Origin of the sequence: Marinobacter zhanjiangensis (genome assembly GCF_014651935.1) — a bacterium.
In the GTDB taxonomy this organism is placed as follows: domain Bacteria; phylum Pseudomonadota; class Gammaproteobacteria; order Pseudomonadales; family Oleiphilaceae; genus Marinobacter; species Marinobacter zhanjiangensis.
Window position 1 is genome coordinate 110079 of record NZ_BMXV01000006.1, and the last position, 57671, is coordinate 167749.

Sequence of the window (57671 nt, forward strand, 5' to 3'; positions counted from 1 at the left end):
TACGGTGGATGAGGGCCGTTGGGCCAATCTGTTCGATGCCACTGTCTGCGCCGATGACGTAACCGAGTACAAGCCTGATCCCCAGGTGATCCTCAAGGCTCTGGAAAAGCTGGACCTGCCCCTCGATGACCGGGCCTGGTATGTGGGTGACAGCTACGTGGACATGCTTACCGCTAACAAGGCCGGCGTGTCCGGTGTGTTCTACAACGGTGCCTGCTGGGAATCGGGCCGGATTGACAGCTGGTTCAGCCATCGGGATGCGCCGGCAGCCATACTGGACAGCTTCGAGGACCTGATGGACCTGCTGGCGCTGCTGGAGCGAGGGCACCCGGAGAACTTTGCCATGACTCCGGCGGAGGCGCGCCCGCGTCCGTTCCCGCCGCCGGAACGCCCGGCACCGAGGATTGAGCCGGACTGGCACCCGGCGGTGGTGAAGCTGATCCGCCCGGCGGTGGTGCTGTTCGACTGGCACGCCACCCTGGTGGACACCCTGGACGCCATGTACCACGCGGTGGACGATATGCTGCCGGAGTTCGCCGAGCTGGGGCTGAGCGATCGCATGCTGGCACCGGAAGACAGCAAGACACCCGAGGATGCCCGCCTGGTGGCCTACGTGCGGGAGTTCGCATGCCTGCACCCCAAGGTCCGGGCCGACCGCAAGATCTCCCGCACGGATATCTTTGAAGTGCTGTTTGGTGAGGACCAGGAAGCCAAGCAGATCGCCCACAAGGTGTTCAACCGCCACTACCGGGAGCATTTCGGTACCGTCAAGGCCTTCGAGCCCAAGGTGCGGGAAGTGCTGGAGGGGCTCCGCAAAATGGGCATCCAGGTGGGGGTGATTACCAACCGGGACCGGGAATTCTTCGAGCACGAACTGGCCGCCGTGGAGGACACCGGCTGGGTCGAGCTGTTCGATGTGGATGTCTGCGGCGATGATACGCCCCTGCGCAAGCCCCACCCGGACCAGCTGCTGCTGGCTGTGCAGAAACTGGACTACCCGCCGGACCCGAGTGTGTGGTACGTGGGGGACAGCACCACCGATGTGATTTCCGCCAAGCGCGCCGGGCTGACCTCGGTGTTCTTCAATGGCGCCCAGTGGGACCAGCCCTGGCTGAACACTATCTTTCCCGGTACCCACAAGCATCCCCACAAGCCGGACGTGGTGGTCAATGACTTCTCGGAGTTCTGGGCGCTGGTGCTGGCCTGCGAGGAGGGCCCTCCGTGACAACCGGTTAGCGCCGCCGCGGCCTTCAGCCGCGTTCACGGTGAGGGTTGCTGGCGTCTTATCTGCCTATCGCCCTTGAAACATTGTGGCAAGAGGCCAGAGTTTCTGAACTTGTCGATCATTGAGGAGTTTCCATGCGTGCTGACGCCCAGCGTTCCAATCAGCAAGACCATCCGGCAAACCAGGGGCACCGGAATCAACCCGGGCCCTCGGATCCCGCAGCGGGCCAGGGCGGGAAAAATGAGCCGCCGCAATGGGTTCGGGTTCTGAATTTCCTGCTGCTTACCTTTGCCCTTTTTTACGCTGTGGAGATGATCACCCAGTCCGGCACTGAGGAGCTGACGTTCAGCGAGTTCAAGGAACAGGTGCAGGCCGGGCAGGTGGCCGAAGTCACTATCGAAGGTCACCGGGTGCGGGGGACCCTGAAAGCGGCCGGAGGTTCTGAAGATGCCTCCGGGAGCCAACCATTCCAGAGCTATATTCCGGAGGTCGGTGAGACACGGGTCATCGAACTGCTGGAGCAGAACAGCGTGCCGGTTACCGCTAAAGAGTCCGGCCCGAATCTGTTCTCGCGAATGCTGGTCAGTTTTCTGCCGTGGCTGATCATTCTGGGCCTGTTTATCTGGTTCTGGCAGCGGATGCAGCGCCAGATGGGAGGTCAGCAGGGCAGTGGGTTGTTCAACATGGGCAAGTCCAAAGCGAAGCGCTTTACCAGGGATGATCCCGGCAAAACCTTCGATGACATCGCGGGCTCGGATAATGCCAAAAAGGACCTGACGGAGATCGTTGATTACCTGAAGAATCCTGATTTTTATCAGCGTCTTGGTGCAAAATTGCCCCGGGGCTTGCTGATGGTGGGGCCGCCCGGTACCGGCAAAACCCTGATGGCACGGGCGGTGGCCGGTGAAGCCGATGTTCCCTTTTACTCCATATCCGGCTCCGAGTTCATCGAAATGTTTGTGGGTGTGGGCGCATCCCGTGTGCGTAACATGTTCGAGGAAGCCCGCAAGGAATCGCCTTCCATTATCTTTATTGATGAGTTGGATGCCATTGGCCGGTCACGGGGAACCGGTGTTGGCGGTGGTCATGATGAGCGTGAGCAGACCCTGAACCAGATTCTCTCTGAAATGGACGGTTTCTCTCCCCATGAAACCGTGGTGGTGATTGCCGCAACCAACAGGCCCGATGTTCTGGACCCGGCCCTGTTGCGCCCCGGTCGCTTTGACCGCAAGGTGACCCTGGATCGTCCCCATAAGCAGGCACGTGAAAAGATACTGGGAATCCATACCCGAGACATGCCCCTGGGGGATGATGTGGACCTGGCTGCCGTGGCACGCAGGACGGTGGGATTTGCCGGCGCCGATCTGGAAAACCTCGCCAACGAAGCTGCCCTGTTCGCCGGTCGTGAAAACAGCAAGACGGTTCGTATGAAGCACTTCGACATGGCGCGAGACAAGGTGTTGATGGGCGCCAAACGTGAGCAGAACCTGAGCGATGATGAAAAGCGGGTAATTGCCTTCCATGAATCCGGTCACGCGCTGACAGCGTTATTGTTCCCCAAGGCAGACCCGCTCGAGAAGGTCACCATCATTCCTCGTGGGCGCGCTCTGGGGTTGACCGAACAGGCTCCGGATGAAGACCGCCTGAACATGACCGCCAGCTATGCCCGTGACCGGATCGCGGTCATGCTGGGCGGCCGGGCGTCTGAGCAGCTGATCTTCAATGAGGTCAGCAGCGGTGCGGAAAACGACATTGAGCAGGCCACCAAACTGGCGCGCCGGATGGTCTCTCGCTGGGGCATGAGCGAAGTTATCGGCCCCATGTCTGTCAGCTCGAGCCAGGAGGAGGTGTTCCTCGGTCATGAGATATCCCGGGAACGCGAATTCAGCGAAGCCACGGCCGAGAAAGTTGACGAAGAAGTAAGGAAGCTGATCACCGACATCGAAAAGGAAGTGAACAAACGGCTGGACAATAACCGTGATCAGCTGGAGCGGTTAGCCAACGCCCTGCTGGAGGAAGAAACCCTTGAAGCTGCCGACATCGACTCGTTACTGGATATCAAGGTCCGGGGCGAAGGTGAGGGCGGGAAACCGGACAGAGAGCGGAGTGAGAGCTAGTGTCCATTAGCGCAGGCTTGCTGACAGCCGCCCTGCTTGTAGCAAAGAACACCGACACCGGGCCGGGCCGATGACTGACAGGTTGGGAAATGGGGGTTCCCCGGCGCTCTTCCTGCGGCGCCTGGGTCTGTTCTCGCGCCGTGTATTGCGCAATTTTCTGCACAACCGTGGGATTCTGCTGGCCGGGGGGGTCGGTTACAACGTGCTGTTGTCAGGGGTACCGCTGCTGGCTTTACTCGGGGTGCTGCTGACCCGCGTGGTGGAGGAGGAGCAACTGCTGGACGTCATGGCGATCCAGGCCCAGCATTTTGCGCCCGCCCACGCTGACCTGTGGCTGGATGCCGTGCGCGCTTTCATGGAATCCCGGGATATGATCGGAATTGCGGGTATTCCGGTGCTGCTGTTCTTCAGCTCGTTCGCTTTCCGGATGCTGGAAGACTCGATTGCCATTATTTTCCACCGTCCGGAAAATCCCCACCGGAGCTTCTGGTATTCGGCCGTGCTGCCGTTTGCATTCATGCTCGTGCTGGGCATTGGTCTGCTGACGCTGACCCTGGTGTTTGCCTTCGTGAATACCCTCTACGAGGAGCCGGGGCTTATCCTTTATCTGCTCAGTTTTATCAGTGTCTTCCTCATGTTCAGCGCCACCTACAAGGTGATGCCCATTGTACGTATATCACCACGCCGGGCCGTGGTCGGGGGGCTGGTAGCCGCGATCTTGTGGGAAGCGACACGGCTGGTCATGATGTACTACTTTCTCAATATCTCGTTCGTCAATGTGATTTACGGGTCACTGGCAACCATCATCGTTCTGCTGATCAGCCTGGAGGTGGGCTCTGTCATCCTGTTGCTGGGGGCCCAGGTGATTGCCGAACTGGAGCGCAGTGAGCGGGCCGGCATACCGTGGCATTCCAGTCCGGACTGATACCGGCTTTGGTCCTGGTGTCATTGGTTCTGGTCCCGGGTTGGCAAATGACCGCGGCAGTCGGCCAACGTTTATCCCCCTTTCAGGAGCAAGGAAAATGACATCACCGGGTCATAAGAAATCCGTTCCCCTGGACAAGGTACGGCGCTACCTTGAGCCGGGCCCCATCGTGCTGGTGTCGTCGGCACTGGAGGATCGCCGCAATATCATGACCATGGGCTGGCACAGCATCATGGCCTTCTCGCCATCGCTGCTGGGCTGTGTTATCTCTGCCGGCAACCACAGTTTCGAGATGGTCCGTCAAAGCGGTGAGTGTGTCATTAATCTGCCCACCACGGACCTCACGGATCAGACAATTGGTATCGGTAATACCAGTGGCGGTAACATCGACAAGTTTGAGCATTTCGGCCTCACCGCCGACGCCTCGGAAGCGGTGGCGGCACCGCAGATCCGGGAATGTTATGCCAACTTCGAGTGTCGGCTCGTGGATGATCGGCTGGTGGATGAGTACAACTTCTTTATCTGGGAGGTTGTCCGTGCCCGGGCCGCGACATCACCGGAATATCCGCAAACCCTGCACTACACAGGCGATGGCGTGTTCATGGTGGCCGGCGAGGTGATCAGCCGCCGGGATCAGTTCCTGCCCCAGATGCTATAAAAGGGGTTTGATCTCCGACCTCAACTTCATGGTGTACTTGCTGACCCTATAGCTTTTCCAGGTTGTCCAGGAGCCACTCTGCTCTTGCCAGGGTGGCCTGCCTGCGGTCTTCATCCTGCCGTTGCCAGTTGCGGAACATCATCTTCATCCGCGGGTTGCGATGGAAGTCCGCCTGGTGGCGGTCCATGAAATGCCAGTACAGGGCGTTGAACGGGCAGGCATTCTCTTCAGTGGTATTGTTGACGTTGTACACACACTGGCTGCAGTGATCCGACATCCTGTGGATATACTTGCCGCTGGCCGCATAGGGTTTGGACCCCAGGTAGCCGCCGTCCGCATGCATCACCATGCCCAGGGTGTTGGGAAGCTCTACCCAGTCGTAGGCGTCTACGTAGACGGCCAGGTACCAGTCACAGATCTCTTCGGGGTGAATGCCCGCCAGCAGGGCGAAGTTGCCCGTGACCATCAGGCGCTGGATGTGGTGGGCATAGCCATTGCGGTAGGTGCTGTCGATGGCTCGCTGCATGCAGCGCATGTGGGTGTCGCCGGTCCAGTAGAACCAGGGCAGGCTGCGCTGGTTGCCAAGGCGGTTTTCCCGGGCGTAGTCGGGCATGGTCAGCCAGTAGATGCCCCGCACGAACTCCCGCCAGCCAAGAATCTGCCGCACGAACCCCTCGACAGCATTGATCGGTGCCTGGCCGGCGTACCAGGCCTGTACAGCGGCCTCGCAGACTTCCATGGGCTCCAGCAGACCGCTGTTCAGGTATGGCGACAGGATAGAGTGGAACAGCCAGTCCTCGGTATCCGACATGGCATCCTGGTAGTCACCGAAGCAGGGCAGGGCGAAATCGATAAAATGGTCCAGGGCTGCCCGGGCGTCGTCGGCGGTGACGGCAAAATGGAAGTCTTCGGTGGTGCCGAAGTGATCGCTGAAGTGCTGCTCCACCAGGCTGATCATTTCCCGGGTCGTGGCGTCCGGCTCCACCCGGAAAGGCGCCGGGGCGGGTGGTTTGCCGGTCCACTTGCGGCGGTTGTCAGCATCGTAGTTCCAGTGGCCGCCTTCGGGCTCGCCATCCGGGGTCATCAACAGGCCGGTCTTGCGGCGCATTTCCCGATAGAAGAACTCCATACGCAACTGCTTGCGGCCTTCGGCCCAGCGGGCAAACTCCTCCTTGCCCGCCAGAAAGCGGGTGTCAGGGCGGATTTCCACCGGCATGCCGAGGCGATCATGCCACTGGCGGATCTCTGCATCCAGCCGGTACTCACCGCATTCCGTAGTCACCACCTTGTCGGCATTGTGCTGGCCGGCCAGGTCCTGGACGACCTGCTCCAGGCTCTGGTGTGGGCTGTCGGGGGCGTAGTGGTGATAGTGAACCCGGAAGCCGCGATCCTCCAGTTCCCGGGCGAAGTGCCTCATGGCGCTGAAGATGAGCACCAGTTTCTTTTTATGGTGGCTGGTGTAGCTGGCTTCGTCGTGCACTTCCGCCATCACCACAAGGTCCTTGCCGGGATCGGCACCCTCGAGGGCGCTGAGCGTGTGGCTGAGCTGGTCGCCGAGGATCAGTATCAGGTTCGCCATGGTCCGTGATTGCCTATTACCAAAGGGATAGTGGAGATACGCCATCAGTCCGAGGGTGGTTCAGGGCGGGCCAGCGTACAATCTAACTGACACCGATCAAGAACCGGTGAAGGCGTTTTGCCTAGACTGGGCAAGCCTGACCTGACCATCCCGAATCGAGTACCTGTTATGTCCGCTTCCGTGGCTACCGCCGAGTCCGTCCTTCCCGCATTCATCTGGGACGATGCCCTGATCCGCCGTTACGACCTGAGCGGGCCCCGCTACACGTCCTATCCCACGGCCGTGGAGTTCACGCCGGAGTTCCGGGCGCAGGACATGATCCGGGCCGCGGAACGCAGCCGCGCCGCAGGCGGGCCGATTTCGCTGTACACCCACCTGCCGTTCTGTGCGCACCTTTGCTACTACTGCGCCTGCAACAAGGTCATCACCAAAAAGCGCGACAAGGCCATGCCCTATGTGGAGCGCTTGCTGAAGGAGGCGGCCATGCAGTCGCAGCTGTTCGGCGCGGACCGCCCGGTCCAGCAGCTGCACTGGGGCGGTGGCACCCCGACGTTCCTGCCGAAGGAGGTGATGGAACACCTGATGGCCGGCTATGGCGAGCTGTTCAACCTGCAGTCCGGCGACGAGCGGGATTACAGCGTGGAGATCGACCCCCGGGAGGTGGACGACGATACCCTGCCGACCCTGTGGAAGCTGGGCTTCAACCGTATCAGCCTGGGTGTGCAGGACGTGAACCCTCAGGTCCAGAAAGCGGTGAATCGCATTCAGCCCCGGGAGATGACCGAGGCGGTGCTGAACGACGCCCGCCGTATCGGCTTCCGCTCGATCAACCTGGACCTGATCTACGGCCTGCCGTACCAGACACCGGAGAGTTTTGCCGAAACCCTGGAATCGGTGCTCGACATGTCGCCTGACCGGCTGTCGGTGTTCAGCTATGCCCATCTGCCGGACCGGTTCTATCCCCAGACCCGGATTCAGGGCGACACCCTGCCCAGCCCGCAGCAGAAGCTGACCATCCTGCACAATACCATCAATCGCCTGCTTGAAGCCGGCTACGAGTACATCGGCATGGACCACTTTGCCAAGCCGGATGACTCCCTGGCGGTGGCCCAGAGAGAAGGGCGCCTGCACCGGAACTTCCAGGGCTACACCACCCATTCCGACTGTGACCTGGTGTCGTTGGGCGTTTCAGCGATCGGCCAGACCGACGATGCCTACTTCCAGAATAACCACGACCTGCCGGCCTGGGAGCAGGCCATTGATGCCGGTGAACTGGCCACCATCCGGGGTGTGGGTCTGACCCGTGATGATCAGGTCCGCCGCTGGGTTATTGGCCAGCTGATCTGCCAGTTCCGGCTGGACCGGGAGCAGCTTCAGGCGGCGTGGGGCGTGGACTTTGATGCCTACTTTGCCGATGAACTGCGCCGCCTGCGGCCGATGATTCAGGATGAGCTGGTTGCCGATGACGGGCGTGTTCTGCAGGTTCAGCCTGCCGGGCGCCTGCTTATCCGGGCGATTTGCCAGATTTTTGATCTGTATCGGAAGGAGGGGGCTTCTCAGCGGTTTTCGCGGATTATCTGATGCTTTCTTCTTCGTAGCCTGAGGGTGTGATGGCGGCGCAGGGCCACGGGCAGGTCTTTCGCCGCCGCAAACAGGGGTCATCCCTGACTACCCGGTTTGCTGCCGCGACATCCATGTCGCTGCTCTGGAAGACCTGCCCGCGTCCCTGCGCTTCTGGCCCCTCGGTATCGTTCACCCCGCCACCAGACTCCATACCTTATCTTGCTAAACAGGCCGCTTCAGACTGACACGTCGAAGATTTACTGTCGTAGTGTTCGTCAATTAAGTTTGAACGCTAATATTGTGCTCTCTAATAACTGGACTTCGGTCAGGTTAGCGCGTAAGGTCTGCCGCCTCCTCATCCGCGCCCCCGGATGATTAGCCCGAAATCCCGGTATGGTGCGCCAAAGGCCAGTCGTCAGTTATCGAGCTGACGCAAGCCCCGGCCCTCCTGCCTGCTTTGCTTCTGGTTAAGAGGACCAAAAAATATCATGACATCTAAAGATCTTTGTGAGCTTTTGCCTCACCTTAGCTTTCCCTAGCTAGCGCGAATCCAGGGCGAAAACGCCCACCCTCCCGTTGCCCTCGAGGCAGCCCCCGCTGTGGCGGGAATTTCCAGACTTCTGTGCCTGGTGGTCGGACTTTCAGTGTCCCGCGCCGCTGATGGACGCCTGTTGTTTTGAAAAAGAGGTAGTGGTTTGAACGAGAACGGCTTTACCCAGTTTTCAACAATCACCGTATTGTTGCTCCTTGCCGCCTTCTATGGCGGTACCTATCTGCTGACACTCCTGATCCGGAAGGACAAGGAAGATACCTCCGGCTTCATGGTCGCCGGCCACCACGTTGGTTTCGGCATGGGTGCCGCCAGCATGACCGCCACCTGGATCTGGGCCGCGTCTTTTTACGCCGCCGCCACCTCCGGCTATACCTACGGCGTATCGGGCCCGATCCACTACGGCCTCTGGGGCGCGCTGATGATTCTGTTTATCTACCCGTTCGGACGTCGTTTCCGCAAGCTGGCGCCTAACGGCCACACTCTGGGTGAGCTGATTCACGCCCGTCATGGCGCCTCCAGCCAGCTGATTCTGGCCGGTTCCAATATCTTGGGCAGTGTCATCAGTCTGATGGTCAACTTCACCGCAGCAGGTGCACTGGTGTCGGTGCTGTCGCCCCTGTCGTTCGAGATGGGCGTGATTGTCGCCGGTGTCGGTGTGCTGGCCTATACCCTGACGTCCGGTTTCCGGGCCTCGGTGTTCACCGACTTTGCGCAACTGGTGGCGCTGATGGCTATTGCCATTATCATCATCCCGGCAGTGCTGTTTTCGGCCGGTGGTCCATCCGTTATGGTCGAGGGGCTCAGCAGGCTGACCGACGAGCAGGCGAATATCTTCTCCATGGAAGCTATCCTGCACCAGGGTGCCCCTTTCTTCGTGGCGGTGCTGGCCTACGCCATCGGTAACCAGACCATCTCCCAGCGGCTGTTCGCGGTGCGCGAGAAGCACATCAAGTCCACCTTCGTGACGGCCACCATCGGCTACGGCGCGATTGTGATCGGGCTGGGCATGATCGGTCTTATGGCCCTGTCCGTGGGCATGGAACCCATTGATGGCAAGATGAACAACCTGATTCCCCAGATGGTGTCCACCTACCTGTCGCCGGTATTCGTGGGCCTGTTCTTCATACTGGTTATCGGTTCGCTGTCCTCCACTGCGGATTCCGATCTGTCGGCCCTGTCCACTATCATGATGGCGGATGTCTACGGCAAGAACATTGCCCGCAACAATCCCAACCCCAAAGTGATGATGCTGGTAGGCCGTATTACCATGATCGTGGCCACTGCCGCGGGCCTGATCTTTGCCAGCTTCTCACTCGACATACTGGTCATGCTGGTCTTCGTCGGCGCGCTCTGGGGCGCCATCGTGTTTCCGGTGATTGTCAGCTGCTACTGGGACCGGGTTACCAACGCGGCCTTTACCTGGTCGGTGGCTATAGCCATGGCCCTGTTCTGTATCGCCCGTTTCGAGTTGCTGGAAATGACCGGTCTTACCGTGCTGAGTTTTGAGATTCTGGCCTCGGTGGGTGGTGCCGTGGTCGTCGGGTTGATGGTGTTCGGTTTCCTCGGCCGTACGGCGGGATTCCTGGCGGCCATTGCCACGCTGATTGCCATGCTCATTTTCGCCACCGGCTTCCTGCGGGATTACATGGTGCTGGTTGCCTCCCTGACAGCCTATGGCACCAGTGCCGTGGTTTGCACGGTCATGACCCTGTTCAGCAAGGAGCGGTTCGACTTCGACCTGATCCGCCAGCGTGTCGGTGACTATGACGAAGTCGATACCGAAGATACATCCAATCTGGTACCGGAGGGTGCAAAATGACAGCTGAACTTCTTTACGGCGCTTATATCCTGGTCTGGCCTGCCATTACCCTGGTTGTGCTCGGGGTTATCTGCCGGGCGGTGGCCCGGGATGTCCGCAAGGCGCGCAATTCGGATGAAGACCTGGTCTGAGTCCGGTCGCCATTGAGCCAGTAAACCCGGTCCCAGTGGCCGGGTTTTTTTATAAAGTCCCCTGCAGCATCCGGCTCAGCTATACGCCGGCACCTTGAACTCATTGGCAAGGTCCTGAAGCTGCCTGGCCAGCTGTGCCTGCTCCCCGGTTACCTGGGTGATCTCCCGGGAGCCGGCAAGTGTCAGAATTGCCGACTCGCTGACGCTTTCCATATTGCCTGCCAGTTCCCGGGTCACGGAGACCTGCTGTTCCGAGGCCGTGGCAATTTGCGTGGCCATATCGGAAATGCTGTTCACATCCATGAGAATCCCGGCAAAGGTCCGCTCCATCTCGGAGGCCTGCTCACTGGTTTCGTTCGCCAGTTTGTGGCTGGTACTGATGGACCGGCTGGCGCTGTCGGTAATATCTCTGAAGCCGTTGATGATGTCCTCGATCTGGGTGGTGGACTCATGGGTCTGCCGGGCCAGCGTGCGAACTTCGTCAGCCACCACCGCGAAGCCCCGGCCATGCTCGCCGGCCCGGGCTGCCTCAATCGCCGCGTTCAGAGCCAGCAGGTTGGTCTGGTCTGCCACCTTGCGAATCACGTCCACCACATCGGCGATAGTGCTGCTGCGGCTTTCCAGCTCCTCGATGACCTGATTTACCTGTTGAACCGACTCTGCCAGGGTCCGGATCTGGCTCACGCTGGCGTGGAGGACCTGTTCACCAGTCCGGCTCTTCTCCGTGGCGCGGTTGGAGGCTTCCGCCACATGTTGCGTGTTACGGGAAATTTCCTCGGAGGTGGCCGACATTTCCTCAGTGGCGGTGGCCACCTGTTCAATTTGTTGTTGCTGGTCCTTCACCTGGGAGCTGCTCTGGCTCGCGGTGGAACTGGTTTCTTCGGTCGCGGTTGCAAGTTGCACACTGGACCTGTCGATCTGGGCCAGGGAATCACCAAAACGGTTGAACAGGGCATTTACGGCGCGGGCGATAGAGCCTGTTTCGTCTTTGCTGGACACCGGAATCGGGCGGGTAAGGTCTTTGCTGTCCATGGCGTACTGAACACCGTCGAGAAGCTGATTCACCTGTTTGTGAATTGCATGGATGATGATGGTCATCAGAATCAAAACCAGGGCGATGGCTGCAGCGGCAATGGCGGAAGCGCTGATCAGCTGGCTTCTGGCACTGGAGACGGCTGTGGTGGCAACCGTGTCAACCTGGTTGAGCATATCGCTGCGAATACTGTTGATGGCGTCGATCCGCCGTGTGGCCGCTGTAAACCAGTCGGCCGCGCTCAGGGCGTCTATCCCCGAGGGGCTGCTCAGCAGTGTTTCCCTTTGCGCCTGAAGGTCCCGGTTTACGGTTTTTGACCCGAAGCTCTCCAGCGCTGCCCGGAGGGAAGTGTCCGTTGCAAGCATGGCAGTTGCGTTGCTGAAATATGCCTCCTGTTGACCTTCAAGGGCCGCGACGCGGCCAGCGGAGGGCAGGTCGAAATCACCAGCCCGGATCAGTGACGCCCCGCCAGCACGCTCTCTGCCCGCCATCTCGGCGGCTCCCGCCAGAGCAAAATAGGCGCTGATCTGGCGGGTGAGCCCAGCATCAGTGGAGCGACTCACCAGCAGGGGCACCCGGTTAACGATCTCCATGATCATTCTGGTGTAACGGTTGGCGGATTCCGCGCCGGTTACCGAACGGCCATCTACCCCCTGGCGAAGTGAGCCAAGGCTGTCGAGTTGCTGATTCAGACGGCCGATACTGGCCTGTATGGCCTGATCGAATTCGGTGCCGGCGAGCAGTGACTGGACATCGGCACGGTAGTCACTCAGGTGCTGGTCCGTGTTCTGGCGTTGCGAGCCCAGCTCGCGGCTGGCCTGCCGGGCGGCGTCAGTTCCCAGCTTGCTGGACAGCAGCACGGCTGAGCGTCCCCGTTCCTTTTGCAGGGCTTGCGCCAGCGGGTCGCCAATGGCTGCAAGCTGAACCATTGCCTTCAGTTGACGCATGTCTCCCAGCTTGGTGGCATTCTGAGTGATGCTGCCAAAGGCAAAGAAAAGAATGACCAGCAGTGCAGGCAACACCAGGGTAATCAGCTTGCCCCGCATCGAGAGATTGTTAATAAACTGCATGAGACGACCTCGCCACTGAGTGAGGCGCTTATTCTGAAAGAGTACAGGGCGCACATCTATTGGCGTCTTGGGGTATCCGAAGGGGTAGTTGTTACCGTGAAACATCCTGTAACGACATGTTAAGCAACTGAAATAAAAGCTATCACAGAGGGTTAGGTGATTACGCGTAGGATACTACTGTGTGGGTAGGCTGGCAGGTTGGACCCTCTCGCTGACAACGGTCAAGGCATGTTTCGCCGGTTACGGTAGGCTGCAGTAGAGCATGTCAGTGGAGAACACCATGGAACTTGTCTGCCCCGCGGGCAGCCTGCCCGCCCTGAAAAACGCCGTGGACAATGGTGCTGATGCCGTTTACTTCGGTTTTCGGGACAGCACCAACGCCCGCCAGTTTGCCGGCCTGAACCTGAACGATAAGCGAGCTGCAGAAGGTATCGGGTACGCCCACTCGAAAGGCGCCCGGGTATTCTGCGCGATCAATACCTATCCCCAGCCCCGGGGCTGGCAGCAGTGGACCACGGCGGTGGACCGGGCTGCCAGTCTGGGCGTGGACGCCATCATACTGGCGGACATGGGGCTGCTGGATTATGCTGCCAATCGCTATCCGGACCTGCCCCGGCACCTGTCGGTTCAGGGTTCCGCCACCAGCTATGAGGCGCTTCAGTTCTATAAGGACACCTTTGATATCCGCCGCGCGGTACTGCCTCGTGTCCTTTCCCTGGACCAGGTAAAAGGCGTGGCAAAACACAGCCCGGTGGAACTGGAGGTCTTTGCCTTCGGCAGCCTGTGCATCATGGCGGAAGGGCGCTGTTACCTGTCGTCCTATCTCACCGATGAGTCTCCCAACAGCAAGGGCGCCTGTTCGCCTGCCAAGGCAGTACGCTGGGAGGAGACCGCCGACGGCAGCCTGGAATCCCGTCTCAACGATGTGCTGATTGATCGCTACGCCCGGGGTGAGCCCGCAGGTTACCCGACCCTGTGCAAGGGTCGGTTTGAGGTGGAGGGAGACGTCTACCACGCCATTGAGGAGCCGGTCAGCCTGAACACCCTGGACCTGCTGCCCGAACTGAAGGACTTGGGCATCAGCGCCGTGAAGATTGAAGGCCGCCAGCGCAGCCCCGCCTATATTGCCGATGTGGCCCGTACCTGGCGCCAGGCGCTGGACCGGCTGGACAGTGGCCCGGACTTTGCCGTCGATCCCGCCTGGCAATCGACCCTGGCGGGGCTTTCCGAAGGTGGGCTGACCACTCTGGGCGCCTATCATCGCAAGTGGAAATAAGGTGCTGAGATCATGATGAAGTTATCTCTGGGCCCCATCCTGTGGTTCTGGTCCAAGCAAACGGTATTCGATTTCTACGGCAAGGCCGCCGAGTGGCCGGTAGACACCATCTATCTGGGCGAAGCCGTGTGTTCCCGACGCCGGGAACTGAAGCCTGATGACTGGTTTGATCTGGCCCGCGACCTGAAAGCCTGCGGCAAGGAGGTGGTGCTTTCCACCCAGACGCTGATTGAATCGGAAGCGGATCTGCGGCGCCTGCGCCGGATCTGCGATCAGCACGAGTTCGTGGTGGAAGCCAATGACCAGAGTGCCATGCAGGTGGCTATGCGCAACGGGATTCCGTTCGTAACCGGTCCGTCCATGAACGTGTATAACGTGCCCACACTGAAAGTACTGGCCAGACAGGGCCTGCAAGGCTGGAACCTGCCTGTTGAACTGGGCCGGGATACGCTCGAAGAGCTGATCAGCGGCCTGCAAGCCGAGGGCCTGGATCTGCCGGCGGAGGTGTTCGCCTGGGGCTTCCTGCCTCTGGCCTGGTCATCCCGGTGCTTTACGGCACGTCACTACAACCTGCCCAAGGACAACTGCGAATTCCGCTGCCTTGAGCATCCCGACGGCATGGAAGTGCGCTCGCGCGAAAACCAGGAGCTGTTCCGCATTAACGGCACCTCAACCCTGTCCGGTTCACGCTACGACCTGATGCGGGAGCTGCCGGACATGAAGCGGATGGGAGTGTCTACCGTGCGCCTGAGCCCGGAACATCAGGGTATGGATGAGGTGGTGAATCGCTTTGACCAGGTGCGTCGCGGTGAAACCCCGGTCACCGACCCGTTGCAGCTGGTGGAGGCACCGCCCTGCAACGGGTACTGGTATGGCAAACCAGGGATGGAGCTGGTGTGATGAGGTGAGTCAGTCGCTGATGGACTGAACGCCGGGAAAACGGTCTGAAACGTAGGTGCTGTGGCACTGGATGCAGTTTCGTGTCATCTCGCCAAACAGCTTGTGTTGTTGCCCGGTGTTTTCGTTACGGCCTGCCTCTGCCAACGAGGCTGAAAGCTGGTGGAACTCCTGGTCCAGTTTCACGAAATCCTCGGGCACTGCCGCCATCAGGTCCTGGCGATCCTGTTTTGTCAGAGACTGGGCAAGGATGAAACTGTCGTGGATTTGCTGGGCATTCTCAGCCACTTTTTCATGCTGACCCATTACCATGGCTGAATGAATGGCGGTCATGGCGGCCTGCACTGAGCGCATCTCTTTCTGGAGCAAACTGCTCAGTTTGTCAGTGAGTTTCGGGGTGACTGGTTCTGCTGCCAGTGAACTGGCTGTTAACGTCATACCGAACAACAGAGCGGCAACGAACTTTCCGATTCCAGCTGTCATTCTATTGATTCCTTTTGGTTGTATGTTTGAAACACCATAGCAGTGGCGCTACGGATTGTCAGGGACGGCCGCTTTTGTCCAGCCAAGGTCGTCCAGAATGGCGTACAGCGCCGGTAGCGCCAGCAGTATCAGAATGGTGGACATCAGCAGGCCGAATACCACGGAAATCACCAGGGGGATCACCGCCATGGCCTGGGTGCTGGTTTCGGCCAGCAGTGGCAGCAAGCCGGCGATGGTGGTGCTGGTGGTAATCAGGATGGCCCGAAAGCGGGCGCGGCTGGCGGCACCGGCAGCTTCCCGGGCACTCATGCCCTGTTCCCGGTAGCCCTTGATGAACTGCACTAGCAGAATCGCGTTGTTTACCACAATACCCGCCAAAGAGGCTGCGCCGATCAGCGAAGGCATGGACAGGTTGTAGCCCATGATCAGGTGTCCCCACACCGCCCCCATAAAGGCAACCGGGATTGCCAGCATGACAATGATCGGCTCCAGGTAGCTGCGGAACTGGAATGACAGGATCAGGAAGATCCCCAGAAGGCCGATCAATAGCCCCCGCGCAATAGACTGGCCGGTTTCCCGGGAGCGGGCGGTTTGCCCTTCTACCTGCAAGCTGACGTCAGGCCATTGCTCACGAAGTTCCGGGAACACCCGTTTCTGCAGGTCGCCCACGATGGCATCGGCAGTGGTTTCCCGGCCATGCACATCGGCCGATACTGTGACTGTGCGCAGACCGTCGATACGGGTCACCTGAGACCATTGCCGATCGTTGGTGATGGTGGCCACTTCGCGCAACGGAACCATCTGGCCCCCGGCTGTGGTGATCACAGTGTCTTCCAGGAACTGGCGGGTGTTGCGTTCGGCGCTGGTCTGGCGCACCAGGATTTCGATGTGTTGGTCACCAATCTGTACTGTATCCACAATATCGCCGAGCAGGCCCGTGCGGATCTGACTGGCTACTTCGGCGGCATTCAGGCCCAGAGACAGTGCACTGTCTTTAAGCGACAGAATCCGTTGGGGCTTGCCGGGGCGAAGATCATCCAGCACATTGAATGTGCCGTCATAGCGGGCGATTTCCTCGCTCAGGTAGCGGGCCCCGGCTTTAAGCTCGTCCAGATCTGTGCCTTGCAGGCGAACTTCGATGGGAATACCGGCCGGGCCGAAGCCGGGTTCCTGGATGTTCAGGGCGATCAGGCCAGGGATATCGCCGATTTCCTGATACCAGCGGTCGGTCAGGGTGGCCAGGTCCACAGTGCGAATTTCTGCGGTCAGTAGATCGGTCATCACCGTTGCCACATGGGCGCCTTTCTCGCCGGCGCCCGCGTGTTGGTTGAAGCGGGTCTGAATATTTTGCACCAGGGCCTGCTGGTCTGGCTGTTCCGGAGAGTATTCCTCGTTCAGTCTGTTCATGGCCGAGGTGATGCGGTCGGTAATGGCCCGGGTCTGATGCAGGGGAGTGCCCTGGGGCATCAGTAGCCGTGCTTCCAGCACATCGCCCTCGATCTCCGGCATGGCTTCCATGCGCACATGGCCGCCGGCTATCAGGCCCACCGAACCAAGGATAACCAGCAGCATGGCCGCCAATACGCCATAACGGAAACGGATGGCGGCGTCAGCCAGCTGGCCCACTTTTTCACGGGCGTTCCCGAAGCCGTTGTCGAATGCGGTGCGGAAGCGGGAAGGCGCTTTTTCGCGTTTTTTGCCCAGACCACTTTTGAGGTGATGGGGCAGTATCAGGAAAGCTTCGATCAGGGAAGCGGCCAGGGCTGCAATGAGAACGATCGGCAAGACTTCCAGTACGGCGCCCAATTCTCCGGCCAGAAACGCCAGAGGGATAAACACGGAAACCGTGGTCAGGAACGACGACAGCACGCCCGGCAGGATTTGCTGTGTGCCTCTGGCGGCAGCCTCCAGTGGGCTGCATCCCTCGGCTGCGCGCCTGGCGATGTTGTCGGTGATCACCACAGAGTCGTCCATAACGATACCGATAGCCATGAGCAGAGCCACCAGGGTGATCATGTTCAGTGCCAGACCGGTGAGCGCCATCACCACGAATGCGCCGGCAAAGGCGGATGGCAGGCCGAACAAGGCCCAGAAGGCGAGGCGGGGGCGGAAGAACAGCGCCATCACCAGGCCCACCAGCAGCAAACCGGTGATGCCGTTACCCACGAGCATCTGCAAGCGGTCCCGGACGATAGAGGTCATGTCCTGGGTGATTTCCAGATCCACCGTGCCACCACGACGGATTTTTTCCTCATCAACAAAGGCTTGCAGTGAGTCCATTACCCGCAGGGCATCATCGTGCCGGTTTTTGTGGATCTCAAGAACGATGGCGCGTTGGCCATTGAATTCCACCCGTTCTTCTTCACGTTCATGGGCTTCGGTAATGCTGGCAATGTCACCCAGGGTCAGTACGGCCCCGGCTTCGCCACCGATAATGGGAAGCTTGGCCAGGGCTTGCAGTGAACGCCGCTCATCCACAAACCGCAGCTGGATATCCTGGCTGTCGGTTTCAATGTTGCCCAGAGGCATGTCCAGGTTCTGGCTGTTTATGGCGCGGGCAATGTCGCGCACCCCCAGGCCGTACTGGCGCAGCAGATCCCGGGAGACTTCAATGTGCCATTGGCGCTGGGACAGACCAACGGGAATGACATCAGCCACGCCATCCATGGCGAAAAGCCGGTCTTCCAGCTCATTGGTGTAAGTCTCAAGATGCGAAAAGCTCATGGGCCCGTAAACCGCGATCGCGGCCACCAGATTGGTGCGGTACAGCTCGCGGATAATCGGGTCTTCGGCTTCCTCGGGCAGATCGGTCAGAGCTTCGATTTCGGTGCGGATATCATCCAGAAAGCGGCCCATATCGCCCTGGCGCGCCATGCTGGCAATGGCCTGGGCCTGGTTGTCCCGGGCGGTGCAGGTGATTTCCTCCATGTACTCTACCCGCTGTAATGCTTCACCCAGGCGCTGGCAGATGGCTTCCTCCACATCCGCTGCGGTGGCACCCCGGTATTCCATGGTGATACTGACTTCCGGTGGCAGGTAGTCCGGGAAGGTTTCCCGGGTCAGGTTCGGTGCCGCAAACAGGCCCGTGGCCAATATCAGAACCAGCAGCAGGTTGCCAGCGGTGGGGTGGCCGGCAAACCAGCGGATCATGGCTGCTCTCCTGCAGCCCTTTTCTGCAGCCACTGATGGGCTTTCTCACTTGGCCGGGGGCTCAGTGGCATGCCTTCTATGGCGGGAACCAGGTCGTCCAGTATCAGCCGATCCCCGGCTTTCAGACCGTCGCTGACCACCGCAAGCTCACCCTGTTGCCAGGCCAGAGTGACCGGCTGGCGTTGCAGGCGGTCATTGTCATCGGCCAGATACACCTCGCCCTGGTGAATCGCGCTCGCCGGCACCACCAGTGCCGGCTCGGGTGTCGGCGCTGCGATCGTCGCCTGCACAAACATGTTTCGTACCAGCGGGGGCCGGGCCGGGGGATTGGCATTACGGTAAGGCTCTTGCACCGTAATCACTGCCTGAACGGTGCGGGTGGCGGGATCAAGGCTGCCGGTAACCCGGGTCAGCTTGCCGGTCCAGTGGCTGTCGGGTGCGCCGGTGGGGTGTACGCGAACGGTCAGAGAGCCCAGCGACAATTGCTGGTGGAAGTCGGGAAAGCCCGGCTGGGTTCCGCCATTGCTTATCTTGTTAGCCGTACCCGGGATCTGGGAAAGCACTTTGCGAAGTTCTGCTATTCGCAATTGCACCGTGGCTTCCGCAGCAGTGATGTCATCCGCCACAAAAAGGGTCTGATTGGGGCTCACCTGTTGCCTGGTTTCAATTTCGGACTGGTGAACCCGCATATCCCAGGGGGCTTCGAACCGTGTATCTTCAAGGTCTTCCCGGGCATTGGCCAGTGCGGATTCACTGCCGGCCAGGCGGGCGTTCAGGGTATCCTTGCGCACCGGGATCAGGTTCAGCTGGTTTTTCAGCGACTGCACCGCCTGCTGCTGCTGCAGGGTAGCCCGTTGCTGTTCATCAAGCCGGGTTTCCGACAGGGCGCCACGGTCCACCAGGGTTTTTGCCCGCTCCAGCTCCCGCTGGGCCAGGGTCAGCCGGCGGTTTTCCAGTTCCAGCAACTCCCGGGTGTTCTGTTGTTCCTGATCCAGTTGTCGCAGTTCCGCTTCAAGAGCAGCAATATCGGCCCTGGCCGATGCCACGGCCAGTTCATAGCGGGTCGGGTCGATCTGCAGCAGGCGGGTGCCTTCGGAAATCATGTTGCCGCTTTCCATATCCGGGTGCTTCCAGATGATGCGCCCACCTACGTTGGCCACTGCCTGCCAGCTTCGCGCCGGTAACACCTGGCCATAACCACGGGCTTCGGCAAGAACGGTGAGAGGAGTGACTTCAAGGATTCTGGCCGGTGTCGTGACTACCTGTTCAGCCGTGCGTTCCGGTGGTTGCTTCAGGTTCACCATCACCACCACGAAGGCGATGCCGGCGATCAGCGTCAGGACAAGGATGGATTTATGCTTGCGGTGCATCGGGAATCTCCTTAAAGCTGGCGCTGAAAAGTCTGAAGATGCGAGGTGCGGCCTGTTCAAGACTGCGTATATCACCGCCTATCATGCCCTGCACCACTAATCCCTGAATGGCCCCAAGATAGAGCACTGCGGCGGCCTCGGTATCGATGGCGGCGGCAATGCGCTGCTGTTCGATACCGAGGTTCAGCAGCTTAATGACTTTCTGGCGGTAGTCGGCCAGGGTCTCGCGAACGATCCGTTTGGCCGCGCCGTTGCCTGGCTTCTGGAGTTCTCCCAGCATCAGCCGAGGAATGCCCGGGTGGCGGACAATGAAGCCGATATGAGCCAGAAACATGGCTTCAAGGGCCTCGTCTGCGCGCTCATGTTGACCCGCAACACTGAAAACCCGCTCGGTGAGCTGGCCGGATACCCATTCGGCCACGGATTCCCACAGGCTGTTTTTGTTGGGGAAGTGCTTGAACAGGGCACCCTGGGAAAGCCCTACCTCGCTGGCAATGCGGGCGGTGGTAAGGGTGGAGGGATCTTGCTCCGCACATAAATGCACCACTGCCTCGATGATTGCCGACTGGCGCTGTTCGGTACTTTTGTAACTGCGTTTGATGGGGTCCAATGGGCTAGCCATCCATCTCTGACAAAAAGAAAGTAATCAATTACTTTATTATGATCGTATATCCGGCGGTTTGGAAGTGTTGTTCATGGATGACTTGATGCAGGTCTGTTTTTGATGGTGATGAGGCTGTTACCGGGCAGGCAGCCCCTTCGTGATCCGGATCTGCACACTCATGACCTGACGTTTTGCGGACATGGAATTCAGTGAGTAACCTCGGCGCAATACACTCCCATAGAGAGGAGGAGGGAACTGTGAATATCCGCCTTAAACGAGCCTGCGAAGCCCCCGCCTTTTCAAACGGCCCGCGGGTGCTCGTTGACCGCATCTGGCCCCGGGGGTGTCCAAAGAAGACGCCGATATCGCCCACTGGTTGAAAGGGTTGGCTCCATCCACTGAATTGCGGAAATGGTTCGGCCACTGTCAGTCAGCGTTTTGATCAGATCATTTTGCGCTTTTGTGTGTAAGTCATGATTTGAGTCATTGCGGAGTGAGGCCTATTCATTGATGGTATAACAATATTCCGATAAATGGGGTGCGCAATGACAGTTAATGAAGGTCTTCGTCTGATAGCCGGTGTGTTCACGCTGATTTCCATTCTGCTGGCTCACTATGTAAGCCCGTATTGGCTTTTCTTTACCGGCTTTATTGCCCTTAACCTGATCCAGTCTTCCTTCACCAAATGGTGCCCGGCTATGGTGATTCTCAAGAAGTTGGGCTTCAGAGAAGAGAAACGGGTTAACTGACCCCGATGGACGACTGACTACGCTGCCATATGGGGCCGCTTTTCTTGATTTAGGATATACATTAAGTGCATGTTAATGGGTGTTAGGAAGTGTTCTCATTTTCCCGGTGCACGGAAAGATAACGATGGCCAGCAACAAGCCCGAGCAAACCAAAGGCCCGATCTGGGATAAACACCTGTAAGTGGCGGGATCTTTTTATTGACGAGTGCAAATCCAACCAACTCAAGCGAGAACGTAAGAAGCGCATAAAAGGTGGGTAGCTCGTGAACCGTAATGCCGGGCTGCGTTGCGATTGGCCCATGGCCCGAAACTCCGGTAAACATGGTCGGTATGACCTGATAACGGGCACCGGGCCAGTCCTGGCCGCCTGCAGGCAGTCATGTCTCTTCGCGGAGCAGCATCGCCTTGATTCTGCCAATGGCCTTCATGGGATTCAGGCCCTTGGGGCAGTATGCCGTGCAGTTGCCGATGCCGCGGCAGCGGAAAACACTGAACGGGTCTTCCAGCTTTTCCAGCCGCTCTGCGGTGGCAGTGTCGCGGGAGTCCTGCAAAAATCTGTAAGCCTGTAGAAGCCCGGAGGGGCCGATGTACTTCTCGGGGTTCCACCACCAGGAAGGGCAGGCGGAGGTGCAGCAGGCGCAAAGGATGCACTCGTACAGGCCATCCAGCTTTGCGCGGTCTTCCGGACTTTGCAGCCGTTCGGTTGCTGGTCTCGGGCTGTCATTGATCAGCCAGGGCTGGATGCGCTTGTACTGCTCGAAGAACAGGGTCTGATCCACTACCAGATCCCGTATCACAGGCATGCCCGGTAACGGGCGTATCTCCAGCAGGTTTTTTTTGCCCAGCATATCTTCGACCCGGGTAATGCAACCCAGGTTGTTGCGACCATTGATGTTGAGGCCGTCTGAACCGCAAACCCCCTCCCGGCATGAGCGGCGGAAAGTCAGAGTGGTATCCAGGGTTTTCAGGTGCTCGAGGACGTCCAGCACCATCCGGCAGCGGAAGCTGCCGTCCACCTCGACATCCTGGCTCCAGGGTTTGTCATCCTGTTCGGGGTGATACCGGAACAGTCTCACGGTAATCGGTTCCATAATGGGTTTCCTCATCGCAATGCATGCCGGACTCATCGAGTCTAGCAGCGACCCGGATGGCCCACACATGTTCTGCGTCAAAACGCGCAAATAAAATATTGCTTAATGGTTTTCTCCTCTACACCCTGGCCGGCAACAGCCGAAACATCAGCATCTTGTCCGACTTCAATTTTTGAAACCCCGGACATCCGGGAGTAATCTAAAAAATCCACTCAACTATCCGGGAGCGCGCCTATGGACGTTCGCCTGAAACGAGCCTATGACGCTGCCGCCCGCTCGGATGGTCCGCGCATACTGGTCGATCGCATCTGGCCGCGTGGTGTGGCCAGGGAAAATGCTGACATTGCCTACTGGCTGAAAGGGCTGGCACCGTCCACCGATTTGCGGAAGTGGTTCGGCCACGATCCGGGAAAATGGCAGGAGTTCCGGCAACGATACTTCAGGGAACTGACTGCCGAAGACGCCAGCGAAGATCTTGGGAAGCTCAAAAACCTGCTTGAAGAGCACAACCGTATTACGCTGGTGTTTTCGGCAAAAGATACCGAACATAACAATGCGGTAGCGCTACGGGACTTTATTCTGGATAACCGCCTCTAGCAGCCTGTCGGACTTGAGGCTGATCTACTGCGCCGGTGGGAAAGCGGCTCAAATTTCCCGGATTTTTCGTTACATAGAACCACTATGCGCCTCAAAATCCGAAAAATTTGCGCTCCCTTTCCCACCTTGCTCGTGACGATCGCTCAAGTCCGACAGGCTGCTAGTGTCCCGTTAGAGACCGCACCAGAAGCACCAGGCCGACTCGGGTACACGATAGTGGCGGATAGCCGGTCAGTTAAGGGTAGTGTCATGGCAGTTGCGGAGAATGTCCTGATAGCTCATTGCTGATTCTCCTCTCGCTTTGTAAGATTTATATATAAAGAATGTTAATGGCTGTAGAATTGTTCCAGTTTTCCCGGCGCAGGGAGAGGTAATGATGAGTAGCGACAAGCCTGAGCAAAACAAAGACCCGATCTGGGATCAGCATCTGAAATGGCTGGATCTTGTCATTAACGAGAGCCGAGCCAACCAGCTTAAGCGGGAACGCAGGAAACGCAGAGAAAGCGTTAGTAAGTAGGCCTTAGCTGTTCGGGCCTGATTGACAAGAACCAAGGCACCCGATCCGCATTGTCAGCTAGGCTCCTCTCTTTCCGCTTGCCATGAGAGAGGGCTGAGCCTTGTCTGTCAGACTGACCGAATTCAGCCATGGCGCCGGCTGTGGTTGCAAGATTACACCTGATGTTCTGGACCGGATTCTCCACACCGGCAAGCCAGAATTCAGTGATGCCCGTTTGCTGGTCGGCAACAATAGCCGCGACGACGCCGCCGTGGCGGATGTTGGCAATGGTGTGGGCGTCATCAGTACCACGGACTTCTTCATGCCAGTGGTTGATAATCCCTTTGATTTTGGTCGTATTGCCGCCGCCAGGCGCCATTTCAGGCTGTCTGGTCGCAGGTGTTCTCCGTATTTGTCAGGACTTTCGCTGGACGGTAACGGGCACTTTCATATATAGATATATTGAAAATGTTTCTATAAGAAGTGCCCAATCTGACAAGGAGGTGCTGGTCCGTGAACGTGAAGAGTATGCCCAGGAAGCGGACGCCCTGATGCATGCATCAGAAGTGATTGCGATACACTTCCAGACCGTGGCTGCGGCCAAGGACTACTGGAAGTAATAGTGGGCTGGCGACCTGGGCGGTCGCCAAGGCTTTGTTCAGATCATCAGTCAGATCACCGGCATCTTCCAGCCCCACCGATAGCCTGAGCATACCGTCCGTGATGCCTTGCCGTTCGCGCTCCTGCTGGCTGATGCCATGATGCTGTCCTCCATCAGAACTGGAAGCGGGGAAACAGGATGTTGCGTTCCAGGTAGATCTGTTCAGAGAGCCTGAAGTCGAACGCCTGAAGTTCCCGGTACAGGCGCCGCCAGGACCGGCAGGCGGATTCAGGCGGGCGATAGTTGCCGGTCAGCCTGCGGATTTTCTTCAGTACCTGGCGAAGCTCGGAATGCTCTTCATTCATCTGGGCGATAGGGGTGTCCGGCCTCGGTGGCTGGTCGTGTTCCATGCGCTCGAGTACGTAATGCTCCTCTCGCTCGATATGATCCTTCAGGTCCTTTTCCAGGGACTTGATCGCCATGGTGATACCCCGCGGAACATCCGGGTTGTCACGGTGAATCGCCTCGATCTTGCGGGCCAGTCGGTGCAGCTTGGGTATCTGCTCCAGGTTTTCGATGTCATAGCCCCGCAGGATCAGCTCCAGCAAAACGTCAGTATCCAGGTCTTCCAGTGGCGTCTGTGCCATCATCACATCAAAAATTTCCTGGCAGAGAGTTTCCTGGCTGAGGCCTGCGATGGAAGCGACCACATCCAGCGTGGTCTGGCGGTGGGCATCCACCTCGGGCATGTGTTTCTGCAGTACGTTCAGTGCCTCTGGGCAACGGCTGACCACCTGGCTTACGGTGGTGGTGTCGCAACGGCCAATGATGTCTTCGTATTTCATGATGTTTCCTCCTTTTCCTTAAAGTAATATATAAAATACATTATATAAGTTGTCAAGAAATATTCTCATCGGTTAGGCGGCCGGCCCAGGGATTATCTTCAAGAAGCGCTGGTTCCTTGCTCCAAAATGAACATGTATATAGAATATATTAAATGGTGAGTTGTACAGGAGGCGGGAATGACGATCAACGCGGAAGTCAGTACAGGGGCCCGTGAGTACTTGACCACACTGCTGGCTAAGCAGGAAGTGCCGGGTATGGCCGCCAGAGTGTATGTGGACAAGGGCGGCACCTCGCACGCAGAAACCTGCCTGGCGTTCTGTCCGCCCGGTGAGGCGTCAGCCAGCGATATCCGCCATGATTTTGGCGACCTTACCCTGTTCTTTGACGCACTGAGTGTGCCCTTTCTGCAGGATATGGAAATCGGCGTGCACGGGGAGGGGACGCTGCAGACCCTGACTATCAAGGCCCCGAACAGCAAGAAGCCGGCAAAACCACCCAAGTCCTTCAGATTGTCCCAGGACAGCGAAGCCCTGCGAGTGCCCCACGGGAATGCGGTCACCCTTCCCGAGGGTGCGGATGTCACCATTACCCAGGCCCTCGGGGGCAGTTTTACGGTGAGGTTTGAAGGCAACCTTTACCGGCTATCTCCGGAGGTCACCCGCAAACTGGGCCTACAGACCGACGCTGTCATGTTCGAGCCACCGGAGGACGGCCTGATCAGTGAGCAGCAGTGCCTGGACAGCCTGCGTCAGGTGTATGATCCCGAGATTCCGGTCAATATTGTCAGCCTGGGGCTGGTTTATGGTCTGGATATCGATCAGGACAAAAAGCTGGTTAAGGTAAGAATGACGCTGACCTCCCCAGGTTGCGGTATGGGCGACATCATTGCGGGTGATGCGAAGGACAAGATCATGCAGGTGCCCCATGTCAGGGACTGCCAGGTGGATATTGTATTTGATCCGCCCTGGAGCCATGACAACCTGGATGAGGAGGCCCGCCTGGAGCTGGGGATGATCTGAGTTCAGCTCAGAACAGACTCCACTCCAGACTGTCGAGCAGGTTCTTGATACCCAGACCCAATTCGGTATCCCCCTCGATAATCAGTTTGCGCTGGAAGAACAGCTGATCAGGGTCCTGCTTCCGGTTGGCCAGTTGATAGAAAGCCGACCAGTTGCCACGGATGGTGGCTTCTCCGGGCCCGTAAACAAACCTTAGCCTGCCTTGCCATAACCCCAGGGTGACGCCGGGCTGGCCACCGTCGATTTCCAGCCTGAGGGTGCGGCCTTCGAAGTCGTCGAACTCACCCTCGGCAATAGCGTCCGCAAACATGCGGTTGAGGGGTGTTTCGGTGGCCAGTTGCCTGAACAGGAAGGGTACCCGCTGCTCCGCGCGCCGGATCAGCGGCGCCGGCGAGGGTGCGAACTCCTTCAGTACCTGCCGGCACTGGTTGAGCAGCGGGTGGTGATGAGGAAAACTTGGCAGGGCTGGCAGCATGGCAATCTCCGGACCATCGGTTCCGGACAGGGTACTTCAGCGCTTCGTGTTTTTGATTGATTTTCCGCAATCAGCGGTGTTCAGCCCTTGTGCAGACCTTCCTCAACCGCCCAGACGGCAACCTCAACCCGGGACCGCAGGTTCAGCTTCTTCAGCAGGTGCTTGACGTGAACCTTGACGGTGCCATCGCTGATGTCCAGCTTGCGACCGATCATCTTGTTGGAAAGCCCTTCGGCAATCAGCCGCAGGATGTCTTTCTCGCGGGGCGTGAGGCTGTCGAAGTCCGGCCGTTCCGACTGCTGCGGTTTCTGGGAGCGCAACGCCTGGGCCAGCAGGGTGGTGAGGCGGTCGCTGATCACCATTTTGCCCACGGCGGCCTGTTTCAGCTCGGCAATCATGTCCTCGGGCTCCATGTCCTTGAGCAGGTAACCATCCGCGCCGGCCCGCAATGCAGACACCACGTCGTCCTCATGGTCTGAAACCGTGAAAATCACGATGCGTGAGGCCACGCCCTGTTCCCGCATCTGCTTGAGCACCTCGATGCCGTTCATTTCCGGCATGTTAAGGTCCAGCAGGATCAGGTCCGGCTCCAGCTCAGCAGCCCTTCGGATGCCATCGGCACCATTGCTGGCCTCGCCAGCCACCTGCATGCCTTCTTCCATATCAATCAGTTGCTTGATGCCCTGACGCAATAACGGATGGTCGTCAATCAGCAGGATACTGGCGGGTGTCTCAGACATGGTGCCTCTCATTCAGTGGTGTACGTTTAATGTGGTTTCGAAAGCGCGCCTATACGGTGCTCGCTTGCTGGGCCAGGATCATGTGGCGGCTCTTGGGCACGAAGTTCAAAGTCACTTCCACGCCGCCGCCGTCTCGATTGTTCATGGTGACCTTGCCGCCCAGGGTGCGGGCGCGGTCCTGAATGATGATCAGGCCATAATGCTGTTGTGGCTGGTCGCCACCGGGCAGGCCCTTGCCGTTGTCGAGTATTCTGACCTGAACCCGGGGGGATTCAAAGAGCACTTCCACCCGGACCTCCGAGGCTTCCGCGTGCTTGGCCGCATTGGCCAGGCCCTCACGCACGATCTGTAGTGTGTGAATCTCCTCGTTGGGTGAGAGCGTTCCCGGGGGCAGGTCGTACTCGAGATGAATGTTCTGCCCCATGCGCACGCTGAATTCATCCACGGTCTGCCGCAGGGCCGTGAGCAGATCCGGCGTGTCCAGCTTGAGGCGGAAGGTGGTCAGCAGCTCCCGCAGTTGTCGGTAGGCGCTGTTCAGCCCCGTGCTCAGCTCTTCCAGAATGGCATCGTGGGTCTGTTCATGCTCGCCGGTGATGTTCAGCCGCCGCAGCCTGGCGACCTGCATTTTGAGGTAAGACAGGGACTGGGCGAGAGAATCATGCAGTTCCCGGGCGATCACGGCGCGTTCTTCCGCGAGTGTCAGCTGTTGTTCCTCGGTGATCTGTTTTTCCAGGAAAATGGCTGTTGCCAGCTGGTCACTGAGGGTTTCCAGCAGGCGCCGGGCGGTTTCCGACAGGCCCTTGTCGGCGGGGTACCAGACTTCCAGGGTGCCCAGCAGTAACCCGGGGGTGCGAATTGGCAGCATAAGCCGGCGGCCATCGTTGTCTTCCACCGGCAGCTCGTCGTAGACCTCTGGTGTTACCAGGCAGGCATTGCAATGGTGGTCACGGCAATAAAAAGGCCGATCGGGGGTAGCCGTGGTGATGGCCTCCACCGGCTCACTGGCATTACGGTCATGGAGATAAAGCCGTATGGGACCAATCCCTAAAAGGGTTTCCAGTTCTTGCAGCATGGGAATGGCGCCCGTGCACAGGTCGTGATTGGCAAACAGGGTACGGCTGGCACTGTGCAGAAGTTCCAGCGCCTGATGGCTTTTTTCCAGCTCGTGGGTCTTGGCGCGGGCTTCGCTCTCCAGTTCGTGGTAGCTGAGGGCCAGCTCGCTGGTCATCTGGTCGAAGGCTCCTCCCAGTCGTGACAGTTCGTCAGCGCCCTCAAGGTTGGCCTTCAGAGAAAAGTCCTTGTTGCCGACCGCCGAGGCGATGCCTACCAGCTTGCGCAATGGCCGCAGCACCCGATTTTTCAGATCGAGGAACAGGACAACGGCTATCAGCACGGAAAACGCCAGGCTGAGAATCTGGATCACGTGGAGCAGGTCGATGCGGGCCTCGGTGCGCTTTTCCAGCATGCTCACCAGAGTGTCAACATCGCCAACATAGTTTTCGGTTGCGTTGAGCAGGTCGGTACTCACCGGCGTACCCGGAGCATGACGCTCCAGTGCCGGGCGCAGTATGTTGCGCCAGTTTGCCATGACCTGCTGGTATTGTTCATTGAGGGGATGGTCCGCATTCTCCGGGATGGTGCGGACAAGCGAAGTCTGTGACAGCTTCACGCCGTAGCGATCGAGTTCCGCCCGGAAAGGAGCCGCCTGACTGCCATTACGATCTGCCGAAAGGGCCAACAACTGGAACGCCCCCATGCGCAGGGCACCGGCCTGATTGATCGCTGTGGCGTTGCCTTCGATGCTGCGGGAAACGGCCAGGGTTGTCGCCATACTTACGACAGCGGTCAGCACGATAGCGCCTACCACGATGGCAATACGGTTGACCAATGGACTTCTGGACTGCATGGAATCTGTCTCTGGTGCGCCGGAACGCAATTGTGCACCCGACTTCTGTGGCTGACTACCTCCTTGCGGATAGTCAATTACCCCGATAGGTGATATCCCATCATAGTCTTTGACCCCCTGTCAGGGCAAAGATGACACTGAAGGGCCCCTTTTGGAAAGGCTTTCCACCATGCGCGCCGGTATCAGCCCCGACGACGAGGACAAGATCAATTCGCTGGCGATCGTGCTGCCGCTGGCGGTGGCCGGGTTTGCCCTGGCGGCGGCATGCTGGTCGCTTTTCGCGGTGGCCGGCGTCTATCTCCGCCAGACCCTGGCCGTTGATGGCGTGGTTTTCGGCTTCCTGTTGTCGATACCCATGGCGACCGGCGCCCTGCTGGCCATACCGGCCGGGCTGGCGGCCCAGAAATTCGGTGCCCGCCGTGTGATGCTGCTCTGCCTCGCCGGCCTGGCCGGGTGCATGGTGCTGCTGATTACAGCGGATTCGCTGGCCGGATTTCTCGTGGCGGGTGCCGGCCTGGGGCTGGCCGGGGGGTACTACAGTGCCGGGCTGCAATTTGTCATTCGTCACTCGCCGGCACGACACACTGGTCTGGTGCTGGGCTTGTTCGGCGCCGGAATCACCGGGGTCGGAATCAGCTATCATCTCGTCCCCCTGATTCTCGATGCCTTCTCCTGGGCGATGGTGCCCGTTGCTTACCTGATTATGCTGCTGCTTTTACTTGCACTGGTGCTGATGCTGACCGAGCCGGAGGATGCCGAGGGCAGTGCCAGTACCGAAGCCTCGTTGCGGGTTATCGTGGCACGGCTGGCCCGGCTGCGGGTCTGGCAAATGGCGGTGTGGTTCGGTGTGGTGGCGGGAAGCTTTTTCAGTCTCGCGCTGTGGCTGCCGGATTACCTGGCGGGCCAGTATCAGCTTCCTGTGCAGACCGGGGCGGGGCTTGCCCAGTGGTTCGTGATACCCGGGGCGCTGGCGCAGGTGCTTGGCGGCTGGCTGGCGGACCGGTTCGGATCATCGAGAGTGGTGAGCCGGTCATTGATGGCGTGTCTGCTGTCCCTGTTCGTGCTGTCGTATCCCCCCATGACACTGCTGATCCAGGGCGTGGATCAGACCATCCACGTAAATTTCCGGATGCCCCTGCCCGTGGAAGGCGGGTTGATTGTCGTTCTGGGGGTGGCGCTGGGCTGCTCCATGGCGGCACTGCAGCGGACGATGGTGACAGAGAACCGGGAAGCAACGGCCATCGTGGCGGGCCTTCTGCTGGTCAGTGCCTGCTCCGTGGCCTTTCTGCTGCCGGTGGTGTTCGCCGCTGTCAATCAATGGGTTGGTGTGCGCAGCGCGGTCTTTATGATCCTGTTTCTGCTGCTGGCAACCACACTCATCCTGTTCGCCCGCGATGCCCGTCGTCAGGAGCGCCAGACCCTTCTCCACCCGGGGATATAGGCGTTCTACCTCCAGGGGGGTAGAGGGGGGTTATGAGGTAGTAACCACGCAGATTTCGGGGTTTCTCTCCCACACAATGGTCTCAAATCGGAACAACGATCCGGCAGACGGAGAGAGAGACCATGAGTCATTTGATCGACAAACTGAACTACTTCAGGAAAAAGCGCGAACCGTTCGCCAACGGCCACGGCGAAACCCACGATGTCAGCCGCGAGTGGGAAGACAGCTACCGCCAGCGCTGGCAGCACGACAAGATCGTGCGCTCCACCCACGGCGTTAACTGCACCGGCTCCTGCAGCTGGAAAATCTACGTCAAGAATGGCCTGGTCACCTGGGAAACCCAGCAGACCGACTACCCTCGCACCCGCCCGGATCTGCCCAACCACGAGCCCCGTGGCTGTCCCCGTGGTGCCAGCTACTCCTGGTACATGTACAGCGCCAATCGCCTGAAGTATCCGCTGATGCGCAAGCATCTGATGAAACTCTGGCGTGCCGCGAAAACCGAGCACAGCGACCCGGTAGATGCCTGGGCCTCCATCGTGGAAGACCCGAAAAAGACGGCCGAGTACAAGCCTCGTCGCGGCATGGGCGGTTTCGTGCGTTCCGACTGGGACGAAGTCAACGAGCTGATCGCTGCCTCCAACGTCTACACCGCCAAAAAGTATGGCCCGGACCGTATCATTGGCTTCTCGCCGATCCCGGCCATGTCGATGGTGTCCTACGCGGCCGGCAGCCGCTACCTGTCCATGATCGGTGGCGTCTGCATGAGCTTCTACGACTGGTACTGTGACCTGCCGCCGGCCTCGCCGCAGACCTGGGGTGAGCAGACTGACGTGCCCGAGTCCGCCGACTGGTACAACTCCGGCTACATCATCGCCTGGGGCTCCAACGTACCCCAGACCCGGACCCCGGATGCTCACTTCTTCACTGAAGTGCGCTACAAGGGCACCAAGACCGTTGCCATTACTCCGGACTATGCGGAAGTCTCCAAACTCTCCGATGAGTGGCTGAACCCCAAACAGGGCACCGATGCCGCTTTGGGCATGGCCATGGGTCACGTGATTCTCAGGGAATTCCACGTCGACAATCCCAGCGAGTACTTCACTGACTACGTGCGTCGCTACACCGACATGCCTTACCTGGTCATGCTGGAGCAGAAGGACGACGGCAGCTTCGTGCCCGGTCGCTTCCTGCGGGCCAGCGACCTGGTGGACGGTCTGGGTGAAGAGAACAATCCGGAATGGAAGACCATCGCGGTTGACGAGTCCACCGGCGAGCTGACTGCGCCCAATGGCTCCATTGGCTATCGCTGGGGCCAGAAGGGCAAATGGAACCTGAAGCAGACCGCAGACAGCAAGGACGTTGAACTGCAGCTGTCCATGGTGGAGAAGCACGACGACGTGGTTGACGTGGCTTTCCCGTATTTCGGTGGCATTGAGCATGACCATTTCCAGCACGTTGAGGTCAAGGACGTTCTCAAGCACAAGCTGGGCAGCCGCAAGGTCCAGCTGGCGGACGGTAGCGAAGGTCGTGTGGTCACTGTTTATGACCTGATGGTGGCCAACTACGGCATCAGCCGTGGCCTGGGCGACGACGACGGCGCCACGTCCTATGACGAAGTGAAGCCCTATACTCCCGCCTGGCAGGAAAAGATCACCGGCGTACCCGCCGAGAAAGTGATCCGCATTGCCCGTGAGTTCGCTGACAACGCGGACAAGACCAAAGGTCGTTCCATGGTCATCGTGGGTGCCGGTATGAACCACTGGTACCACATGGATATGAACTACCGCGGCCTGATCAACATGCTGATCATGTGTGGCTGTATTGGCCAGAGCGGCGGCGGCTGGGCTCACTATGTGGGCCAGGAAAAACTGCGTCCGCAGACCGGCTGGCAGCCGCTGGCCTTCGGCCTGGACTGGCAGCGTCCGCCCCGCCACATGAACTCCACCTCCTTCTTCTATGCCCACTCCGGCCAGTGGCGCTACGAGAAACTGGGCGTGGACGAGATCCTGTCGCCGTTGGCGGACAAGGAAAAATTCGGTGGCAGCCTGATCGATTACAACGTACGTGCCGAGCGCATGGGCTGGTTGCCGTCTGCACCACAGCTGAACCGTAACCCGCTGGGCATCGCCGCCGAGGCTGAAAAAGCCGGCATGGAAGTGTCCGACTACGTGGCCCAGTCCATGAAGGATGGCTCCCTGGCCTTCGCCAGTGAAGATCCGGAAGCGCCGCAGAACTGCCCGCGGAACCTGTTCATCTGGCGCTCCAACCTGCTGGGTTCTTCCGGCAAGGGGCATGAATACATGCTCAAGTACCTGCTGGGTACCAAGAACGGCCTGCAGGGCAAGGATCTTGGGCACGAAGGCGGCGCCAAACCGAAAGAGGTGAAATGGCACGACGAGGCGCCGGAAGGCAAGCTCGATCTGCTGGTCACCCTGGACTTCCGCATGTCCACCACCTGCCTGTATTCCGACATCGTTCTGCCGACCGCTACCTGGTACGAGAAGAACGACCTGAATACCTCGGACATGCACCCGTTCATTCACCCGCTGACCGCGGCAACCGACCCGGCCTGGGAAGCGCGTAGCGACTGGGAGATCTACAAGGGCATCGCCAAGGCTTTCTCGAAAGCGACCGAAGGCCATCTGGGTGTGGAGAAAGATGTGGTCACCCTGCCGTTGCTGCACGACGCGCCGGCAGAGCTGGGCCAGCCCTTTGACGTGAAAGACTGGAAGCGCGGCGAGTGCGAGCTGATTCCGGGCAAGACCGCGCCCAACTTCCTTACCGTTGAGCGGGACTACCCGAACACCTATGCCCGCTTTACTTCCCTGGGTCCGCTGATGGACAAGCTGGGTAACGGCGGCAAGGGCATCAGCTGGAACACCGAAAAGGAAGTCAGCTTCCTCAAGGACCTGAACTACACCCACATTGAGGGGGCCAACGCCGGTCGTCCGAAGATCGACTCGGCCATTGATGCGGCGGAAGTGATCCTCACCCTGGCACCGGAAACCAACGGCCAGGTGGCGGTAAAAGCCTGGGCGGCCCTGTCAGAAATGACCGGCCTGGACCACACCCACCTGGCGAAGAACAAGGAAGAGGAAAAGATCCGCTTCCGCGACATCGTGGCGCAGCCGCGCAAGATCATCTCCAGCCCCACGTGGTCTGGTCTGGAAGATGAACACGTGTCCTACAACGCCGGCTACACCAACGTCCACGAGCTGATTCCCTGGCGCACCCTGACCGGTCGTCAGCAGTTTTACCAGGACCACGAGTGGATGCGTGCCTTTGGCGAGAGCCTGCTGGTATACCGTCCGCCCATTAACACCAAGACAGTCAGCAGCATGCTGAACCAGCGCAGCAACGGTAACCCGGAAAAAGCGCTGAACTGGATCACCCCACACCAGAAGTGGGGTATCCACAGCACCTACAGCGACAACCTGTTGATGCTGACTCTGTCTCGCGGTGGGCCGATTGTATGGCTGAGTGAAGACGACGCCAAAGAGATGGCGATCGAGGATAACGACTGGATCGAACTGTTCAACGCCAACGGCGCCATTGCGGCCCGGGCGGTGGTCAGCCAGCGGGTCATGCCCGGCATGGTGATGATGTACCACGCCCAGGAGCGGGTCGTGAATATTCCCGGCTCTGAGATCACCGGTACCCGTGGTGGTATCCACAACTCGGTCACCCGGGTGTGCCCGAAGCCGACCCACATGATCGGGGGCTACGCCCAGTATTCCTACGGGTTCAACTACTACGGCACCGTGGGCTCCAACCGCGACGAGTTCGTGGTGGTGCGCAAGATGCACAACGTCGACTGGCTCGACGGTGAAGGCAATGACACTGTTCAGGAGGCTGTAAAATGAAAATCCGTTCCCAAGTCGGCATGGTACTGAACCTGGACAAGTGCATTGGTTGCCATACCTGTTCAGTGACCTGCAAGAACGTATGGACCAGCCGTGAAGGCATGGAATACGCCTGGTTCAACAACGTCGAGACCAAGCCCGGTATCGGCTACCCGAAAGAGTGGGAGAACCAGGACAAGTGGAAGGGCGGCTGGATGCGCGACAGCTCCGGCAAGATCCGCCCGAAGATCGGTGGCCGCTTCCGGGTACTGGCGAATATCTTCGCCAACCCGGACCTGCCGGAAATCGACGACTACTATGAGCCGTTCGACTTCGATTACCAGCACCTGCACACCGCAGGCGACAGCAAGCACCAGCCGGTGGCCCGGCCGCGTTCGCTGATCTCCGGCCAGCGCATGCAGAAAATCGAATGGGGCCCGAACTGGGAGGAAATCCTGGGTACCGAGTTCGCCAAGCGCCGCAAGGACAAGAACTTCGACCAGGTGCAGGCGGACATCTACGGCCAGTTTGAAAACACCTTCATGATGTACCTGCCGCGCCTGTGCGAGCACTGCCTGAACCCCACCTGTGTGGCCAGCTGCCCCAGCGGTGCCATCTACAAGCGTGAGGAAGACGGCATTGTGCTGATTGACCAGGACAAGTGCCGTGGCTGGCGGATGTGTGTCTCCGGCTGCCCGTACAAGAAGATCTACTTCAACTGGAAAACCGGCAAGTCCGAGAAGTGCATCTTCTGTTACCCGCGGATTGAAGCCGGCATGCCAACCGTGTGCTCCGAGACCTGTGTGGGGCGCATCCGCTACCTGGGTGTGCTGTTGTACGACGCCGACCGCATCGAGGAAGTGGCCAGCACACCGGGCGAGCATGAGCTGTACGAGAAGCAGCTGGAAATCTTCCTGGACCCGAACGACCCCGAGGTCATCGAGCAGGCGAAGAAAGATGGCATTCCGATGAACGTGATCGAAGCCGCCCAGCGCAGCCCGGTCTACAAAATGGCGGTGGACTGGAAACTGGCCCTGCCGCTGCACCCGGAATACCGCACCCTGCCCATGGTCTGGTACGTGCCGCCGCTGAGCCCGATCCAGTCTGCGGCTGAGTCCGGCAAGGTGGAGTTTGACGGCGTACTGCCGAAGATCGAGAGCCTGCGGATTCCGGTCAAGTACCTGGCCAACCTGCTTACCGCCGGTGACGAGAAGCCTATCGTACTGGCACTCAAGCGGATCATGGCCATGCGTCTGTACAAGCGTGCGGAAACGGTGGAAGGCAAGGAAGACCTGCGGGCACTGGAAGAATGCGGGCTGACCAAGGCCCAGGCCGACGAGATGTACCGCTACCTGGCCATCGCCAACTACGAGGACCGCTTCGTGATCCCCACCAGCCACCGCGAGCTGGCCAAGGAAGCTTTCCCGGATGCCAGCGCCCACGCTGAGCGCAATGGCTGCGGCTTCAGCTTCGGCGATGGCTGCAACGGCGACAGCGAGTTCAACCTGTTCGGTGGCAAGAAGCAGACCACCAGCATGGTCCAGAAACTGTCTACCGTGAAGCAGGTAGATCCGAAGCAGCTGCAGAAATAAGGAGACCAAAATGCTGGTACTGAAAGTAATGGCAAGGTTGTTGGAGTACCCGACCAGCGAACTGCAGGAGTCCAGGGATGCCCTGGTGGCGGCTGTGCTGGAGGACAGCCGGCTGCCCCGCAATAACAAGGAGCAGCTGCTGCAGGTAATCGATCACCTGTGTGATGGCGACCTGATGGACCTGCAGGAAGAGTATGTGGGCATTTTCGACCGGGGCCGCGCCACCTCATTGCTGCTGTTCGAGCATGTCCATGGCGAATCCCGGGATCGCGGTCAGGCGATGGTCGACCTGATGGAGGAATACCGGCGCAACGGCCTGGAAATCGACGCCCGGGAGCTGCCGGACTACCTGCCGCTGTTCCTGGAGTACCTGGGAACCCGGCCCTGGGAGGATGTCCGCAACTGGCTGGAGGATATCCATCACATCCTGGGTCTGCTGGGAGAGCGGCTATTCCAGCGCGAAAGCCGCTATCACCTGTTGATGGACTCGCTGCTGGCGCTGTCTGGCCGGCAGGTGGACCGCCAGGAACTGGCGCAGATCGTTGCCTCGGAAGAGCGTGATGACACCCCGGAGGCCCTGGACAAGGTCTGGGAAGAGGAAATGGTGAAGTTTGTGGATGACCAGGGAAGTTCCTGCAGCACCGGCAGCGTGGTTGGTCAGCGCCGCCGCGAGCTGGAACAGACCCAGACCATTCACCTGAGTGATCAACTGATGACGGATGTAACGCCCCGTCCGGCAGGGCGCGCCTGACGGCGCAGGAGGAAATGATGATGTCCTATCTCAATACACTGTTGTTCGGAATTTATCCCTACATCGCCCTTGCCGTGCTGTTCATCGGTACTTGGGTGAGGTACGACCACGGCCAGTTTACCTGGAAGGCGCATTCCAGCCAGATGGTGCGCAAGAAAAACATGGTACTGGCGTCGGTGTTGTTCCATGTGGGTGTGCTGGTGGTCTTCTTTGGTCACCTGTTCGGGCTGCTGACTCCCCACTGGGCCTATGAGTGGCTGATTACGCCGGGGCAGAAGCAGGTTCTGGCCATTGTGGTGGGTGGTATTGCCGGTGTCATGGCACTGATTGGCGGCTCTATGCTTGCCTGGCGCCGCCTGACCGATCCCCGGGTGAAGGCTGGCAGCACCTTTGCCGACAACCTGGTGATCCTGATTCTGGTTGCCCAGCTGGCACTGGGCGTGCTCACCATCCTGCCCACTCTGGGGCACCTGGATGGCAGCACCATGCTCAAGTTCTCCGCCTGGGCCCAGGGTATCTTTACCCTGCAGGGTGGTATCGCCGATTACATTGCAGACGTGCACTGGATCTACAAGACCCACATCTTCCTGGGCCTGACCATCTTCGTACTGTTCCCGTTTACCCGACTGGTGCATATGCTCAGCGTGCCGGTGGAGTACTTCGGACGTCGGTATCAGGTGGTTCGCAAGCGGGCCTGAATGCGAACACAAAGCTAAAAGACTGTTCGGCCACGGAATCCACGGAAGAACACGGAAAAGTACAGAAAAGAGCGAAGAGAAATCAGCCAGGGATGGCACTACAACCACGGACGAAAAGATAAAGAATCTTGCTGCTGTCAGCGTTCGTCCGTGAGAGTCCGTAGTAACGAGTTCTTTCTTCCGTGTTTTCCGTGGCAAATAACGTTTTTGGAGACCATCACCATGCAACTGATCCCGACCGGCGAAGCCGAAAAGCCAAGAAACCAGTTCCCGCCAGTCTATGTGGGCGAGACGCTGATCCAGGAAGACGACATCGCCCGGGAAATGCAGCACCACCCGGCGGAGGAGGTTGCCGAGGCCTGGCACGAAGCCGCCCGCAGCCTGGTCATCCGTGAGCTCCTGCTGCAGGAAGCCAACCGGCTGCAGTTGCCGGAGGCCATGGATGAAGAGGACCGCATCGCGCGGGTTCTGGAGATGGAACTCGATGTGCCGGAACTCACCGAGGAAGACTGTGAACGCTTCTACGCCGCCAACCCGGCGCGCTTTCGCAGCCCGACCCTGATGGCGGTCAGCCACATTCTGCTGGCTGCCGCACCGGACGATGTGGAAGAACGGATCCGACAGGAAGAAGTCGCCCGTCAGCTGCTGTCCTCGCTGGTCGATGGCAGGGCGCAGTTCGCCGCGCTGGCAAAGCAGTATTCTGCTTGTGAGTCGCGCCATCAGGGAGGCAGTCTGGGGCAGATCAGCAAGGGCCAGACCGTGGAAGAGTTCGAGCGTCCCGTCCTGCGCCTGCAGGAGGGCCTCAACCCGGAGCTCATTGAAAGCCGCTATGGCTGGCATATTGTGCGAGTGGACCAGCGTATCGACGGCGAGCAGCTGCCCTATGAGCACGTCAAACCCCAGATTCGTCAATACCTTAGCGAAAGTGTTACACGGCGGGCCTTCCGCCAGTGCCTGCAGGTTCTGGCCGCGGAAACCGGTGTCCAGGGTGTTGATCTGGAGTTGCCGGATTCGCCATTGATGCAGTGATTTGCCACAAGATCGGGGGAGCATGGCTCCCCCATTAATTGATCCAGCTCAATTTTTAGTGGGGTATTCCCCCAGAACCTGCCTTTCTACCCCTATCGGGGGACAGCAATTTCCCCGCTTCACGTCTACTCTGTAAAACATCATCTGGAATGCATTAAACGGGGAATAACCATCATGGCTCTTATTCAGTCCGTTGATAAGAAATATGAAAAACCGGTGCTGCTGGCCGCCAATCAGCCTTTCGAGGAGGAGGGTCTGATCACGCTGCAGAAGCATCCACTGTTTTCATCGCTGGAATCCTGGGACTTGCAATACATCCTGCAGCACTCCCGGCGGGTCAGGCTGGGGCATCATCAGCTGCTGTACCGGCAGGACATGCCGGCGCATCATTTCTTTTTCGTGATTTCCGGTCGCCTGCGGCTTTACCGGCTGGACGCTTCCGGTATCGACCGGACTCTGGACAGCCTGTTACCCGGTGACTGCTTTGCGGAAGTGATGATCTACGCCGACCCTCCCCGGTACGCCTGTTACGCCGAAGCACTCAAGAACAGCCAGGTGCTGATGATTCCGGTGAAGGTCTACCAGGATCTGCTGGAAGACAACCCGGCCTACGCCCGCGCCGCACTGCAGCATTACGCCATGCGTGCGGTCAGCCGTTTTCACGATCTTGAGATCATGACGGTACAGAGCGCCCGTGATCGGCTGATCCGTTACCTGATCGACCTGCTGCCGGAGTCGTCCCGCAAGGTCGGCGGCGAGGTTGAGCTGCCGCTGCCCAAGTGCCTGATTGCCTCGCGTTTGGCAATGCAGCCAGAGACCTTTTCCCGGATTCTGGCGGATTTGAAGAGTAATGGCCTGGTGCGGGTGAACCGTAGCAAGTTGTTTATTACAGATCCGATGAAAATGATTCAGATCAGCCAGTAATTGATGACCCGGAAAGATCAGGGGACCAAATGATTTCCCGCAAGCAGAGACCGCTGATTTATGCCTGCTCCGGCTGTTCAGATGTGGCCCAACTGGCCAACAACGGAGCCGTAAAGCTGGATCATGACGGTGAGTACGAGATGTCCTGCATATCCGGTGTCGGCGGCAAGGTGCCTTCGCTGGTCAAGACTGCTCAGTCCCGGCGGCACATCACCGTGATCGATGGATGTCCGCTGCATTGTGCCCGACACTGTCTGGAAAATGTGGGCGTGACTCCCCAGGAGCATGTTCGTCTGTACGATTACGGTTTCAAAAAGCGTTACGGCAAGAGTTATGACGATGATTCGGTGGAAGAGGTCTGCCAGACCATTCTGGCCCGCCGTGACGCCGAGATTTCTCCCTGACCCTGACCGCCCCCGGGCGGTCCTTTTTAGTTTTTAAACCGACCCCCTGAAGGATATCCCCAATGATTGCCAGCTATGCCGACCTGATGCAGGCCGTTCACGAGCAGGACGAGCCCCAGCGCCTGTTGTTCGTTTTCTGCCGCGCCGAGCTGCCTGATGATGCTACAGAGGAAGAGAAAGCCGGGTTCGAGCAGGGCGAGGGCGGAGCACTGACTCCTGTCATCTGTGTCGACAAGGCGCCCGATGAGGTAGATGCCTTCCCGGCCCTGGTTGATGAGTCCCGACAGACCGGACAGGAGTGGGATGTGGTGTTCGTGGCAGCCATGTCCGGTCGTGGTGGCACGGCCCCGTCATCGGATGAGGCCCAGCAGCCCCTGACCATGATGGTGGAATCCGTCCGTTTGGGGCATGTGGGTGGGTACTTGCCGCTGGACCGGAACGGGCAGGCGGTCGATCTGGGTTGATGGAACACAAGTCCGTGACTTGAAAGAGGTTCGTTCGTTAACTAAATAGTCTGAAGTCACGGCAGGATTGCAGAATATCAAGTCTGCCTGTTTCGGCGACGTTTAATATGATGAAAAGAAGTCTGAGGTGTGGAGTCAATATGTCAGATTGCCGGTTTACCCAGGCTGTATTGTGGATGGCCAGCATCGTTCTATCTTTGTTCCTTCTCGCCGGCGAATCGTTGGCTGCCTCCCTGGACACCTACGAGCCGATCAAGGCCCGCGACGTTATCAGCAAGGCCTTCCCGGAAGCCACACAGGTCACCCCGGTGGAAGGCAACCGGGCGATCAAGGAGCTGTATGCCGGCGATGAGCTGCTCGGTTACACATACCAGACGCTGGATTTCCTGCAGACGCCCGCTTACTCCGGCAAGCCCCTGGACGCCACCGTGGTGCTGGACACCGAGGGTGAAATTCGCGGGACACGAGTCATCCACCATGATGAGCCGATCCTGCTGATCGGGATTCCCGAGCGCAAGATGCATGTATTCACCGACCAGTACATCGGTCTTGCCGCTGATCAGCGGGTTACGGTGGGAGGCTCGTCTTCCGAAACCCGGGTTTCCGTAGACGGATTGTCCGGTGCCACGGTCACCGTGATGGTCATCAACGAAGTCATCATGAAAAGTGCCCACCGGGTGGCGGTCGAGCTTGGCCTGGTGGAGGGTTCAGGAGATGTCCGCCCGCCACTGGCCCAGATAAAGACCGACGTTTTCGAGCCCAAAAGCTGGCAGGAGCTTACCGGTGACAGCTCCATCCGGCGCCTGCTGCTGACCCGTGGCCAGGTAGACGATTCCTTTGAAGGCACCGAGGCGGAAGGCATAGACGCCACACCGGCGGGGGAGCGGGACGAGCCCTTTATCGATCTGTATACCGGCTACCTGAATGTCCCCACCATCGGTCGTAACCTGCTGGGGCAGGATCAATACCAGTGGCTGATGGGCGAGTTGCAGGAAGGGGAGCACGCCATTGCTGTGATGGCGAGCGGTGAATACTCCTTCAAGGGGTCCGGCTATGTCCGTGGTGGCATCTTCGACCGTATTCAGATCCGTCAGTTTGGTGACACCTTCAATTTCCGTGACCTGGACTACCACCGACTCAGTGATGTCTACGCCGAAGGCATCCCGGACTTTTCCGAGTTGGCTATCTTCATCGTGCGCCAGCAGTACAGCTTCGATCCGGGCACGGAGTGGGTTCTGGAGCTGACCGTCAAGCGCCAGACCGGCCCCCTGGACAGCGAGTTCCAGGTCTTCCCGCTGACCTACCAGCTGCCCGATCAGTACTACACCCGGCCAGAAGTGGAGCTGACGGAAGAGCAGTGGCTGGAAACACAGCCCATGTGGGTCCAGGTCTGGTACCAGAAGAAGTTCCAGGTTGCCGTATTGGGCGCGGGCCTGGTGTTCCTGCTGTTCATCCTGTTCTTCCAGGACTGGCTGGTGAAAAAGCCGAAGGTCACCCGCTGGATTCGCCATGCTTTCCTCACCTATACCCTGGTGTTCATCGGCTGGTATGCCCTGGGGCAACTGTCGGTGGTCAATGTGCTCACCTTTGTGCACAGCCTGTTTTCCGGCTTCAAGTGGGAAACCTTCCTGATCGACCCGGTAATGTTCGTGCTCTGGGCGGTGGTAGCCGGCATCATCCTGCTATGGGGCAGGGCAGTCTATTGCGGCTGGCTGTGCCCCTTCGGCGCCCTGCAGGAGCTGGTCAACGAGATCGCCCGCAAGCTGAAAGTGCCCCAGTACACCGTGCCTTTCCCGATTCATGAGCGCCTGTGGGCCATCAAGTACATCATCCTGCTGGTGTTGTTCGGCGTGTCCCTGGATTCCATGGCCACCGCCGAGCAGCTGGCTGAAGTGGAGCCGTTCAAGACGGCCATCACCCTGAAGTTTGATCGCAGCTGGCCGTTTGTGACCTATGCCGTGCTGCTGATCGTGGTCAACATCTTCACCCGCAAGGTGTTCTGCCGCTACATGTGCCCCCTGGGTGCAGCCCTGGCCCTGCCTACCAAGATCCGGGTATTCGACTGGCTCAAGCGCCGCAAGGAGTGTGGTAACCCCTGTCGTCTGTGCGAGAAGGAGTGCGAGGTACAGGCCATTCATCCGGACGGCACCATTAACTACCAGGAATGCCACTACTGCCTGGACTGCCAGGTAACCTACTTCGACGACAACAAGTGCCCGCCACTGATCGTCAAGCGTCGCGGCAAGCGCCGTGGCCAGAATTCACCGGGCCGGCCGGAGCAGATTCCGGTCACCGAGGTGAGCTGATGCAAGAAGAAAACAACCGCCAGAAAACATATGGAGTCAATGCTATGAGTAAACGCGATGAGCTGGAAAACGTGAAGCAGGAGCAGGCTGAAGGCGGCCTGAGCCGTCGCCGCTTCATGGGCGCTGCCGCCCTTGCCGGGGTGGCCGGTGCTACCGGTCTGGGTACCGCCGTCATGTCCCGGGAATCCTTTGCGGCGGCTGCGGAAGAAGCCCGCAAAGACTGGACGGTGCACCCCGGTGAACTGGATGAATACTACGGTTTCTGGAGTGGTGGCCATTCCGGTGAAGTCCGGGTGGTGGGCGTCCCCTCCATGCGGGAGCTGATGCGGATTCCGGTATTCAACGTGGACTCCGCCACCGGTTGGGGTATCACCAACGAGAGCAAGGAAATCCTCGGTGACAGCAGTCGTTTCTCCAATGGTGATGCCCACCACCCCCACGTGTCGATGACCGACGGTCGTTACGATGGCAAGTATCTGTTTATCAATGACAAGGCGAACACACGGGTAGCCCGGGTCCGTCTGGACATCATGAAATGTGACAAGATCACTACCATCCCCAATGTTCAGGCGATCCACGGCCTGCGCCTGCAGAAGGTGCCGAAGACGAAGTACGTGTTCTGCAACGCGGAGTATGTAATCCCGCACCCCAACGATGGCAGCGACACCAGCCTTGAAAGCAGCTTTACCATGTTCAATGCGCTCGACGCGGAGACCATGGAAATGGCCTTCCAGGTGATTGTAGATGGCAACCTGGATAACACCGATGCCGATTACACCGGCAAATACGCCTGTTCCACCTGCTACAACTCCGAGAAAGCGCTGGATCTGGCCGGCACCATGCGTAACGATCGCGACTGGGCGGTGGTGTTCAACATTGAACGCATCGAGCAGGCGGTGAAGAACGGCAACTATCAGACTCTGGGAGACTCGGAGGTGCCGGTAGTGGATGGTCGCCATGGTTCCGAACTGACCCGTTACATCCCGGTTCCGAAGAATCCCCATGGCCTGAACACCTCGCCGGACGGGAAGTACTTTATCGCCGCCGGCAAGCTGTCGCCCACCGTCAGCATCATTGCCATCGACAAGCTGGATGACCTGTTCGCCGGCAATCTCGGGGAGGAGCGCGATGTCATCGTGGGTGAGCCGGAGCTGGGTCTTGGGCCGCTGCACACCACGTATGACGGTCGTGGCAATGCCTATACCACGCTGTTCATTGATAGCCAGGTGGTCAAGTGGAACATTGCCGATGCCATCAAGCATTACAATGGTGAGGACGTGAACTATATCCGCCAGAAGCTGGATGTGCATTACCAGCCAGGACACAACCACGCCTCGCTGACCGAGTCCCGTGACGCCGATGGCAAATGGCTGGTGGTGCTGTCCAAGTTCTCCAAGGACCGCTTCCTGCCGGTAGGGCCTCTGCACCCGGAAAATGACCAGTTGATTGATATTTCCGGTGAGGAAATGAAGCTGGTTCACGATGGTCCGACTTTCGCAGAGCCACACGACTGTATCCTGGTTCGCCGTGATCAGATCAAGACCCAGAAGATCTACACCCGTGACGATCCCTACTTTGCCAGCTGTCGTGAGCAGGCCGAGCAGGACGGGGTCAGCCTTGAGTCCGCCAATACCGTGATTCGTGACGGCAACAAGGTACGGGTGTACATGACCTCAGTGGCTCCGCAGTACGGCCTGAACGAGTTCAAGGTCAAGCAGGGCGACGAGGTGACGGTGTACGTGACCAACCTTGATACCATCGAGGACGTCACCCACGGGTTCTGTATGGTGAACCATGGGGTAAGCATGGAAATCAGCCCGCAACAGACAGCCTCTGTCACCTTCACGGCTGACAAGCCGGGGGTACACTGGTACTACTGCAACTGGTTCTGCCATGCGCTGCATATGGAAATGCGTGGCCGGATGTTGGTAGAGAAGGCCTGATAGGCTGATGTTTCGCTGGGGTCCGGGACCTGGGCCCCAGCCTTTGTATTCGGGAGTCGCAACCCGATAGGAGATGGCTTTCCTGAACACGCTCCTTACGGCACCCCTTCGGGGTCCGGCCCGCAATCGCAGATTGCGGTCGTGAGGCTGTCGCATGAAGCTTCGCTTCATAAGCGCTTGGCCTCACCCATGTGTCGCTCGGGCTCCGCCCCTTGGCGCTTATCGCTCCTGCGTCGCGCCAAGGGTCCGGGGCAGGCCATCCGTGGCCAGCCCGTGAAGCGCTTTTCGCGCTTCACCCATGGCTCCGCACGGTTCAGGAAAGCCATCTCCTATCGGATTGTTCCAGCTATGGTGCAAACCGCCACGTTTTAACCCCCAGAGAAATATTAATGCATGAGATATCGCGTTATGGAGTGGCCCTGACAGTCGCTCTGTTTGCGCTGACCGCGAAGGCGGACCTGCAAGAAGACCTGGATGCCCTGGAACCCGGCGCATCGTTCGAGTTGCCACCGGAGCAGCTTTCGTCGCTGGCCTTTAATGTTGCCGGTGTGACGGTGAGTTGTGGGCCGGAAACCGTTATCGACGGAGGCGGATCCGGTAACTCCGTGCATATTCTTGCGCCGGACGTGACCCTGAAGGACTGTGATGTCCGCAACTGGGGTGATGACCTGAACGAACTGGATGCCGGTATCTTCGTGGCCCGGGAGGCCAAAGGCACGGTGCTGGAGGGTAACCGTCTGAATGGCCCGGCCTTCGGTATCTGGCTCGATGCCACGCCGGATGTGACGGTGCGCAATAACATGATCCGGGGTGACGCCAGCATACGGTCCCAGGATCGGGGCAATGGTATTCACTTGTTCAATACCACGGGGGCGCTGATTGAGGGGAATGACATCCACGAGACCCGGGATGCCATTTATATCGAAACGGCCAACGGAAACACCATTCGCGGTAATACCATGGCAGATCTTCGCTATGGCATTCACTACATGTATTCCTTCGATAACCGCCTGGAAGGGAATGTCACCCGCAACACGCGCACCGGTTATGCGCTGATGCAGAGCAAGCGGCTGACAGTGATCAACAACCGGTCGGAGAATGATGAGAACTATGGCATCTTGATGAACTTCATCACCCAGTCCGAGCTGCGGGGCAATGTCGTGATCGGGGTTTCCCGGGGCCAGAACAGCGGCGCGGCTGTTTCCGGGGTCGAGGGTAAGGCGGTGTTTATCTATAACTCGCTCTACAACACGTTTGAGAACAATTTGTTTGCAGACAGCAACATTGGCATTCACCTGACGGCGGGTTCCGAGGACAACGAGGTGTTCTCCAATGCCTTTGTCAACAATCAGCGCCAGGTGAAATATGTGGCCACCCGCACCCAGGAGTGGTCGAAGGACGGGCGCGGTAATTACTGGAGCGACTATCTTGGCTGGGACCGGGATCAGAATGGTCTGGGGGATGTTCCCTATGAACCCAACGACAACGTTGACCGGCTGCTGTGGACCTATCCGGAAGCCCGTATCCTGATGCACAGCCCGGCGGTGGATACCCTGCGCTGGGTTCAGGAAGCTTTCCCGGTGGTCAAATCGGCCGGTGTTACCGATTCCCATCCGTTGATGCGCCCTCCTGAAACCCTTCGTGCGGAGATGCCATGAGCTGCTTTCGTCTTGAAAACGTGAGCTATCGCTATAGCAAAGCGCCGGTGTTGACCGGTATTGATCTGACCCTGGAGCCCGGGGAAATTCTCGGGCTTTTTGGCCATAACGGTGCCGGCAAGACCACCTGTATCAAGCTGATTCTGGGGTTGATGCCGCCCGGGCAGGGCGCTGTATCAGTGCTGGGTGGCAAGGCAGGGGACCCGGAAGTCAGTCAGCATATCGGGTACCTGCCAGAAAACGTCATGTTCTATCCGCAGCTGACCGGCCGCGAGATTCTGAGTCACTTTGCCCGCCTCAAGGGCGCATCGCTGAAGCAGGTGCCTATGCTGCTGGAGCAGGTGGGGCTGGCGGATGCCATGGATGCCCGCACCAAGACCTATTCCAAGGGTATGCGCCAGCGTCTGGGTCTGGCACAGGCGCTGTTGGGCAGGCCAAAGCTGCTGATGCTGGATGAGCCCACGGTGGGCCTGGACCCGGTCGCCACCGCGGATCTTTACCGGTTGCTGCGCACCCTGCGGGATGATGGCACCGGTATTGTGTTGTGCTCCCATGTGCTACCGGGCGTGGAGCCCTATATCGACCGGGCCGCGATTCTTACCGGGGGGAGTCTGAAAGCGGCCGGCAACCTGGCGGCATTGCGCCGGCAGGCGAATATGCCGGTGGTGCTGACGGTAGCGCCGACCAACAATGATCATCACCTGGCGGCGATGGTGGAGGCAACCGGTCTGAATGCCAGCACCTCGGTAACGGGTAATGGCCATCTGAGGATCGAAGTGGCCCCGGACAGGAAAATGTCGATGGTTCATCGCCTCCTTGGCACCGGCAAGGTAAGGGATCTCGCCATCTCGGAGCCTACCCTCGAGGACATTTACGTGCACTTTATAGGTTCTGGTGGGCTGGCTCACCGGGGAGGGGTGCAATGAACAGTATCTGGACCATTGCCCGCAAGGAACTGGCGGACAGTTTCCGCAACCGCTGGCTGATTGCCATTTCCCTTGTCTTTGCCATCCTGGCACTGGGTATTGCCTGGTTTGGGGCGGCCGCGTCCGGCACCGTCGGCTATGCCTCCACCCCCGCCACTATTGCCAGTCTGGCCAGCCTGGGTATTTTCCTGATTCCGCTGATTGCCCTGCTGCTGGCCTATGACGCCATCGTCGGCGAAGAGGAGGGCGGCACCCTGCTGTTGCTGATGACCTACCCCCTGAGCCGGGGGCAACTGCTGTTCGGCAAGTTCCTGGGGCATGGTCTGACTCTGGCCCTGGCGACGCTGATCGGCTTTGGTGTGGCCGGGGTTGCCATTGCCCTGCTGGTGGACGATGTGGCTATCGGCACCCTGGCAGCGGCCTTGTTCCGCTTCATTCTGTCGACGGTTTTGCTGGGTTGGGGGTTCATTGCCCTGGCCTACGTTATCAGCGTCCGCGTCAGCGAGAAGCCGCTGGCTGCAGGCCTGGCCCTGGCGATCTGGTTTTTCTTTGTGCTTATCTTCGATCTGATGCTGCTGGGTATTCTGGTGGCCAGCGAAGGCAAGCTGAATCCGGATTTGTTGCCCTGGCTGTTGCTACTCAACCCCACGGATATCTATCGCCTGCTCAATATCGTGGCTTTCGAGGGCGGTGCCCAACTGACCGGTGTGCTCAGCCTTGGCTCGGACCTGCCCATGGGTCCGGCCGGGCTATGGGCCGCCCTTGTGGTCTGGTTTGTTGTTCCCCTGGCCGGTGCCTGGGCATTGTTTCGTAATCGTCGTATCTGATCGGGAGTCTGATAGTGAAAACGTTAACCATCGTTCGTGCCACCCTGGTCCTGGCGTTTGCCTTGTTCCTCGTTGCCTGTTCAGAATCGGAAGAAACCGCCCGGGCAAAGCCTGACCCTGTCCATTTCGAGCCCGGTGATGAATGCCATGTCTGCGGCATGACCATCACCCGGTTCCCGGGTCCGAAAGGGGAGGCTATTGCCGGAAAGCAGGAGCAGGTTCGCAAATTCTGCTCCACCCGGGACATGTTTTCCTGGCTATTTCAGCCGGAAAACGTGAACCGGGATCACGTACTCTATGTGCACGATATGGCCCAGACCGACTGGGAGCACCCGGACGATACGGCGCTGATCGACGCCCGGGAGGCGGTTTTTGTGGTGGGTTCAGAAAGGACCGGAGCCATGGGGCCGACACTGGCGTCTTTTGCTGACAGAACGGATGCTGAGGGGTTTGCCGGCGAGCATGGTGGAGAGGTTCTGGCGTTTTCCGAAGTGCGTATGGAACACCTGACGATGTCTGGTGCCGGCCATTCCATGTAGGGGGGGGGTATTTCTTCGTAGCCTGCCGGGTTGGGTGTCGGCATGGGGACTCTGAGAGGTCTTTCGCCGCTCGTATTCAAGGGGCATCCCGCCCCGAAATACGTCCGGGCCATCCCTGGCCCTGCTGCACCGCCCTACACCAGATTCCTCAGGCTGGGACAAACAAACTCCAAACCAGAAAATCAGCCTCCGGTCATATTCATGAACCGGAGAATCTGAACATCGCCGTTCAGATCGAAGTGATGCTTCTCTGGCTTCAGCTCCATGGCATCAATAATGGTTTGGCGAAGCTTGTCGTCGGTCACCGGATTGCCCCGCAGCACGCGCCGCAGGTCCACCGAATGCTCGTTACCAAGGCACAGCAGCAACCGTCCTTCGACGGTGACCCGAACCCGGTTGCAGGTGGAACAGAAGTTATGGGAGTGGGGTGAAATGAAGCCTACCCGGGTCTCGCTATCCGGCATCCGGTAATAGCGGGCCGGACCGCCGGAGTCGTCTGTGGCGGGTACCAGCTCGTGGCGCTGGCGGATCATGTCCCGCACCTCGTCGCTGCTGCAGAAAGCCAGGGCCCGGTCATGCTCGGTGATCTCGCCCAGGGGCATCTCTTCTATAAAGGTGATGTCGATACCCTTGCGGCGGGCGAAGTCCACCAGTTCCGGTACTTCCTCGTCGTTGCGGCCCTTGAGTACCACCGTATTGAGCTTGATGCCCCGGAAGCCAGCCTCGCGAGCCGCGTCGATGCCGTCCAATACCTGCGACAGGTTGCCGGTGCGGGTAATGCGCCGGAACTTGTCGGCATCCAGCGAATCCAGGCTGATATTCAGCCGGTGCATTCCTGCCCGACGCAGATTATCCGCCATGGTGGGCAACTGGCTGCCATTGGTGGTCATGGCGAAATCCCGCAGGCCATAGCTGCCGATTTCCTTCACCAGCTCCAGGATATCCCGGCGCACCAGGGGTTCCCCACCGGTGAGACGAATCTTTTCAGTGCCCAGTTCCGTGAACGTGCGGGCGACCCTGGCGATTTCCTCCAGAGTGAGCACCTGTTGGCGGGGCAGGAACGTCATGTCTTCCGCCATGCAGTAGACGCAGCGGAAATCACACCGATCCGTGACAGACAGGCGCACATAATTGACAGTGCGGCCAAAGCGGTCAGTCAGCTTGGAGTGGGGCATGCAGTGGGTCCTGTTCTTTCGCCGAATGTATGTCACGTACGAGCATAGCCCAAGTATGGCAAATCAGCCGGCTCAATCCGATACCCCTGCGGGAGTATCTCCCGGAAGCAGCTCCAATAGATGGAGTTGGAGCGAAACATCGCCCATAAGAAGTATTGCAAATAAATGAAATGGCGCGATAAACTTACCAGGAATCATCTCACATGAATGATTGGAGCCCACATGTCTGAGAACCTGCGATTCATGGAAGCCCTGCTGCGTTTCGCCAATAGCGCTCTCGCAGTCAGTGTGGTGGCAGTGGTGGCAACGGTGATCCTTGCCTATCCCCTGGCAGACAGCTTGCCCATGGCGGCGCAGATCGGTGCTCACATTGCGACCCTGATTTTTGCGACCACCCTTAAACTTTCCTATGTAACACGGCTGGTGTCGCTCCATCGCCTGGGAAGACCCGTTCACTGAAATCGGGTAAAATTGTTGCTTTTGCGACTGAATGTCGCACCCGAAACCGGCGCCAGCAAGGCACACTATGGTGAGCCGGCTGCGCCGACGCCCGCCTCGTTCCGTCACGGGCCGAGAGCAGGACCGGTGGAGTTAAGCAATATGAGGAAAACCGGTTACCGGTTGCTTGCGTATATCAGTCTGATGCTGGGGGTTGCGGGTATTGCTTTGCCACTGCTCCCGACAACACCGTTCGTCCTGCTGGCGGCCTGGAGTGCGAGCCGGGGTTCGCCTGCCTTTGAAGCCTGGCTCCATGATCACCGCAGGTTCGGTCCGATCATACGGAACTGGCGAGAGAAGCAGGCAGTGCCATTGCAGGCGAAATGGATAGCTGCGGCATTGCTGGCGTCCAGCTGGGCATTGCTACGGCTGTCCGGGATGCCGCCGGCGGGTCTGGTGGTGGCCGGATTATTCTTTACAGGTCTCGTGGTGTTTCTGTTCACGCGGCCTTCAGCATGAACTCCAGGGCATATGCTACTGGAAAGGAAAGTCAGGGTTCAGGAGTCCCGGAATGCATATTACCCGTTATACGGATTACTCGTTGAGAGTGCTGATTTACCTGTCCATGCAGCGGGATCGGCTTTCCACCATCCAAGAGATTGCGGACAGTTATCAGATCTCCAAGAATCATCTGATGAAAGTGGTACATCAGCTCAACAAGAAGGGCTACATCGAAACGGTCCGGGGCAAGAGCGGCGGAATGCGCCTGCACCGGGAGCCCAGCACGATCAATATCGGTGTACTGGTGCGGGAAACCGAGCAGGATCTGGATCTGGTGGAATGCTTCTCATCGGAGGGGCAATGCGCCATATCACCGGTCTGCGGACTCAAGGGGGCGTTCGCCCATGCGCTCAATGCCTTTCTGGAGGCGCTGGACGAATACACTCTGGAGGACGTGCTGCCGGACAGGCACAGGCCCCAGTTGCTGAGGCTGCTGCAGATAGCCTGACGGCATTCCTGTGATAGAAAGGCCCGGCCAGTTATCTGTCCGGGCCTTTTGCGGTCGCTATTCGGAAATGTTCTTGTACAGGGAGCGCTTGGGCTTGGCCATGACACGCTGCACCATGGGCTCGAAAAATTCCAGGGGCAGGGTCTCGCCCTCGGGGTCGAAGGCGGGGGAGTCGTACTTGCTGACGAACTCCAGCGTGCGCTCGTAATTGGGGTGATCCCGATACTGCTCACGCAGGTTGCGGTCCATACCCAGGTGATGGAAGAAATAGTAGCCCTGGAAGATTGCGTGATGTTTCACCATCCAGTGATTTTCTTCCGAGACGAAAGGCTCCAGGATTGCCGCCGCGATGTCCGCGTGGTTGAAGGTGCCCAGGGTATCGCCAATATCATGGAGCAGGGCACAGACCACGTATTCCTCATCCTTGCCATCCCGGTGGGCAAAGGTGGCTGTTTGCAGGCAGTGGGTCAGGCGGTCCACCTGGAAGCCGCCGAAGTCACCGTCCAGTAGTTTCAGGTGCTCAAGGATGCGGTCCGGGTGGCCCTTGGCGAATTCCCGGAAGCAGCTGCCGATCTTCTCCCAGTCTTCCTGGGTGCTTTCTTTCATATCCGAAAAAGTGGCGCGCTCGCGTGCACCTGCGGTCATGTCATTCATGTCTGAACTCCCCATCAGCAGACGTTCTTGTGGTTGTTGTGTGAAACCGTAATCACCAGTCTACGCCCGGCCGGGGGAAGAAATCCATAATCCGGTGTCAGACCGGTCGGGCGCATCCCTGGTGGCCGAAGCTTTCGCACAGCCATTACATTATCGTCACCCCTCACAATGGGCATTTTCTCCACAGCCTGCTTGTCTTTCAGGTAACCCATTGCATCTGTCAGCTGCGCGGGTCACTCAATATCCGGGAAGAGTCGCGGTCGTGGAGGGAGGAATGCTGGACTGGATATCGCAGAACAACACGCTGGTGAATGCCCTGACAAGCATTGGTACGCTGTTTGTCTGGGTGTTCTACGCCCAGTTGCTGTACATGGGGTTCAGCCGTCAGCGGCGACCGCGCATGCTGATCAACAAGGGGGTCGGTCACGAATACATCGACTCCCCCTGCCTGGTGTGCAACATGAGTCAGGAAGCCGTGTTCGTGTTCTTCATAGTTATCCGGCTGAAGACGTCCAAGGGAGTTTTTACGGCCCCCATGACGGATATTTCCAGCGACAGTCCGATGGACGACAAGCCCGGCCTGCGGGAGCGGACCCGCCAGGGACCACTGGCCTCCGGGCAATGCCTGCAACTGACCAGCTTCCGGGAAATGATTTCCACGATTCTCAGGCGGGAGGGTGTTGAAACCGACAATGGCTATCCCTGCGATCCGGATATAAGACTCGAGTGGTTGGAAGTTCACGTGATCTCCACCTATGGGTCCGACGACAAGGCCTTTGGCGCCGTTCGTCGTTTTCGGGTGCATGCCGACACTGACACTCATGACGTCCAGTTGCAGCCGACGAGCCTGGACACCACCCGTCGCAAGTCATGGCGCTACCGGCGGTTGGCCAGGCGCTGGCTGCGGGAATTCCAGTAGGCTCTCCACTATGGACTGGGTACTTGTTGTTTTTGGCACGCTTCTCATTGCCACCGTCATGGTGGATGTCTTCTGGACCACCCTGACGACCCGGGGCGCCGGTATTTTCACCATCGGTGTTATCGCTGGCGTGCGCTTACTTGTCTGTACCTGTTGCCTGACTCTGGGCCGCCGCGGCCCCCTGATGACGGCCGGACCATTGGCGGTGACGTTGATGGGAGCGGTATGGCTGGCGGGATTGTGGAGCGGCTGGGTGCTGGTGTTTTCCGGGATGTCAGCCAGCGTTCTGGACACGTCTACAAAAATGCCGGTCGGACTTGATGGTTATATCTACTATGTCGGGTTTACGCTCTCCACGCTTGGGGTCGGCGATCTGATTCCCGCCGGTAGCGTCCCAAGGCTGCTGACCACGGCGGCTTCCTTCAATGGCCTGGTCCTGGTGACGCTGGTGATCACTTATGCGGTGCCGCTGGTCGGTGGTGCGGTGCAGCGCCGGGAGGTGGCTTTCGAGCTCTATCTGATCAATGCGGCAAGAAATCGGGACCCGGGGCTTTCGCCCTCCGCCCTGGCGCGAGATCTGCAGTCGGTCCGCCGGGACCTCTTGCACTGTACCGAGCAGCGCATGGCCTACCCCATGCTCGATCTCTACTTCACCCGTTCACGGGAGTTTTCGCTGGCCTGGCAGTTGGCGGAGGCGGCAGGCCAGGCGCAGGCCTGTCTGCCGTCGATCGCGGCCGACGCCGAAGAGGCCAGAATACTCAGAGATTTTCTTTTGGTAACCGAGCGCTACCTGGCGCTGCATGGGCTGGAGGCGGGCCCGCTGGAACATCGGCTGGAGCGGCTGGCACGAAAGGATGTCTGGTAGGAAAACCAGCCCCGGCAGGTCGGGGCTGGCAGGCGGACTCAGAATTCGAAAGTCACCCCACCGAGAACACCAGGCTCGCCGTCGTACACGTCCAGTTCGGCAAAGAGCTTGAAGTCTGGCTCGATGGCGTAGCGGGCGGTGCCGGTAAGGCCGACATAGTCCAGGTCGCCAGTCACCACGCGGCCGCCAATACCGACTTCCAGGTCATTATTGAGCTGGTGCCGGAGGCCGGCACGGAAGCCAAGGCCGGTGTCATCCACCTCGCCGCCGCGGTCCCAGTCCCATTCCTGGTATTCCATGGTTATCCCGCCCCAAAGGTCGGTGTTGCGATCCAGGCCGTGACGGTAACCGCCGCCAGCGTGCAGGGCGGTGAGGTCCACATCGTCGGTCAGGAATTTCAGGCCACCAAAGGCAAAGATATTCTCATGCAGGGCTACCGAACCCCGGGTGTCCAGCCCGATAAAATCCTGGGACTCGAAACCCGGGTAGAATGCAAAACCACCCTCCAGGTAGCTGTAGCTCAGGTTCTCGGCCATGGCGGCCGCCGGCAGCAGAAGGGAGGCCGCAGCCAGCCCGCGAAGTCCATTGTTCATGATAGAAAATCCTCGGAATCGTCGATGTGTGACAGTTATTCTGGATAGGAGTATCCCGGTTTCCTTCGGAAACTGACGCCGAGACTAACAGAGCGCGTCGCTCAGGTTGCCGACAGATTGGTAATGAGTTCAGGCACCAGAGGCGGGACAGCAGGTCCCGAATGTTGATGTGAGGCAGGCTCGCGGGCGTGATGATATGGTAATGTTGTTGAATAACTATCGCTGTAAGGACCCTGAAGAATGACAACAAAGTACCTCCTTGACGAAACCAGAATGCCCAAAAGCTGGTACAACATCCAGGCGGATTTCCCGGAGCCCATGGCGCCGGTGCTTCATCCCGCGACCCGGCAGCCCGTCGGCCCGGAGGACCTGGAACCCCTGTTCCCGAAGGCGCTGATCGAGCAGGAAGTGAGCACCGAGCGGGAAATCGAGATTCCCGAGCCGGTACAGGATGTCTACCGTCTCTGGCGTCCGGCACCCCTGTACCGGGCTCACGGCCTGGAAAAGGCACTGGGCACTACCGCGAAGATCTTCTACAAGTACGAGGGCGTCAGCCCCGCCGGCAGCCACAAGCCCAATACCGCCATTCCCCAGGCCTTCTACAACAAGCAGGAAGGCATCAACCGCCTGACCACTGAAACGGGGGCCGGCCAGTGGGGCACATCACTGGCCTTTGCCGGTTCGCTGTTCGACATGGACGTGAATGTGTTCCAGGTCCGGGTGTCCTATGACCAGAAGCCCTATCGCCGTGCGGTAATGGAAACCTATGGCGCCAGGTGTGTGGCCTCGCCCTCGAATATGACCGAATTCGGGCGCAAGGTGCTGGCGGAGAATCCCGACCATACCGGCAGTCTGGGCATCGCCATCTCCGAAGCGGTGGAACTGGCGGTACAGGACCCCGACACCAAGTATGCCCTGGGGTCGGTGCTGAACCACGTGCTGGTGCACCAGTCCATTATCGGACTGGAGTCCATGGAACAGATGGAAATGGCAGACACCTGGCCGGACGTCATCGTGGGCTGCACCGGTGGCGGTTCCAACTTTGCCGGCATTGCCTTCCCGTTCATGGGCCATGCCCTGCGTGGCGGGGAGAAGAGCCGCATCGTGGCGGTGGAGCCGTCCGCCTGCCCGACTCTGACCCGGGGCAAATTCGCCTATGACTACGGTGATACTGCCCACATGACGCCACTGACCAAGATGCATACCCTGGGCTCCGGCTTCACGCCGCCGGGCTTCCATGCCGGTGGCCTGCGCTATCACGGCATGGCGCCGATGGTGTCCCACGCCAAGGAGCTGGGCCTGTTCGAGGCGACGTCCTATACCCAGCGGGAATGCTTCGAGGCCGGCGTGCTGTTTGCCCGGGCCGAAGGCATCGTGCCGGCGCCGGAAGCCAACCATGCGGTCAAGGGTGCCATCGAGGAAGCCCTGCGCTGCAAACGTGAAGGCACCTCCGAGACTATTCTGTTCAATCTCTGCGGCCACGGGCACTTCGATATGGCGGCCTACACGTCATACTTTGCGGGCGAACTGGGGGATTACGAGTACGACGATGCGGAGCTGGGCATGGCACTGTCCGGCTTGCCGAGCGTCTGACGTTCAGGCGGTTTGCAAGGTAAGACAAAGCCCGCCAGCTGGCGGGCTTTGTCGTGTCGGGCCTGTTCAGAACCTATAGGAAACGCTGGCTTCCACGGTCCTTTCCTGACCGAACCAGCAGTTGCCGGCGTCGTAGCAGGTGTAGTAACGCTCATCCAGAAGGTTGTTGACCGACAGTCCCAGTTCGGCGCCATCCATGGACTGACTCAGCTGCCCGAGGTCGTAGCTCATGGCGAGGTCGAACAGGGTGGCATCGGGAACCTTCCTGGAGCCGGTGCTGGTGAGGGCCGCTTCGCCGATATACCGTATGCCCACGTCGGATGTCAGGCCTGCCAGAGGTCCGGCAACAAAGCCATAGTCGGCCCAGGCTGAGACCAGTTGGTCCGGGGCCCACACCACACTGTTGCCTTCTATATCGGTCGGCGCTTCGGACGTTTCTACGTCCTGGTAGGTATAGGCAAGGCTCAGCAGCAGGTTGTCGATGGGCTGGGTGCTGGCTTCCAGCTCGAAACCCCGGGAGCGAACCTCGCCCACCTGGATCTGGTCATAGGGGCCGGCATTGGGGGCCCGGGTCGGTACATTTTTCTTGTCGATCCGGAAGACTGCAGCATCCACCGATGTCATGCCGGTATTGGTGCGGAACTTGACGCCCGCTTCATACTGTTTGGCGGTTGAAATCTCGAACGGCTCGCCGAACATGTCGGTGTTCAGGATGGGTTCAAAGCTTTCCGCGTAATTCACGTAGGGGGAGACGCCATTGCTGAACTCGTACATGACCCCGGCACGTGAAGACAGGTTGGTGTCTTCCTGTTTGTTGTCGCTCCCGTAGAGGGCTTCTTGCTGTCTGCCCGAATAGTCGTCCCAGCGCAGGCCGGCCATCAGGATCCAGGAGCCAATGCGGGCCTGGTCCTGCAGGTAAACGCCCAGTTGCTCCCGATCGATGTCATAGTCACCGAAGGGTGTCAGAGCCTGGGTGCCCCGATCAATCTGGTTATTGTCCGGGTTGAAAAGGTCGATGGAGGGGGCTCCCCCTTCACTGTACTGCACTGAGCCATCCATGCTCTGGTAATCGATACCGGCCAAAAGGTTGTGTTCAATGGCGCCTGTGCGAACCAGCCCCGTCAACTGATTGTCGACCGCGTAGGAATGCGCCGATTCGTCAGTAAGGTAAGCCGCGCGGTTCATGGTGCGCTGGTCAGCGTTCAGACCCGTTGAGTAGGTATTGCGCTGCAGGTACTCCGCATCCGTGTAGCGGAAGTTCTGCAGGAACGTCCAGTTATTGTTGATGGCGTGGTTGATCTTGTAACCGGCCATCAGCACTTCCCGGTCAGCAGTATTCCAGTTCTTATCACCGGAAAAGGTGTCTTCATCAATCCGGCCATTCGGGTTGTCCAGGAACAGACCGGCTGCTGGCAAAGTGGTATAGATGCCCTGTTCGGGGTCCTTCTGATAGTAGAGGTTAACGTTGATCAGCGTGTCATCGGTTATCTGCCAGTCCACCGACGGAGCGATCATCTGGCGCTCCTCCTCTGCGGTGTCTGCCTGGGAGTCTTTCTTGCGGGCCAGGGCGACCAGGCTGTAGCTGAAGTCGGAGTTCCCGAACTGGCCCCTGGATTCCAGGCTGGCCTCTTTCAGGTTGTGACTGCCTGTCGACAGTTCGACCTGGTTGAACGATGCTTGCGAAGGGCTTTTGGCAATCATGTTAACCATGCCGCCCGGAGGCATGGCGCCATAAAGTGTGGATGTCGGGCCGCGGAAAATCTCCACCTGTTCCACCGCATGCAGGTCGGTCTGAGCCTGGAGGTTCCAGCCATCCAGGTAGAGCAGAGGCAGACCGTCGTAGTAGTTGTGAAGATTTTCGAAGCCGCGGATGGTGAAAAGATCCAGGCGGCCAACGGCGCCGCCCCGCAGCTCGGTGTTCACCCCCGGGGCGTACCGCAGGGCGGTGGCGACAGTATCCGCATCACGCATTGCCAGTGCCTGGCGGTCGAGGACGCTGATACTCTGGGGAGTTTCCTCCGGTTTCAGTGCCGTTTTGGTGGCCGTGTTCCGGTAGGTGTCACTGTAGACAGTCAGTGGCGCCAGTTCGGTATTCTGGGCCAGGG

51 protein-coding genes and 2 pseudogenes (2 of these 53 cut by a window edge) are annotated in these 57671 nt (G+C 59.1%); 36 read left to right on the forward strand and 17 right to left on the reverse strand.

Annotated features, from left to right (window positions below):
• The 4 genes from IE079_RS13585 to IE079_RS13600 all read left to right on the forward strand — a co-directional run.
• A protein-coding gene (locus IE079_RS13585) for an HAD family hydrolase (protein ID WP_189577317.1) crosses the window boundary here: on the forward strand, positions 1–1225 show its 3' portion. Its footprint begins 464 nt before the window's first position; 1225 of the gene's 1689 nt are visible here — the last part of the coding sequence; its start codon lies beyond the left edge, outside the window; the stop codon is at positions 1223–1225.
• A 134-nt stretch (positions 1226–1359) separates the two neighbouring features.
• Positions 1360–3342 carry an ATP-dependent zinc metalloprotease FtsH gene (ftsH, locus tag IE079_RS13590; protein WP_189577320.1) on the forward strand — a complete coding sequence of 661 codons (1983 nt, stop codon included), beginning with the start codon at positions 1360–1362 and terminating at the stop codon, positions 3340–3342.
• Between the two features lie 70 nt (positions 3343–3412).
• Complete coding sequence (locus IE079_RS13595) at positions 3413–4267, forward strand: YihY/virulence factor BrkB family protein (protein ID WP_189577322.1); 855 nt, start codon at positions 3413–3415, stop codon at positions 4265–4267.
• A 97-nt stretch (positions 4268–4364) separates the two neighbouring features.
• Positions 4365–4925 carry a flavin reductase family protein gene (locus tag IE079_RS13600; RefSeq protein ID WP_189577324.1) on the forward strand — a complete coding sequence of 187 codons (561 nt, stop codon included), beginning with the start codon at positions 4365–4367 and terminating at the stop codon, positions 4923–4925.
• Between the two features lie 46 nt (positions 4926–4971).
• On the opposite strand, the gene IE079_RS13605 is transcribed toward IE079_RS13600, so the two are convergent.
• Complete coding sequence (locus tag IE079_RS13605; protein WP_189577325.1) at positions 4972–6504, reverse strand: cryptochrome/photolyase family protein; 1533 nt, start codon at positions 6502–6504, stop codon at positions 4972–4974.
• Positions 6505–6672: 168 nt separating this feature from the next.
• Here IE079_RS13605 and hemN point away from each other — a divergent pair, with 168 nt between their 5' ends.
• The 3 genes from hemN (at position 6673) to IE079_RS18860 (ending at position 10570) form a co-directional block, all read left to right on the forward strand.
• On the forward strand, positions 6673–8085 hold the full coding sequence (hemN, locus tag IE079_RS13610; protein WP_189577327.1) for an oxygen-independent coproporphyrinogen III oxidase: 1413 nt from the start codon (positions 6673–6675) through the stop codon (positions 8083–8085).
• A gap of 677 nt (positions 8086–8762) precedes the next feature.
• Positions 8763–10439 carry a sodium:solute symporter family protein gene (locus IE079_RS13615; protein WP_189577329.1) on the forward strand — a complete coding sequence of 559 codons (1677 nt, stop codon included), beginning with the start codon at positions 8763–8765 and terminating at the stop codon, positions 10437–10439.
• Positions 10436–10570: a putative transporter small subunit gene (locus IE079_RS18860; protein ID WP_227712503.1), complete on the forward strand. Its 135-nt coding sequence runs from the start codon at positions 10436–10438 to the stop codon at positions 10568–10570. Before IE079_RS13615 ends, IE079_RS18860 begins: the two co-directional genes overlap by 4 nt.
• 75 nt (positions 10571–10645) lie before the next feature.
• Here IE079_RS18860 and IE079_RS13620 read toward each other — a convergent pair whose 3' ends face one another.
• Complete coding sequence (locus IE079_RS13620) at positions 10646–12673, reverse strand: methyl-accepting chemotaxis protein (protein WP_189577331.1); 2028 nt, start codon at positions 12671–12673, stop codon at positions 10646–10648.
• A 280-nt stretch (positions 12674–12953) separates the two neighbouring features.
• Here IE079_RS13620 and ubiU point away from each other — a divergent pair, with 280 nt between their 5' ends.
• Both ubiU and IE079_RS13630 read left to right on the forward strand, forming a co-directional pair.
• Positions 12954–13949, forward strand: coding sequence for a ubiquinone anaerobic biosynthesis protein UbiU (gene ubiU, locus IE079_RS13625; protein WP_189577332.1), 996 nt, complete (start codon positions 12954–12956; stop codon positions 13947–13949).
• Positions 13950–13961: 12 nt separating this feature from the next.
• Positions 13962–14849, forward strand: a complete 888-nt coding sequence (locus tag IE079_RS13630) for a U32 family peptidase (RefSeq protein ID WP_189577333.1) — start codon at positions 13962–13964, stop codon at positions 14847–14849.
• Positions 14850–14858: 9 nt separating this feature from the next.
• Here the strand turns inward: IE079_RS13630 and IE079_RS13635 are convergent, their stop codons facing one another.
• The 4 genes from IE079_RS13635 to IE079_RS13650 are packed head-to-tail and all read right to left on the reverse strand — an operon-like array spanning position 14859 to position 20471.
• Positions 14859–15329 carry a cytochrome c gene (locus IE079_RS13635; protein ID WP_189577334.1) on the reverse strand — a complete coding sequence of 157 codons (471 nt, stop codon included), beginning with the start codon at positions 15327–15329 and terminating at the stop codon, positions 14859–14861.
• Between the two features lie 48 nt (positions 15330–15377).
• On the reverse strand, positions 15378–18479 hold the full coding sequence (locus IE079_RS13640) for an efflux RND transporter permease subunit (RefSeq protein ID WP_189577335.1): 3102 nt from the start codon (positions 18477–18479) through the stop codon (positions 15378–15380).
• The gene (locus IE079_RS13645) at positions 18476–19849 is read right to left on the reverse strand and encodes an efflux RND transporter periplasmic adaptor subunit (RefSeq protein WP_189577336.1); all 1374 of its coding nucleotides are present in this window, start codon (positions 19847–19849) and stop codon (positions 18476–18478) included. Before IE079_RS13645 ends, IE079_RS13640 begins: the two co-directional genes overlap by 4 nt.
• Positions 19833–20471, reverse strand: coding sequence for a TetR/AcrR family transcriptional regulator (locus IE079_RS13650; protein WP_189577337.1), 639 nt, complete (start codon positions 20469–20471; stop codon positions 19833–19835). The genes IE079_RS13645 and IE079_RS13650 overlap by 17 nt, the downstream gene beginning before the upstream one ends.
• Positions 20472–20710: 239 nt before the next feature.
• Between IE079_RS13650 and IE079_RS19035 the strand changes: the two are divergent.
• Both IE079_RS19035 and IE079_RS13660 read left to right on the forward strand, forming a co-directional pair.
• Positions 20711–20895 (forward strand): annotated as a pseudogene (locus IE079_RS19035) (DUF488 domain-containing protein).
• A gap of 103 nt (positions 20896–20998) precedes the next feature.
• A complete protein-coding gene (locus IE079_RS13660; RefSeq protein ID WP_189577338.1) occupies positions 20999–21202 on the forward strand; it encodes a YgaP family membrane protein in 204 nt (67 codons plus the stop codon).
• Positions 21203–21579: 377 nt separating this feature from the next.
• Here the strand turns inward: IE079_RS13660 and IE079_RS13665 are convergent, their stop codons facing one another.
• Entirely contained in the window at positions 21580–22293 is a 714-nt protein-coding gene (locus tag IE079_RS13665) for a succinate dehydrogenase iron-sulfur subunit (protein WP_189577339.1), read from the reverse strand.
• A 77-nt stretch (positions 22294–22370) separates the two neighbouring features.
• Positions 22371–22505, reverse strand: a complete 135-nt coding sequence (locus IE079_RS18980; protein ID WP_265013646.1) for a hypothetical protein — start codon at positions 22503–22505, stop codon at positions 22371–22373.
• A gap of 22 nt (positions 22506–22527) precedes the next feature.
• On the opposite strand from IE079_RS18980, the gene IE079_RS13670 reads away from it, so the two are divergent.
• From IE079_RS13670 to IE079_RS18870, 3 genes and pseudogenes are all read left to right on the forward strand, one after another.
• Positions 22528–22890 carry a DUF488 domain-containing protein gene (locus tag IE079_RS13670; protein ID WP_189577340.1) on the forward strand — a complete coding sequence of 121 codons (363 nt, stop codon included), beginning with the start codon at positions 22528–22530 and terminating at the stop codon, positions 22888–22890.
• Between the two features lie 617 nt (positions 22891–23507).
• Positions 23508–23753: pseudogene (locus IE079_RS13675) on the forward strand (selenide, water dikinase SelD); the annotation flags it as partial.
• On the forward strand, positions 23674–24006 hold the full coding sequence (locus IE079_RS18870) for a hexameric tyrosine-coordinated heme protein (protein WP_227712518.1): 333 nt from the start codon (positions 23674–23676) through the stop codon (positions 24004–24006). The pseudogene IE079_RS13675 and the gene IE079_RS18870, both read left to right, overlap by 80 nt.
• Here the strand turns inward: IE079_RS18870 and IE079_RS19040 are convergent.
• Both IE079_RS19040 and IE079_RS18875 read right to left on the reverse strand, forming a co-directional pair.
• On the reverse strand, positions 23947–24279 hold the full coding sequence (locus IE079_RS19040) for a PLP-dependent transferase (RefSeq protein ID WP_308427778.1): 333 nt from the start codon (positions 24277–24279) through the stop codon (positions 23947–23949). The two genes, IE079_RS18870 and IE079_RS19040, sit on opposite strands and share 60 nt — an antisense overlap.
• On the reverse strand, positions 24161–24832 hold the full coding sequence (locus IE079_RS18875; RefSeq protein WP_227712505.1) for a hemerythrin domain-containing protein: 672 nt from the start codon (positions 24830–24832) through the stop codon (positions 24161–24163). Before IE079_RS18875 ends, IE079_RS19040 begins: the two co-directional genes overlap by 119 nt.
• A gap of 177 nt (positions 24833–25009) precedes the next feature.
• On the opposite strand from IE079_RS18875, the gene IE079_RS13685 reads away from it, so the two are divergent.
• Complete coding sequence (locus tag IE079_RS13685) at positions 25010–25852, forward strand: iron-sulfur cluster assembly protein (RefSeq protein ID WP_189577342.1); 843 nt, start codon at positions 25010–25012, stop codon at positions 25850–25852.
• A gap of 7 nt (positions 25853–25859) precedes the next feature.
• Here the strand turns inward: IE079_RS13685 and ubiT are convergent, their stop codons facing one another.
• The 3 genes from ubiT to IE079_RS13700 form a co-directional block, all read right to left on the reverse strand.
• Positions 25860–26327, reverse strand: coding sequence for a ubiquinone anaerobic biosynthesis accessory factor UbiT (gene ubiT, locus IE079_RS13690; protein ID WP_189577344.1), 468 nt, complete (start codon positions 26325–26327; stop codon positions 25860–25862).
• 80 nt (positions 26328–26407) lie between these two features.
• Entirely contained in the window at positions 26408–27067 is a 660-nt protein-coding gene (gene narL / locus IE079_RS13695) for a two-component system response regulator NarL (protein ID WP_189577346.1), read from the reverse strand.
• Between the two features lie 49 nt (positions 27068–27116).
• Positions 27117–28973: a histidine kinase gene (locus IE079_RS13700; RefSeq protein WP_189577347.1), complete on the reverse strand. Its 1857-nt coding sequence runs from the start codon at positions 28971–28973 to the stop codon at positions 27117–27119.
• A gap of 169 nt (positions 28974–29142) precedes the next feature.
• On the opposite strand from IE079_RS13700, the gene IE079_RS13705 reads away from it, so the two are divergent.
• The 15 genes from IE079_RS13705 to IE079_RS13775 all read left to right on the forward strand — a co-directional run bounded on the left by IE079_RS13705 (position 29143) and on the right by IE079_RS13775 (position 48320).
• The gene (locus tag IE079_RS13705) at positions 29143–30414 is read left to right on the forward strand and encodes an MFS transporter (protein WP_189577349.1); all 1272 of its coding nucleotides are present in this window, start codon (positions 29143–29145) and stop codon (positions 30412–30414) included.
• Positions 30415–30536: 122 nt separating this feature from the next.
• Positions 30537–34280 carry a nitrate reductase subunit alpha gene (locus IE079_RS13710; RefSeq protein ID WP_189577350.1) on the forward strand — a complete coding sequence of 1248 codons (3744 nt, stop codon included), beginning with the start codon at positions 30537–30539 and terminating at the stop codon, positions 34278–34280.
• Complete coding sequence (gene narH, locus IE079_RS13715; protein ID WP_189577351.1) at positions 34277–35851, forward strand: nitrate reductase subunit beta; 1575 nt, start codon at positions 34277–34279, stop codon at positions 35849–35851. The genes IE079_RS13710 and narH overlap by 4 nt, the downstream gene beginning before the upstream one ends.
• 10 nt (positions 35852–35861) lie before the next feature.
• Complete coding sequence (gene narJ, locus IE079_RS13720) at positions 35862–36602, forward strand: nitrate reductase molybdenum cofactor assembly chaperone (protein ID WP_189577352.1); 741 nt, start codon at positions 35862–35864, stop codon at positions 36600–36602.
• A gap of 20 nt (positions 36603–36622) precedes the next feature.
• Entirely contained in the window at positions 36623–37300 is a 678-nt protein-coding gene (narI, locus tag IE079_RS13725) for a respiratory nitrate reductase subunit gamma (protein ID WP_189577353.1), read from the forward strand.
• 222 nt (positions 37301–37522) lie between these two features.
• Positions 37523–38329 (forward strand): peptidylprolyl isomerase, encoded by an 807-nt coding sequence (locus IE079_RS13730; protein ID WP_189577354.1) that lies wholly within the window; start codon positions 37523–37525, stop codon positions 38327–38329.
• 174 nt (positions 38330–38503) lie between these two features.
• On the forward strand, positions 38504–39253 hold the full coding sequence (locus IE079_RS13735; RefSeq protein WP_189577355.1) for a Crp/Fnr family transcriptional regulator: 750 nt from the start codon (positions 38504–38506) through the stop codon (positions 39251–39253).
• A 29-nt stretch (positions 39254–39282) separates the two neighbouring features.
• The gene (locus IE079_RS13740) at positions 39283–39657 is read left to right on the forward strand and encodes a putative zinc-binding protein (RefSeq protein ID WP_189577356.1); all 375 of its coding nucleotides are present in this window, start codon (positions 39283–39285) and stop codon (positions 39655–39657) included.
• A 62-nt stretch (positions 39658–39719) separates the two neighbouring features.
• Positions 39720–40121, forward strand: a complete 402-nt coding sequence (locus tag IE079_RS13745; RefSeq protein ID WP_189577357.1) for a ribonucleotide reductase subunit alpha — start codon at positions 39720–39722, stop codon at positions 40119–40121.
• 140 nt (positions 40122–40261) lie between these two features.
• Entirely contained in the window at positions 40262–42427 is a 2166-nt protein-coding gene (gene nosR, locus IE079_RS13750) for a transcriptional regulator NosR (RefSeq protein ID WP_227712506.1), read from the forward strand.
• A gap of 44 nt (positions 42428–42471) precedes the next feature.
• Positions 42472–44370: a TAT-dependent nitrous-oxide reductase gene (nosZ, locus tag IE079_RS13755; RefSeq protein WP_189577358.1), complete on the forward strand. Its 1899-nt coding sequence runs from the start codon at positions 42472–42474 to the stop codon at positions 44368–44370.
• A gap of 389 nt (positions 44371–44759) precedes the next feature.
• A complete protein-coding gene (locus tag IE079_RS13760; protein ID WP_189577359.1) occupies positions 44760–46028 on the forward strand; it encodes a nitrous oxide reductase family maturation protein NosD in 1269 nt (422 codons plus the stop codon).
• On the forward strand, positions 46025–46954 hold the full coding sequence (locus IE079_RS13765; RefSeq protein ID WP_189577360.1) for an ABC transporter ATP-binding protein: 930 nt from the start codon (positions 46025–46027) through the stop codon (positions 46952–46954). Before IE079_RS13760 ends, IE079_RS13765 begins: the two co-directional genes overlap by 4 nt.
• Complete coding sequence (locus IE079_RS13770; RefSeq protein ID WP_189577361.1) at positions 46951–47781, forward strand: ABC transporter permease; 831 nt, start codon at positions 46951–46953, stop codon at positions 47779–47781. The genes IE079_RS13765 and IE079_RS13770 overlap by 4 nt, the downstream gene beginning before the upstream one ends.
• A gap of 14 nt (positions 47782–47795) precedes the next feature.
• Positions 47796–48320, forward strand: coding sequence for a nitrous oxide reductase accessory protein NosL (locus IE079_RS13775; RefSeq protein WP_227712507.1), 525 nt, complete (start codon positions 47796–47798; stop codon positions 48318–48320).
• Between the two features lie 182 nt (positions 48321–48502).
• Here the strand turns inward: IE079_RS13775 and moaA are convergent, their stop codons facing one another.
• Complete coding sequence (gene moaA / locus IE079_RS13780; protein ID WP_189577362.1) at positions 48503–49495, reverse strand: GTP 3',8-cyclase MoaA; 993 nt, start codon at positions 49493–49495, stop codon at positions 48503–48505.
• Between the two features lie 222 nt (positions 49496–49717).
• Between moaA and IE079_RS13785 the strand changes: the two genes are divergently transcribed.
• The 3 genes from IE079_RS13785 to IE079_RS13795 all read left to right on the forward strand — a co-directional run bounded on the left by IE079_RS13785 (position 49718) and on the right by IE079_RS13795 (position 50942).
• Positions 49718–49954 (forward strand): hypothetical protein, encoded by a 237-nt coding sequence (locus IE079_RS13785; RefSeq protein WP_227712508.1) that lies wholly within the window; start codon positions 49718–49720, stop codon positions 49952–49954.
• 141 nt (positions 49955–50095) lie between these two features.
• A complete protein-coding gene (locus IE079_RS13790; RefSeq protein ID WP_189577363.1) occupies positions 50096–50452 on the forward strand; it encodes a YbaN family protein in 357 nt (118 codons plus the stop codon).
• Between the two features lie 52 nt (positions 50453–50504).
• Entirely contained in the window at positions 50505–50942 is a 438-nt protein-coding gene (locus tag IE079_RS13795; protein ID WP_189577364.1) for an RrF2 family transcriptional regulator, read from the forward strand.
• 57 nt (positions 50943–50999) lie between these two features.
• Here IE079_RS13795 and IE079_RS13800 read toward each other — a convergent pair whose 3' ends face one another.
• The gene (locus tag IE079_RS13800) at positions 51000–51596 is read right to left on the reverse strand and encodes an HD domain-containing protein (protein WP_189577365.1); all 597 of its coding nucleotides are present in this window, start codon (positions 51594–51596) and stop codon (positions 51000–51002) included.
• Positions 51597–51870: 274 nt separating this feature from the next.
• Between IE079_RS13800 and IE079_RS13805 the strand changes: the two genes are divergently transcribed.
• Complete coding sequence (locus tag IE079_RS13805) at positions 51871–52515, forward strand: hypothetical protein (RefSeq protein ID WP_189577366.1); 645 nt, start codon at positions 51871–51873, stop codon at positions 52513–52515.
• 10 nt (positions 52516–52525) lie between these two features.
• Positions 52526–53380, forward strand: coding sequence for an ion channel (locus IE079_RS13810; RefSeq protein WP_189577367.1), 855 nt, complete (start codon positions 52526–52528; stop codon positions 53378–53380).
• A 38-nt stretch (positions 53381–53418) separates the two neighbouring features.
• Here IE079_RS13810 and IE079_RS13815 read toward each other — a convergent pair whose 3' ends face one another.
• Positions 53419–53973, reverse strand: a complete 555-nt coding sequence (locus IE079_RS13815; protein ID WP_189577368.1) for a hypothetical protein — start codon at positions 53971–53973, stop codon at positions 53419–53421.
• Positions 53974–54213: 240 nt separating this feature from the next.
• Here IE079_RS13815 and IE079_RS13820 point away from each other — a divergent pair, with 240 nt between their 5' ends.
• Complete coding sequence (locus IE079_RS13820; protein WP_189577369.1) at positions 54214–55566, forward strand: TrpB-like pyridoxal phosphate-dependent enzyme; 1353 nt, start codon at positions 54214–54216, stop codon at positions 55564–55566.
• A gap of 66 nt (positions 55567–55632) precedes the next feature.
• Here the strand turns inward: IE079_RS13820 and IE079_RS13825 are convergent, their stop codons facing one another.
• Positions 55633–57671, reverse strand: partial view of a TonB-dependent siderophore receptor gene (locus IE079_RS13825; RefSeq protein WP_189577370.1) — the 3' portion only. The gene runs 76 nt beyond the window's last position; only the last 2039 of its 2115 coding nucleotides appear in the window; its start codon lies beyond the right edge, outside the window; it ends in the stop codon at positions 55633–55635.

Coding starts and splice junctions, on each gene's coding strand:
- ftsH (WP_189577320.1), top strand. CDS start 1,360: ATGCGTGCTGACGCCCAGCGTTCCAATCAGCAAGACCATCCGGCAAAC.
- IE079_RS13595 (WP_189577322.1), top strand. CDS start 3,413: ATGACTGACAGGTTGGGAAATGGGGGTTCCCCGGCGCTCTTCCTGCGG.
- IE079_RS13600 (WP_189577324.1), top strand. CDS start 4,365: ATGACATCACCGGGTCATAAGAAATCCGTTCCCCTGGACAAGGTACGG.
- IE079_RS13605 (WP_189577325.1), bottom strand. CDS start 6,504: ATGGCGAACCTGATACTGATCCTCGGCGACCAGCTCAGCCACACGCTC.
- hemN (WP_189577327.1), top strand. CDS start 6,673: ATGTCCGCTTCCGTGGCTACCGCCGAGTCCGTCCTTCCCGCATTCATC.
- IE079_RS18860 (WP_227712503.1), top strand. CDS start 10,436: ATGACAGCTGAACTTCTTTACGGCGCTTATATCCTGGTCTGGCCTGCC.
- IE079_RS13620 (WP_189577331.1), bottom strand. CDS start 12,673: ATGCAGTTTATTAACAATCTCTCGATGCGGGGCAAGCTGATTACCCTG.
- ubiU (WP_189577332.1), top strand. CDS start 12,954: ATGGAACTTGTCTGCCCCGCGGGCAGCCTGCCCGCCCTGAAAAACGCC.
- IE079_RS13630 (WP_189577333.1), top strand. CDS start 13,962: ATGATGAAGTTATCTCTGGGCCCCATCCTGTGGTTCTGGTCCAAGCAA.
- IE079_RS13635 (WP_189577334.1), bottom strand. CDS start 15,329: ATGACAGCTGGAATCGGAAAGTTCGTTGCCGCTCTGTTGTTCGGTATG.
- IE079_RS13640 (WP_189577335.1), bottom strand. CDS start 18,479: ATGATCCGCTGGTTTGCCGGCCACCCCACCGCTGGCAACCTGCTGCTG.
- IE079_RS13645 (WP_189577336.1), bottom strand. CDS start 19,849: ATGCACCGCAAGCATAAATCCATCCTTGTCCTGACGCTGATCGCCGGC.
- IE079_RS13650 (WP_189577337.1), bottom strand. CDS start 20,471: ATGGCTAGCCCATTGGACCCCATCAAACGCAGTTACAAAAGTACCGAA.
- IE079_RS13660 (WP_189577338.1), top strand. CDS start 20,999: ATGACAGTTAATGAAGGTCTTCGTCTGATAGCCGGTGTGTTCACGCTG.
- IE079_RS13665 (WP_189577339.1), bottom strand. CDS start 22,293: ATGGAACCGATTACCGTGAGACTGTTCCGGTATCACCCCGAACAGGAT.
- IE079_RS13670 (WP_189577340.1), top strand. CDS start 22,528: ATGGACGTTCGCCTGAAACGAGCCTATGACGCTGCCGCCCGCTCGGAT.
- IE079_RS18870 (WP_227712518.1), top strand. CDS start 23,674: ATGGTGTGGGCGTCATCAGTACCACGGACTTCTTCATGCCAGTGGTTG.
- IE079_RS18875 (WP_227712505.1), bottom strand. CDS start 24,832: ATGAAATACGAAGACATCATTGGCCGTTGCGACACCACCACCGTAAGC.
- IE079_RS13685 (WP_189577342.1), top strand. CDS start 25,010: ATGACGATCAACGCGGAAGTCAGTACAGGGGCCCGTGAGTACTTGACC.
- ubiT (WP_189577344.1), bottom strand. CDS start 26,327: ATGCTGCCAGCCCTGCCAAGTTTTCCTCATCACCACCCGCTGCTCAAC.
- narL (WP_189577346.1), bottom strand. CDS start 27,067: ATGTCTGAGACACCCGCCAGTATCCTGCTGATTGACGACCATCCGTTA.
- IE079_RS13700 (WP_189577347.1), bottom strand. CDS start 28,973: ATGCAGTCCAGAAGTCCATTGGTCAACCGTATTGCCATCGTGGTAGGC.
- IE079_RS13705 (WP_189577349.1), top strand. CDS start 29,143: ATGCGCGCCGGTATCAGCCCCGACGACGAGGACAAGATCAATTCGCTG.
- IE079_RS13710 (WP_189577350.1), top strand. CDS start 30,537: ATGAGTCATTTGATCGACAAACTGAACTACTTCAGGAAAAAGCGCGAA.
- narH (WP_189577351.1), top strand. CDS start 34,277: ATGAAAATCCGTTCCCAAGTCGGCATGGTACTGAACCTGGACAAGTGC.
- narJ (WP_189577352.1), top strand. CDS start 35,862: ATGCTGGTACTGAAAGTAATGGCAAGGTTGTTGGAGTACCCGACCAGC.
- narI (WP_189577353.1), top strand. CDS start 36,623: ATGTCCTATCTCAATACACTGTTGTTCGGAATTTATCCCTACATCGCC.
- IE079_RS13730 (WP_189577354.1), top strand. CDS start 37,523: ATGCAACTGATCCCGACCGGCGAAGCCGAAAAGCCAAGAAACCAGTTC.
- IE079_RS13735 (WP_189577355.1), top strand. CDS start 38,504: ATGGCTCTTATTCAGTCCGTTGATAAGAAATATGAAAAACCGGTGCTG.
- IE079_RS13740 (WP_189577356.1), top strand. CDS start 39,283: ATGATTTCCCGCAAGCAGAGACCGCTGATTTATGCCTGCTCCGGCTGT.
- IE079_RS13745 (WP_189577357.1), top strand. CDS start 39,720: ATGATTGCCAGCTATGCCGACCTGATGCAGGCCGTTCACGAGCAGGAC.
- nosR (WP_227712506.1), top strand. CDS start 40,262: ATGTCAGATTGCCGGTTTACCCAGGCTGTATTGTGGATGGCCAGCATC.
- nosZ (WP_189577358.1), top strand. CDS start 42,472: ATGAGTAAACGCGATGAGCTGGAAAACGTGAAGCAGGAGCAGGCTGAA.
- IE079_RS13760 (WP_189577359.1), top strand. CDS start 44,760: ATGCATGAGATATCGCGTTATGGAGTGGCCCTGACAGTCGCTCTGTTT.
- IE079_RS13765 (WP_189577360.1), top strand. CDS start 46,025: ATGAGCTGCTTTCGTCTTGAAAACGTGAGCTATCGCTATAGCAAAGCG.
- IE079_RS13770 (WP_189577361.1), top strand. CDS start 46,951: ATGAACAGTATCTGGACCATTGCCCGCAAGGAACTGGCGGACAGTTTC.
- moaA (WP_189577362.1), bottom strand. CDS start 49,495: ATGCCCCACTCCAAGCTGACTGACCGCTTTGGCCGCACTGTCAATTAT.
- IE079_RS13785 (WP_227712508.1), top strand. CDS start 49,718: ATGTCTGAGAACCTGCGATTCATGGAAGCCCTGCTGCGTTTCGCCAAT.
- IE079_RS13790 (WP_189577363.1), top strand. CDS start 50,096: ATGAGGAAAACCGGTTACCGGTTGCTTGCGTATATCAGTCTGATGCTG.
- IE079_RS13795 (WP_189577364.1), top strand. CDS start 50,505: ATGCATATTACCCGTTATACGGATTACTCGTTGAGAGTGCTGATTTAC.
- IE079_RS13800 (WP_189577365.1), bottom strand. CDS start 51,596: ATGAATGACATGACCGCAGGTGCACGCGAGCGCGCCACTTTTTCGGAT.
- IE079_RS13805 (WP_189577366.1), top strand. CDS start 51,871: ATGCTGGACTGGATATCGCAGAACAACACGCTGGTGAATGCCCTGACA.
- IE079_RS13810 (WP_189577367.1), top strand. CDS start 52,526: ATGGACTGGGTACTTGTTGTTTTTGGCACGCTTCTCATTGCCACCGTC.
- IE079_RS13815 (WP_189577368.1), bottom strand. CDS start 53,973: ATGAACAATGGACTTCGCGGGCTGGCTGCGGCCTCCCTTCTGCTGCCG.
- IE079_RS13820 (WP_189577369.1), top strand. CDS start 54,214: ATGACAACAAAGTACCTCCTTGACGAAACCAGAATGCCCAAAAGCTGG.